The sequence below is a fragment of the Pseudomonas sp. FW305-20 genome (assembly GCF_058788075.1).
This window is the reverse complement of the sequence record NZ_JBYTAJ010000024.1, coordinates 1-56092: the sequence shown is the minus strand read 5'-3', so window position 1 is coordinate 56092 and position 56092 is coordinate 1. Positions and strand designations below refer to the sequence as shown.

At 59.8% G+C, this 56092-nt stretch carries 54 protein-coding genes (1 of these 54 cut by a window edge); 28 read left to right on the top strand and 26 right to left on the bottom strand.

Annotation, left to right across the window (positions count from 1 at the left end; all coding sequences use genetic code 11):
* Both AC3WP4_RS19955 and AC3WP4_RS19950 read left to right on the top strand, forming a co-directional pair.
* A protein-coding gene (locus AC3WP4_RS19955) for a cytochrome c oxidase assembly protein (protein ID WP_074872327.1) crosses the window boundary here: on the top strand, positions 1-416 show its 3' portion. 142 nt of this gene lie to the left of the window's left edge; the window shows 416 of its 558 coding nt (coding positions 143-558); its start codon lies beyond the left edge, outside the window; it ends in the stop codon at positions 414-416.
* A 33-nt stretch (positions 417-449) separates the two neighbouring features.
* Positions 450-1337 carry a cytochrome c oxidase subunit 3 gene (locus tag AC3WP4_RS19950; protein WP_074872326.1) on the top strand — a complete coding sequence of 296 codons (888 nt, stop codon included), beginning with the start codon at positions 450-452 and terminating at the stop codon, positions 1335-1337.
* A 3-nt stretch (positions 1338-1340) separates the two neighbouring features.
* On the opposite strand, the gene AC3WP4_RS19945 is transcribed toward AC3WP4_RS19950, so the two are convergent.
* Positions 1341-1544, bottom strand: coding sequence for a twin transmembrane helix small protein (locus tag AC3WP4_RS19945; protein WP_008152470.1), 204 nt, complete (start codon positions 1542-1544; stop codon positions 1341-1343).
* Positions 1545-1614: 70 nt separating this feature from the next.
* Between AC3WP4_RS19945 and AC3WP4_RS19940 the strand changes: the two genes are divergently transcribed.
* Genes AC3WP4_RS19940 through AC3WP4_RS19920 form a run of 5 tightly spaced genes read left to right on the top strand, consistent with a single transcriptional unit; the run spans position 1615 to position 5523 of the window.
* Positions 1615-2355, top strand: a complete 741-nt coding sequence (locus AC3WP4_RS19940) for an SURF1 family protein (RefSeq protein WP_102615803.1) — start codon at positions 1615-1617, stop codon at positions 2353-2355.
* Positions 2321-2914 (top strand): PA_0111/PP_0108 family redox-active disulfide protein, encoded by a 594-nt coding sequence (locus tag AC3WP4_RS19935; protein ID WP_102615802.1) that lies wholly within the window; start codon positions 2321-2323, stop codon positions 2912-2914. The genes AC3WP4_RS19940 and AC3WP4_RS19935 overlap by 35 nt, the downstream gene beginning before the upstream one ends.
* Positions 2915-2924: 10 nt before the next feature.
* Positions 2925-4004: a COX15/CtaA family protein gene (locus tag AC3WP4_RS19930; protein ID WP_102615801.1), complete on the top strand. Its 1080-nt coding sequence runs from the start codon at positions 2925-2927 to the stop codon at positions 4002-4004.
* Positions 3992-4891 (top strand): heme o synthase, encoded by a 900-nt coding sequence (gene cyoE, locus AC3WP4_RS19925; protein WP_076029134.1) that lies wholly within the window; start codon positions 3992-3994, stop codon positions 4889-4891. Before AC3WP4_RS19930 ends, cyoE begins: the two co-directional genes overlap by 13 nt.
* A complete protein-coding gene (locus tag AC3WP4_RS19920) occupies positions 4888-5523 on the top strand; it encodes an SCO family protein (RefSeq protein WP_102615800.1) in 636 nt (211 codons plus the stop codon). The genes cyoE and AC3WP4_RS19920 overlap by 4 nt, the downstream gene beginning before the upstream one ends.
* 174 nt (positions 5524-5697) lie before the next feature.
* Here the strand turns inward: AC3WP4_RS19920 and AC3WP4_RS19915 are convergent, their stop codons facing one another.
* The 3 genes from AC3WP4_RS19915 to AC3WP4_RS19905 all read right to left on the bottom strand — a co-directional run bounded on the left by AC3WP4_RS19915 (position 5698) and on the right by AC3WP4_RS19905 (position 8232).
* The gene (locus AC3WP4_RS19915; protein ID WP_102615799.1) at positions 5698-6471 is read right to left on the bottom strand and encodes a MetQ/NlpA family ABC transporter substrate-binding protein; all 774 of its coding nucleotides are present in this window, start codon (positions 6469-6471) and stop codon (positions 5698-5700) included.
* Between the two features lie 79 nt (positions 6472-6550).
* Positions 6551-7225: a methionine ABC transporter permease gene (locus AC3WP4_RS19910; RefSeq protein WP_074872313.1), complete on the bottom strand. Its 675-nt coding sequence runs from the start codon at positions 7223-7225 to the stop codon at positions 6551-6553.
* Positions 7225-8232: a methionine ABC transporter ATP-binding protein gene (locus AC3WP4_RS19905; protein WP_074872312.1), complete on the bottom strand. Its 1008-nt coding sequence runs from the start codon at positions 8230-8232 to the stop codon at positions 7225-7227. Before AC3WP4_RS19905 ends, AC3WP4_RS19910 begins: the two co-directional genes overlap by 1 nt.
* 263 nt (positions 8233-8495) lie before the next feature.
* On the opposite strand from AC3WP4_RS19905, the gene katE reads away from it, so the two are divergent.
* On the top strand, positions 8496-10634 hold the full coding sequence (gene katE, locus AC3WP4_RS19900; protein WP_102615798.1) for a catalase HPII: 2139 nt from the start codon (positions 8496-8498) through the stop codon (positions 10632-10634).
* Between the two features lie 121 nt (positions 10635-10755).
* Here katE and AC3WP4_RS19895 read toward each other — a convergent pair whose 3' ends face one another.
* From AC3WP4_RS19895 to zur, 4 genes are read right to left on the bottom strand one after another with little or no spacing between them, the layout of a single operon-like run.
* Positions 10756-11472: a PA5502 family lipoprotein gene (locus AC3WP4_RS19895; RefSeq protein ID WP_076029139.1), complete on the bottom strand. Its 717-nt coding sequence runs from the start codon at positions 11470-11472 to the stop codon at positions 10756-10758.
* Positions 11473-11509: 37 nt separating this feature from the next.
* A complete protein-coding gene (znuB, locus tag AC3WP4_RS19890) occupies positions 11510-12298 on the bottom strand; it encodes a zinc ABC transporter permease subunit ZnuB (RefSeq protein ID WP_102615797.1) in 789 nt (262 codons plus the stop codon).
* The gene (gene znuC / locus AC3WP4_RS19885) at positions 12291-13076 is read right to left on the bottom strand and encodes a zinc ABC transporter ATP-binding protein ZnuC (RefSeq protein WP_102615796.1); all 786 of its coding nucleotides are present in this window, start codon (positions 13074-13076) and stop codon (positions 12291-12293) included. The genes znuB and znuC overlap by 8 nt, the downstream gene beginning before the upstream one ends.
* Positions 13076-13558, bottom strand: coding sequence for a zinc uptake transcriptional repressor Zur (gene zur, locus AC3WP4_RS19880; RefSeq protein WP_074872304.1), 483 nt, complete (start codon positions 13556-13558; stop codon positions 13076-13078). Before zur ends, znuC begins: the two co-directional genes overlap by 1 nt.
* A gap of 66 nt (positions 13559-13624) precedes the next feature.
* Here zur and AC3WP4_RS19875 point away from each other — a divergent pair, with 66 nt between their 5' ends.
* Positions 13625-14545: a zinc ABC transporter substrate-binding protein ZnuA gene (locus AC3WP4_RS19875; protein ID WP_102615795.1), complete on the top strand. Its 921-nt coding sequence runs from the start codon at positions 13625-13627 to the stop codon at positions 14543-14545.
* 119 nt (positions 14546-14664) lie between these two features.
* Here AC3WP4_RS19875 and AC3WP4_RS19870 read toward each other — a convergent pair whose 3' ends face one another.
* The gene (locus AC3WP4_RS19870) at positions 14665-15615 is read right to left on the bottom strand and encodes a homoserine kinase (protein WP_046044879.1); all 951 of its coding nucleotides are present in this window, start codon (positions 15613-15615) and stop codon (positions 14665-14667) included.
* A 58-nt stretch (positions 15616-15673) separates the two neighbouring features.
* The gene (locus AC3WP4_RS19865) at positions 15674-15964 is read right to left on the bottom strand and encodes a DUF2782 domain-containing protein (RefSeq protein ID WP_074872303.1); all 291 of its coding nucleotides are present in this window, start codon (positions 15962-15964) and stop codon (positions 15674-15676) included.
* A 74-nt stretch (positions 15965-16038) separates the two neighbouring features.
* Here AC3WP4_RS19865 and polA point away from each other — a divergent pair, with 74 nt between their 5' ends.
* A complete protein-coding gene (polA, locus tag AC3WP4_RS19860; RefSeq protein WP_102615794.1) occupies positions 16039-18810 on the top strand; it encodes a DNA polymerase I in 2772 nt (923 codons plus the stop codon).
* Positions 18811-19112: 302 nt separating this feature from the next.
* On the opposite strand, the gene yihA is transcribed toward polA, so the two are convergent.
* Positions 19113-19754 carry a ribosome biogenesis GTP-binding protein YihA/YsxC gene (gene yihA, locus AC3WP4_RS19855; RefSeq protein WP_074872299.1) on the bottom strand — a complete coding sequence of 214 codons (642 nt, stop codon included), beginning with the start codon at positions 19752-19754 and terminating at the stop codon, positions 19113-19115.
* Between the two features lie 191 nt (positions 19755-19945).
* Between yihA and AC3WP4_RS19850 the strand changes: the two genes are divergently transcribed.
* The 7 genes from AC3WP4_RS19850 to AC3WP4_RS19820 all read left to right on the top strand — a co-directional run bounded on the left by AC3WP4_RS19850 (position 19946) and on the right by AC3WP4_RS19820 (position 27276).
* Positions 19946-20236: a c-type cytochrome gene (locus AC3WP4_RS19850; protein WP_074872298.1), complete on the top strand. Its 291-nt coding sequence runs from the start codon at positions 19946-19948 to the stop codon at positions 20234-20236.
* Positions 20237-20282: 46 nt separating this feature from the next.
* Positions 20283-20894, top strand: a complete 612-nt coding sequence (locus AC3WP4_RS19845; RefSeq protein WP_102615793.1) for a c-type cytochrome — start codon at positions 20283-20285, stop codon at positions 20892-20894.
* A gap of 201 nt (positions 20895-21095) precedes the next feature.
* A complete protein-coding gene (locus tag AC3WP4_RS19840) occupies positions 21096-21737 on the top strand; it encodes a thiol:disulfide interchange protein DsbA/DsbL (protein ID WP_074872292.1) in 642 nt (213 codons plus the stop codon).
* A 14-nt stretch (positions 21738-21751) separates the two neighbouring features.
* Positions 21752-22630: an endonuclease/exonuclease/phosphatase family protein gene (locus AC3WP4_RS19835; protein ID WP_074872291.1), complete on the top strand. Its 879-nt coding sequence runs from the start codon at positions 21752-21754 to the stop codon at positions 22628-22630.
* Complete coding sequence (locus AC3WP4_RS19830) at positions 22627-24705, top strand: diguanylate cyclase (protein ID WP_102615792.1); 2079 nt, start codon at positions 22627-22629, stop codon at positions 24703-24705. Before AC3WP4_RS19835 ends, AC3WP4_RS19830 begins: the two co-directional genes overlap by 4 nt.
* A gap of 103 nt (positions 24706-24808) precedes the next feature.
* Positions 24809-25591: an N-acetylmuramoyl-L-alanine amidase gene (locus AC3WP4_RS19825; RefSeq protein ID WP_074872287.1), complete on the top strand. Its 783-nt coding sequence runs from the start codon at positions 24809-24811 to the stop codon at positions 25589-25591.
* A 71-nt stretch (positions 25592-25662) separates the two neighbouring features.
* On the top strand, positions 25663-27276 hold the full coding sequence (locus AC3WP4_RS19820) for an EAL domain-containing protein (RefSeq protein WP_074872286.1): 1614 nt from the start codon (positions 25663-25665) through the stop codon (positions 27274-27276).
* 12 nt (positions 27277-27288) lie between these two features.
* On the opposite strand, the gene AC3WP4_RS19815 is transcribed toward AC3WP4_RS19820, so the two are convergent.
* Both AC3WP4_RS19815 and algB read right to left on the bottom strand, forming a co-directional pair.
* Positions 27289-29079: a KinB sensor domain-containing domain gene (locus AC3WP4_RS19815; protein ID WP_102615791.1), complete on the bottom strand. Its 1791-nt coding sequence runs from the start codon at positions 29077-29079 to the stop codon at positions 27289-27291.
* Positions 29080-29089: 10 nt separating this feature from the next.
* Positions 29090-30436, bottom strand: a complete 1347-nt coding sequence (gene algB, locus AC3WP4_RS19810; protein WP_074872282.1) for a sigma-54-dependent response regulator transcription factor AlgB — start codon at positions 30434-30436, stop codon at positions 29090-29092.
* Positions 30437-30866: 430 nt separating this feature from the next.
* Here algB and AC3WP4_RS19805 point away from each other — a divergent pair, with 430 nt between their 5' ends.
* From AC3WP4_RS19805 to AC3WP4_RS19785, 5 genes are all read left to right on the top strand, one after another.
* Positions 30867-31154, top strand: coding sequence for a hypothetical protein (locus AC3WP4_RS19805; protein WP_074872280.1), 288 nt, complete (start codon positions 30867-30869; stop codon positions 31152-31154).
* A gap of 80 nt (positions 31155-31234) precedes the next feature.
* The gene (locus AC3WP4_RS19800) at positions 31235-31399 is read left to right on the top strand and encodes a DUF1328 domain-containing protein (RefSeq protein ID WP_003177151.1); all 165 of its coding nucleotides are present in this window, start codon (positions 31235-31237) and stop codon (positions 31397-31399) included.
* Positions 31400-31401: 2 nt separating this feature from the next.
* A complete protein-coding gene (locus tag AC3WP4_RS19795) occupies positions 31402-31866 on the top strand; it encodes an inhibitor of vertebrate lysozyme family protein (protein WP_074872278.1) in 465 nt (154 codons plus the stop codon).
* Positions 31867-32574: 708 nt separating this feature from the next.
* Complete coding sequence (gltP, locus tag AC3WP4_RS19790) at positions 32575-33906, top strand: glutamate/aspartate:proton symporter GltP (protein WP_074872276.1); 1332 nt, start codon at positions 32575-32577, stop codon at positions 33904-33906.
* Positions 33907-34127: 221 nt separating this feature from the next.
* On the top strand, positions 34128-35357 hold the full coding sequence (locus tag AC3WP4_RS19785; RefSeq protein ID WP_102642462.1) for a nucleoside recognition domain-containing protein: 1230 nt from the start codon (positions 34128-34130) through the stop codon (positions 35355-35357).
* A gap of 138 nt (positions 35358-35495) precedes the next feature.
* Here AC3WP4_RS19785 and AC3WP4_RS19780 read toward each other — a convergent pair whose 3' ends face one another.
* The 9 genes from AC3WP4_RS19780 to AC3WP4_RS19740 form a co-directional block, all read right to left on the bottom strand.
* Positions 35496-36137 carry an ABC-type transport auxiliary lipoprotein family protein gene (locus AC3WP4_RS19780; protein ID WP_074872273.1) on the bottom strand — a complete coding sequence of 214 codons (642 nt, stop codon included), beginning with the start codon at positions 36135-36137 and terminating at the stop codon, positions 35496-35498.
* A complete protein-coding gene (locus AC3WP4_RS19775; protein WP_102615788.1) occupies positions 36134-37072 on the bottom strand; it encodes an MlaD family protein in 939 nt (312 codons plus the stop codon). Before AC3WP4_RS19775 ends, AC3WP4_RS19780 begins: the two co-directional genes overlap by 4 nt.
* 1 nt (position 37073) lies before the next feature.
* A complete protein-coding gene (locus tag AC3WP4_RS19770; RefSeq protein WP_074872269.1) occupies positions 37074-37877 on the bottom strand; it encodes an ABC transporter ATP-binding protein in 804 nt (267 codons plus the stop codon).
* The gene (locus AC3WP4_RS19765) at positions 37874-39022 is read right to left on the bottom strand and encodes an ABC transporter permease (RefSeq protein ID WP_074872268.1); all 1149 of its coding nucleotides are present in this window, start codon (positions 39020-39022) and stop codon (positions 37874-37876) included. The genes AC3WP4_RS19770 and AC3WP4_RS19765 overlap by 4 nt, the downstream gene beginning before the upstream one ends.
* Before the next feature lie 54 nt (positions 39023-39076).
* Positions 39077-40105, bottom strand: coding sequence for a DUF5924 family protein (locus AC3WP4_RS19760; protein WP_074872266.1), 1029 nt, complete (start codon positions 40103-40105; stop codon positions 39077-39079).
* Between the two features lie 237 nt (positions 40106-40342).
* The gene (locus tag AC3WP4_RS19755; RefSeq protein ID WP_102615787.1) at positions 40343-41719 is read right to left on the bottom strand and encodes a M16 family metallopeptidase; all 1377 of its coding nucleotides are present in this window, start codon (positions 41717-41719) and stop codon (positions 40343-40345) included.
* 195 nt (positions 41720-41914) lie between these two features.
* Positions 41915-43573 carry a Na/Pi cotransporter family protein gene (locus AC3WP4_RS19750; RefSeq protein WP_074872263.1) on the bottom strand — a complete coding sequence of 553 codons (1659 nt, stop codon included), beginning with the start codon at positions 43571-43573 and terminating at the stop codon, positions 41915-41917.
* A 213-nt stretch (positions 43574-43786) separates the two neighbouring features.
* On the bottom strand, positions 43787-44554 hold the full coding sequence (locus AC3WP4_RS19745) for a TerC family protein (protein WP_076029159.1): 768 nt from the start codon (positions 44552-44554) through the stop codon (positions 43787-43789).
* An 85-nt stretch (positions 44555-44639) separates the two neighbouring features.
* Positions 44640-45947, bottom strand: a complete 1308-nt coding sequence (locus AC3WP4_RS19740; RefSeq protein ID WP_074872260.1) for a CitMHS family transporter — start codon at positions 45945-45947, stop codon at positions 44640-44642.
* A gap of 319 nt (positions 45948-46266) precedes the next feature.
* On the opposite strand from AC3WP4_RS19740, the gene AC3WP4_RS19735 reads away from it, so the two are divergent.
* Positions 46267-46668, top strand: a complete 402-nt coding sequence (locus AC3WP4_RS19735; protein WP_074872258.1) for a GFA family protein — start codon at positions 46267-46269, stop codon at positions 46666-46668.
* 5 nt (positions 46669-46673) lie between these two features.
* Here AC3WP4_RS19735 and AC3WP4_RS19730 read toward each other — a convergent pair whose 3' ends face one another.
* Positions 46674-47000 carry a DOPA 4,5-dioxygenase family protein gene (locus tag AC3WP4_RS19730; protein ID WP_074872256.1) on the bottom strand — a complete coding sequence of 109 codons (327 nt, stop codon included), beginning with the start codon at positions 46998-47000 and terminating at the stop codon, positions 46674-46676.
* Positions 47001-47082: 82 nt separating this feature from the next.
* On the opposite strand from AC3WP4_RS19730, the gene AC3WP4_RS19725 reads away from it, so the two are divergent.
* Entirely contained in the window at positions 47083-47754 is a 672-nt protein-coding gene (locus tag AC3WP4_RS19725; protein ID WP_074872254.1) for an NAD(P)-dependent oxidoreductase, read from the top strand.
* Here the strand turns inward: AC3WP4_RS19725 and AC3WP4_RS19720 are convergent.
* Positions 47741-48691 (bottom strand): choline sulfate utilization transcriptional regulator, encoded by a 951-nt coding sequence (locus AC3WP4_RS19720; RefSeq protein WP_074872252.1) that lies wholly within the window; start codon positions 48689-48691, stop codon positions 47741-47743. The two genes, AC3WP4_RS19725 and AC3WP4_RS19720, sit on opposite strands and share 14 nt — an antisense overlap.
* A 114-nt stretch (positions 48692-48805) precedes the next feature.
* Between AC3WP4_RS19720 and betC the strand changes: the two genes are divergently transcribed.
* From betC to AC3WP4_RS19705, 3 genes are all read left to right on the top strand, one after another.
* On the top strand, positions 48806-50320 hold the full coding sequence (gene betC / locus AC3WP4_RS19715) for a choline-sulfatase (protein WP_074872250.1): 1515 nt from the start codon (positions 48806-48808) through the stop codon (positions 50318-50320).
* Positions 50321-50336: 16 nt separating this feature from the next.
* Positions 50337-51257 carry a choline ABC transporter substrate-binding protein gene (gene choX / locus AC3WP4_RS19710; RefSeq protein WP_076029164.1) on the top strand — a complete coding sequence of 307 codons (921 nt, stop codon included), beginning with the start codon at positions 50337-50339 and terminating at the stop codon, positions 51255-51257.
* A gap of 171 nt (positions 51258-51428) precedes the next feature.
* The gene (locus AC3WP4_RS19705; protein ID WP_102615786.1) at positions 51429-52997 is read left to right on the top strand and encodes a SulP family inorganic anion transporter; all 1569 of its coding nucleotides are present in this window, start codon (positions 51429-51431) and stop codon (positions 52995-52997) included.
* Between the two features lie 89 nt (positions 52998-53086).
* Here the strand turns inward: AC3WP4_RS19705 and aroE are convergent, their stop codons facing one another.
* The gene (gene aroE, locus AC3WP4_RS19700; RefSeq protein WP_102616802.1) at positions 53087-53908 is read right to left on the bottom strand and encodes a shikimate dehydrogenase; all 822 of its coding nucleotides are present in this window, start codon (positions 53906-53908) and stop codon (positions 53087-53089) included.
* 13 nt (positions 53909-53921) lie between these two features.
* Positions 53922-54836 carry an oxygen-dependent coproporphyrinogen oxidase gene (hemF, locus tag AC3WP4_RS19695; RefSeq protein WP_102616801.1) on the bottom strand — a complete coding sequence of 305 codons (915 nt, stop codon included), beginning with the start codon at positions 54834-54836 and terminating at the stop codon, positions 53922-53924.
* A 178-nt stretch (positions 54837-55014) separates the two neighbouring features.
* On the opposite strand from hemF, the gene AC3WP4_RS19690 reads away from it, so the two are divergent.
* Positions 55015-55992 (top strand): NADPH:quinone reductase, encoded by a 978-nt coding sequence (locus AC3WP4_RS19690; RefSeq protein WP_102616800.1) that lies wholly within the window; start codon positions 55015-55017, stop codon positions 55990-55992.
* The last annotated feature ends 100 nt before the right edge of the window (positions 55993-56092 follow it).

Sequence of the window (56092 nt, the reverse complement as noted above, 5' to 3'; positions counted from 1 at the left end):
AGTATGAGGGCGAGCAAACGGTCGACACCTCGCGGCAGGTTCGCGTGCAGTTTCTGTCGACCAATTCCGCCGACATGTCGTGGGATTTCTACCCCAAGAGCGATGAGCTGACGGCGAATCCGGGAGCGGTGAACGAGATGATCTTCATCGCCCACAACCCTACAGATCAGCCGATGAGCGCCCAGGCGGTTCCGAGCATCGCGCCCAGCGCCGCGGCGGCGTATTTCCACAAGACCGAATGTTTCTGCTTTACCCAGCAAGTGCTGCAGCCCGGTCAACGGATCGAGATGCCGGTACGTTTCATCGTTGACCGTGACATGCCCAAGGATGTGAAGCACCTGACGCTTTCCTACACGCTGTTCGATATCACCGCACGTCATCCGCCCGCAGCTGTTGCTGCAAACACTGGTGGCTAGGCGTTAAAGCGTGCCCGATAAGGAGAACAATAAATGGCAACTCATGAGCATTATTACGTTCCGGCACAGAGCAAATGGCCGATCATTGCCACGATCGGTATGTTCGTCACCGTGTTCGGCCTGGCCACCTGGTTCAACGACCTGAAGGCGGCGCGGCCGGAGTCCCACGGCCCGCTGATCTTTTTCGTCGGTGGCCTGCTGCTGGCGTACATGCTGTTCGGCTGGTTTGGCACGGTCATCAAGGAAAGCCGCCAGGGCTTGTACAGCGCACAGATGGATCGCTCGTTCCGCTGGGGCATGAGCTGGTTCATCTTCTCGGAGGTGATGTTCTTCATCGCGTTCTTCGGCGCGCTGTTTTATGTCAGAGCCATTTCCGGCCCGGCGCTCGGGGGTGAAGGGGCCAAAGGCCTCGCTCATATGCTCTGGCCTAATTTCGAGTTCGTCTGGCCGTTGCTGAACAACCCTGATTCGAAACTGTTTCCGCCGCCCAAGGACGTCATCAGTCCCTGGGGCCTGCCGTTGCTCAACACCGTCTTGCTGGTGAGTTCCAGCGTCACCGTGACCATCGCTCACCACGCCTTGAAAAAGGGCCATCGCGGCGCGCTGAAAATCTGGCTGGCGCTCACCGTGCTACTGGGCTGCGCGTTCCTTGGTTTTCAGGCCGAAGAATACATACACGCGTACCACGAACTGGGCCTGACGCTCGGTTCGGGCATCTACGGCGCGACCTTCTTCATGCTCACCGGTTTCCACGGCGCCCACGTGACCATCGGCACCATCATCCTGTTTGTGATGTTGATGCGGGTCATGCGCGGGCACTTCGATGCCGACCATCAGTTCGCGTTTGAAGCGGCGAGTTGGTACTGGCACTTCGTAGACGTGGTGTGGATCGGTCTTTTCGTTTTCGTCTACGTGCTCTGAGGCTTACCAAGGTACGTGCGACACCAGTTGGCCGCTGAAAAAACCCCAGGCAATCAAGCCGACGGTAATGGCGGCCAGCGCAACACGAACACTCAAGGCAATGACGAGGCGGTTCGAGCTGCTGTCGTCCTTGACCAGAAAAAACAGGCCGCTGAACAGGCTGACAACCGTGGCAATCAGCATCAGGACGATGGCTGCTTTGAGCATGGTGAAACTCCGGGGGAAAGGCGATGCACTTGAGTATAGCTATCGCGACTACCGACTTTCTGGCGACGCCATGAAGCGTTTCCGGCCGGGCATCGTGCCGACCCTGGTGGTCGCGGTGTTGTTGCCCATGCTGGTGTCACTCGGGTTCTGGCAATTGAGCCGGGGCGCAGAGAAAAGTGCGCTGCTGCAAAGCTACGCCGAGCGCCGCGCCGCCGAACCGATGGCCAGCACCGAACTGCAACACGCCGCAGATCCGGCCTTCCGCCGGGTTCACCTGCACGGCCAGTTCGATGCCGCCCACAGCCTGTTGCTGGATAACCGTCAGCGCGACGGCAAGGTTGGCGTCGAACTGCTGCAGCCGTTTCAGGATCAGGCGACCGGGCTTTGGCTGCTGGTCAATCGCGGCTGGCTGCCGTGGCCGGATCGCCGCATCCCACCGCAATTCACCACGCCGACTCAGGCCTTGAGTCTCGTTGCCTGGGTCTACGTCTCCCCCGGCGCTACCTTCCAGTTGCACGCCGACCCGAACACCACGACCTGGCCACAACTGATCACCGCAGTCGAACCGGCCAGGCTCTGGACGGCGCTGAATCGTGAAGGTTTTGCCTACGAATTACGCGCAGAAAGCGCTCCCGCGACTTACCAGGCTGACTGGCCGGTAGTCGCCATGGGACCGGAAAAACACCTGGCTTATGCCGTGCAGTGGTTCGCCATGTCGATCGCCCTGTTCGGCCTCTATCTCTATCTCGGCTGGCACAACGCAAAGGAGAAACACCATGGGAGCGGCCATGAATCCACCCAGCATGTCTGAAGCGAAATCGCCGGTGAGTCGGCGCAAGGGGCGATTGCAGTTGCTGCTGATCCTGCTTGGGGTGATCGGTCCGATGATCCTCGCCACCGGCATGTACAAATTGCAGTTCTGGGTGCCGGAAGGTCGCAGCTATCACGGCGAACTCATCGGCAACGGCCAGACCCGCGCCGACCTCGGCGTACAGGCGCAGGAGGATCGTTGGCAGATACTGGTGACCGCGCCCAAGGAGTGCTCGGTGGACTGCCAGCAACTGGTGTACCTGGCCCGGCAGATCCAGATCGGCCTCGGCCGTGATGCCGGGCGCGCCAGTCATGCCTTGGCCATGGCGCAACCGCTGAGCAGTGAATACGACGCCAAGTTGACGCGCGAGTATCCTCAATTGCAGCGCTATCCACTGAGCCTGACCGAGTTCCACAAAACTGCCGGCGAGAAGGCTGTGCCGCAGCTGTGGATCATCGACCCTCACGGCAATCTGGTGCTGCGCTACGACCCGACGGTGAAAGGCAAGGATCTGCTCAACGACCTGCGCCATTTGCTGAAACTGTCGAACATCGGATAAGGGCATCGTCATGGCCAAACCTGGATTTCGCCTCGCGCTGTTTGCCACCTTGCTGGCACTGATTGTGGTGTTGCTCGGGGCCTACACCCGCCTGACCCACGCCGGCCTCGGCTGCCCGGACTGGCCGGGTTGCTATGGCTTTATCAGCGTGCCGCAAAGCGAAGTTCAATTGGCCCATGCCGAACTGCATTTTCCCGACGCTCCCGTGGAAGCCCATAAGGGCTGGAACGAGATGGTTCACCGCTACTTCGCCGGCACGTTGGGGCTGCTGATCTCGGTGCTGGCGGGTCGCGCCTGGGTTCATCGTCGTCACCCGGGGCAGCCGGTGAAGTTGCCGTTGTTTTTGCTGGCGGTGGTGATTGCCCAAGCGGCATTCGGCATGTGGACGGTGACGCTCAAGCTCTGGCCGCAAGTGGTCACCGGGCATTTGCTCGGCGGCTTTGCGACGTTGAGCCTGTTGTTTTTGCTGACGTTGCGCCTGTCCGGCGTACTGCCAGCGCTGACCGTGCCCCGACGTTTGCAGTACTGGGCGACTGCCGGGTTGCTGCTGGTGATCCTGCAAATTGCCTTGGGTGGCTGGGTCAGTTCCAACTACGCGGCGGTGGCCTGTATCGACTTCCCGACCTGTCATGGGCAATGGCTGCCGCCCGCAGACTTCGCCAACGGCTTTCATCTGAGTCAACACATCGGTCCCAATTACCTCGGAGGGCAACTGGACAGCGATGCGCGTACGGCGATTCATCTGACTCACCGCATCGGTGCATTGCTGGTAACCCTGGTGTTGCTGGGGTTGGCCTGGCAACTGAAAGTCGTCGGCATGACGCGGTTGGCCGGGTTGGTGCTGATTGCCCTCGCTGCACAAATCACCCTTGGCATCAGCAACGTGCTGTTTCACCTGCCGCTGCCAGTGGCCGTCGCGCACAACGCGGGCGGCGCGGCACTGTTGCTGACGATGGTGCTGGTCAATTATCACGCGCGAACCAGTCTGGTTCGGGTCAAGCAGCAACCCCCTGCGCGCTGGCGGTTCAGCCCGCGCAAACACTCAGCCGGGCCCATAACAATAAAAGGAGAGATGCCATGGCGACTCTGATCGGCGCACGTCACAGTCAGGCGATCTGGCGTGACTATCTGGAGCTGACCAAGCCGAAAGTGGTGGTGCTGATGCTCATCACCTCGCTGGTCGGCATGTTCCTCGCGACTCGCGCCGGGGTGCCGTGGACGGTGCTGGTGTTCGGCAATCTGGGGATCGCGCTGTGTGCCGGTGGTGCAGCGGCGGTCAACCATGTGGTGGACCGGCGCATCGATGCGGTCATGGCCCGCACGCACAAACGTCCCCTGGCCGAAGGCCGGGTGTCGCCTGCGGCCGCGCTGACGTTTGCCTTGGTATTGGCGGTGCTTGGGCAAGCCGTACTGCTGATCTTCACCAATCCGCTGACGGCGTGGCTGACCCTGGCCTCGCTGCTCGGCTATGCGGTGGTCTACACCGGTTTCCTGAAACGCGCGACGCCGCAAAACATCGTCATCGGAGGCCTGGCCGGCGCCGCCCCGCCCCTGCTCGGCTGGACCGCCGCCACCGGGCATGTCAGCGCCGAGCCGTTGCTGTTGGTGCTGATCATCTTCGCCTGGACCCCGCCGCACTTCTGGGCCCTGGCCATTCACCGCAAAGAGGAATACGCCAAGGCCGACATCCCGATGCTGCCGGTGACCCATGGTGAGCACTACACCAAGGTCCACATCCTGCTTTATACCTTCGCGCTGCTGGCCGTGAGCTTGATGCCGTACGTGATCCACATGAGCGGCGTGCTCTACCTGATTTGCGCGCTGGGACTGGGCGCGAGGTTTCTGCAATGGGCCGTGGTGCTGTACCGTGGCACTCGGCCGCACGCGGCGATCAACACCTTCAAGTACTCTATTTACTACTTGTTCCTGCTGTTTATCGCCCTGCTCGTAGACCACTACTTACTGTTGAACCTATGACTCGAACCCAGAAAACCGTCTTCATCCTCGTCGCCCTGATCGCGCTGGTCCTGGGCCTGACCATCAACAAAGTGCTGTCCGGCAAAGGCGAGGGCGATCCGACGGCCCTGATCGATGCCGGGATCATTCTGCTACCGCAAAGCCGCAACCTGCCGACCGTCACCATGACCGATCAAAACGGCAAGCCAGTGGCGGTCAACGAGCTGAAAGACAAATGGTCGCTGCTGTTCTTCGGCTACACCTTCTGCCCCGACATCTGCCCGACCACCCTCGCCCAGCTACGTCAGATCAAAAGCGAGCTGCCGCCAGAGGCTGTGGCCAAGTTGCAGATCATTCTGGTCAGCGTCGACCCCAATCGCGACACGCCCCAGCAGCTCAAGCAGTACCTGGGCTACTTCGATCCACAGTTCCAGGGGCTGACGGCTTCGTCGGTGGAAGACATCCAGAAACTGGCCAATGCGGTGAGCATTCCGTTCATTCCGGCGGATACCAGCAAGCCGAACTACACCGTCGACCACAGCGGCAACCTGGCGGTGATCGGGCCGGACGGGACGCAGCGTGGGTTCGTTCGGGCGCCGTTGAACAACGTGAAACTGGTAGAGCAGTTGCCGGTGATGCTTAACCGCAAATAAATCGACAAGCCAAAAAAAACCGCAGCCCATGGCTGCGGTTTTTTGTATCTGATCGTTCCCACGCTCCGCGTGGGAATGCCTCACCGGATGCTCTGCGTCCGCTCTTGGGACGCAGAGCGTCCCTGGCTGCATTCCCACGCAGAGCGTGGGAACGATCGGTTGTAGCGGGTTAATTCAGAACGCCGGCACTACCGCGCCTTTGTACTTCTCAAGGATGAAGGCTTTCACTTCCGGGCTGTGCAAGGCAGCAACCAGTTTCTGCATAGCGGCGCTGTCCTTGTCGTCCGGACGAGCAACGAGGATGTTCACGTAAGGCGAGTCGCTGCCTTCGATGACCAGCGCGTCCTTGGACGGATCAAGCTTGGCTTCCAGCGCGTAGTTGGTGTTGATCAGGGCCAGGTCGACCTGGGTCAGCACGCGCGGGATGGTCGCGGCCTCCAGTTCACGGAATTTCAGGTCCTTGGTGTTCTCGGTGATGTCCTTCACGGTCGCGAGGATGTTATTCGAATCCTTCAACTTGATCAGGCCAGCCTTCGCCAGCAGCAACAGCGCACGGCCGCCGTTGGTGGCGTCGTTCGGGATCACCACGTTGGCGCCGCCTGGCAGCTCGGTCAGCGCTTTGTGCTTGCTGGAGTAAGCGCCCAGCGGTTCCAGGTGCACGCCAGCAACGGCCACCAGATTGGTGCCCTTGGCCTTGTTGAATTCATCGAGGTACGGCTGGTGCTGGAAGAAGTTGGCGTCCAGACGTTTTTCCGCCACCTGCACATTCGGCTGGATGTAGTCGGTGAAGACTTTGACCTTCAGGTCCACGCCTTCCTTGGCCAGGGCCGGTTTCACGAATTCGAGGATTTCTGCGTGCGGGACCGGGGTCGCCGCGACAGTCAGGGTATCGGCAGCGTGAGCGGAAAAGGCTGCAACGGCAGCGAACGCGACGAGTAGTTTTTTCATTCAGCTAACTCCTTTTGAGGCGCCTGAATTCGGCGCCTGCCAGCGAATGGCCGGCTCAATTGTCATTTACGAGAACTGTTTATTTCCTGGAAAAATGTACAACCAACTTGTCGCCAACGGTTTGCAGCACCTGAACGATCACCAGCAGCAACATCACCGTCACGACCATCACATCAGGCTGGAAACGCTGGTAACCGAAACGGATCGCCAGGTCGCCCAAACCACCCGCGCCGACGACACCCGCCATCGCCGTGTAGGACACCAGTGTAATGGCTGTCACCGTAATCGCCGCGAAGATGCCTGGGCGGGCTTCCGGCAGCAAGGCATTGGTGATGATCTGCCGGGTCGTCGCGCCCATGGCCTGGGTCGCCTCGATGATGCCGCGATCCACTTCACGCAGGGCGGTTTCCACCAGCCGCGCGAAGAATGGCGTAGCGCCCACCACCAGCGGCGGGATCGCACCGGCGACACCGAGGGACGTACCGGTGATCAACACCGTGAACGGAATCATCACGATCAGCAGAATGATGAACGGCAGCGAACGCAGGATGTTCACCACCAGCGACAGCATCGCGTAGACGCCCCTGGCTTCCAGCAACTGACGCGGGCTGCAGAGGAACAACAGCACGCCCAGCGGCAAGCCGAGCAAAACGGTGAACAGCAGCGAACCGAAGAGCATCAGAAAGGTATCGCCGGTGGCCAGCCAGATTTCGTACCAGTCGATATTGACGAAGAAACTTGTCAGGACTTCCATCAGCGCAGCACCTCCATGTGGACGTCAGCTGCAGTGAAGTGGGCGAATGCCGCTTCCATGTCGCCACCGGTAACAGCCAGGGTCAACTGCCCGTAGGGCACGTCTTTGATGCGGTCGATACGACCGGCCAGGATGCTGTAGTCCACACCCGTTTCGCGAGCGACAGTGCCTAGCAATGGTGCGTAGGTCGATTCGCCCTGGAAGGTCAGACGCACGATACGCCCTGGAACATGAGCAAAGTCGTCGCGCTGTTCGCTTTCGTCGATCTGCTCGTCTTCTTGCACGAAGCGCTTGGTGGTCGGGTGCTTCGGATGCAGGAACACCTCAGCCACCGAACCTTGCTCGACGATCACGCCAGCGTCCATCACCGCAACCTGGTCGCAGACGCGGCGAATCACGTCCATCTCGTGGGTGATCAACACGATGGTCAGCTTCAGCTCGCGATTGATCTCGGCCAGCAATTGCAGGACCGACGCCGTGGTCTGCGGGTCCAGTGCGCTGGTGGCTTCGTCGCACAGCAGGATTTTCGGCTTGGTCGCCAGGGCGCGGGCAATGCCGACGCGTTGCTTCTGGCCGCCGGACAACTGCGCCGGGTACTTCCTGGCGTGGTCGGACAGGCCGACTCGTTTCAGCAATTCGGCCACACGCTGGTCGATCTCGCTGCGGGACATTTCGCCGGCCAGGGTCAGCGGCAGCGCGACGTTGTCGGCCACGGTCTTGGACGCCAGCAAGTTGAAGTGCTGGAAGATCATCCCGACCTGCTGACGAAAGCGCCGCAGGCTGTTGGCATCGAGCGCGGTGACTTCTTCGCCGTCGACCAATATCTTGCCGCCACTGGACTCTTCCAGGCGATTGATCAGACGCAGCAGGGTACTTTTTCCCGCGCCGGAATGGCCGATCAGGCCAAAGACCTGACCGTTCTCAATCGTCAGACTGGTCGGATGCAGGGCGGGAATATCCTTACCGGCGACGCGGTAGGTTTTGTGGACGTTTTGAAACTCGATCACGTAGCGAACCTTGTGGGGCGCGTTGGAAAAGGATCAGCGGTTAGCCGGGCGCGCATTTTAGCCTGTCCGTATAGAGGTTATTAGCATTTATTCCGTATTCAACCTTCCATTTGGCAATAACGCGATCAAAGGTTAGAAAAAAGGAACGGCGCAAAACGACATCAGTCACTAATTAGGCAACTCGAAAACGCCCCCGGTCCGTGCCTGGGGTATTGCTCAAGAATCCTGGCTACGGCGGGAATCGCAACGAGGAGTTTTGTCTGATGAGTATTAAAAAACCTGCCGCAACCAAAAGCGCACTGGCCGGGACCGATACCCCGGACCGCGGGAACACCAATGCCAAGCTCGACAGCCTGGAGCAATTTCGTTCCGACGCCACTGATCAGGCCCTGCGCACCAACCAGGGCGTGAAAATCTCGGACAACCAGAACACGTTGAAGGCCGGCGCCCGCGGGCCATCATTGCTGGAAGACTTCATCATGCGTGAAAAGATCACGCATTTTGACCATGAGCGCATTCCCGAGCGCATCGTCCATGCCCGCGGCACCGGTGCTCACGGTTACTTCCAGAGCTATGAAACCCATTCCGTGCTGACCAAGGCCGGGTTCCTACAAGACCCAAGCCAAAAAACCCCGGTCTTCGTCCGTTTCTCCACGGTGCAGGGCCCTCGTGGGTCGGGCGATACCGTGCGGGACGTACGAGGTTTCGCGGTGAAGTTTTTCACCGACGAAGGCAACTTCGACCTGGTGGGCAACAACATGCCGGTGTTTTTCATTCAGGATGCGATCAAGTTTCCGGACTTCGTGCATGCGGTAAAACCCGAGCCGCACAATGAGATCCCTACCGGTGGCTCGGCTCACGATACCTTTTGGGATTTTGTCTCTCTGGTGCCGGAGTCGGCGCACATGGTGATCTGGACCATGTCCGACCGGGCGATCCCGAAAAGCCTGCGCAGCATGCAAGGGTTCGGCGTGCACACCTTCCGCCTCATCAATGCCGAAGGTAAATCGCGCTTCGTCAAATTCCACTGGCGCCCCACTGCCGGGACCTGTTCGCTGGTGTGGGATGAAGCGCAGAAACTCGCCGGTAAAGACACCGATTACCACCGCCGCGATCTCTGGGAGTCGATCGAGATGGGCGACTACCCGCAATGGGAACTGGGCGTACAGATCATCGAGGAGGAGAACGAACATACATTCGACTTCGACATCCTCGACCCGACCAAGCTGATCCCGGAAGAACTGGTGCCGATCACCCCACTGGGCAAAATGACCCTCAACCGTAACCCCGACAACTTCTTTGCCGAAACCGAACAGGTCGCCTTCTGCCCTGGACATATCGTGCCGGGAATCGACTTTTCCAACGATCCATTGCTGCAAGGTCGGCTATTTTCCTACACCGATACGCAAATCAGCCGACTCGGTGGACCGAACTTTCACGAGATCCCGATCAACCGTCCGGTGGCACCGTTCCACAATGGTCAACGGGACGCGTTGCATCGCTCCACCATCGACAAGGGCCGCGCGTCTTACGAGCCGAACTCCATTGATAGCGGCTGGCCGAAAGAAACGCCGCCGGCAGCACAAGATGGCGGTTTCGAAAGTTATCCAGAGCGCATTGACGCCAACAAGATCCGTCAGCGCAGCGAATCGTTCAGCGACCACTTCTCCCAGGCGCGGCTGTTTTTCCACAGCATGAGCAAGCACGAGCAAGAGCACATCATCTCGGCTTACAGCTTCGAGTTGGGCAAGGTCGAGCGGGAGTTCATCCGCGCGCGTCAGGTGAATGAGATTCTGGCCAACATCGATCTGGATCTGGCCAAACGCGTGGCGCAGAACCTGGGGTTGCCAGCGCCCAAAGCCGGGACCGTCGAAGTACGCAAAACCTCACCGGAGCGCTCGCCGGCCCTGAGTCAGGCCAACTTGCTGCCGGCGGACATAAAAACCCGCAAAGTGGCCATCCTGGCAGCCAATGGCGTCGATGGTGCGGCGATTGATGCCATGAAGAAAGCGCTGACGGTCGAAGGTGCCCACGCCAAACTGCTCGGCCCGACGTCTGCGCCTGTGACCACCGCCGATGGCAAGGCATTGCCGGTCGATGCGTCGATGGAAGGCTTGCCGTCGGTGGCGTTTGATGCGGTGTTTGTGCCCGGTGGCGCGGCGTCGATCAAGGCGTTGAGCACTGACGGCGTGGCGCTGCATTACGTGCTGGAGGCGTACAAGCACTTGAAAGCGATTGCGCTGCAGGGCGAGGCCAAACAGTTGCTGGATGTGTTGAAGCTCGAGGCTGATGCGGGGTTGATCGTGGGCACGGATGCGAAGTTGATCAAACCGTTTTTTGCCGCGATCGGGCAGCATCGGGTGTGGGACAGGGAGCCGAAAGCCAAGGCGATTCCGGCTTAAGGTTTTGTATCGGTAGTCAGGACGCCATCGCGGGCAAGCCCGCTCCCACAGGGTATGTGGTTGATCACAGACTTGTGATCACCGCCGATCCATTGTGGGAGCGGGCTTACCCGCGATGCTTTTAGGGTTTACGCGGACTCAAAACCATCTGCGCCGGCACATTGCGCAAAATCTGCTTCTCCAGATTCAGATCAAAATCCGAATCGAGCTTCTTCACGCGTTTGGTCAGCAACGTGGTCAACCAAGGGAAGTCCTGGGTGCGTGGCGCCTGAATGCTCACATCGCACTGGTAATTCACCACATCGGCGGCGATCGCATCCAGTTGGCGACGAAGCTTGGTCATATCCGTCAGGTTCAACGCTACCGTGGTGCTTTCAGCCGTCGGATCAATAACCTTGGCCTGTGGCTTGGCTTCGGCAGCCATGAGCGCAGCTTCGGCTCTATCGAGTTCAGCTTTGCGGGCATCAACAATGGCATTGTTGACCCCACCGGTCAGCGCCGGAGCCTTGGGCATCAACGCCCGAGCACGGCTTAACGCCGTGGCAGCGGCATTCACATCACCTTTTTGCAGCACGATCCGACTGCGGTGCAGATAGGCTTCGGCCAGTTGCCGCTGGTATTGCTCAAGGGATGGATCATTGGGCGACTCGGCCTGCAAGGCCGCCAATTGATCTTCGGCAGTCGCCAGTTCGCTGCTGGCCAGGCTTTGTTGCAGCTGTGCGATGGCCGTGGCCCGTGCACCGCTAGCCTCGGGGGCCGCCGGTGGCGTGCTTTGACAAGCGCCCAGTAGCAATGAAAATGCGACAAGGAGCAGATAACGGGAGGGGAACAGCTTCATTCCTGCGACTCTCTATTTGCGCAAAAAACGAGCAAGTCTACACCCCTCGACGGGGCAGGACAAAACTCAGCAGAAACAGTGCGGCGGCCGTCACAACAATCGATGGGCCCGCCGGGGTGTCCTTGAACCATGACAACGCCAGCCCGCCACAGACCGCGAGCATACCCAGCAGGCTCGCGCCCAGCGCCATCTGCTCCGGTGACCGGGCGTGACGTTGTGCCGCAGCCGCCGGGATGATCAGCAATGACGTAATCAACAACACCCCGACGATTTTCATCGCCACCGCGATCACCACGGCGATCAGCAACATCAGGGTCAAACGCAACGCCGCCACCGGCAGGCCTTCAACCCTGGCCAGCTCTTCATGCACCGTGATGGCCAGCAATGGCCGCCACAACATCACCAGCAACGCCAGAACGGCCGTGCTGCCGCCGAGTATCCAGGCCAGATCGGTCGGGCTGATCGCCAGCAAGTCGCCGAACAGATAAGCCATCAGGTCGATCCGCACTTCGTGCATGAAGCTTAGTACGACCAGGCCCAAAGAGAGCGTGCTCGGTGCGAGAATTCCCAAAAGCGTGTCAGACGCCAGCGGTTGGCGCTGTTGCAAGGTCACCAGCAACACCGCCAGCAGCAAACAGCCTACGGTGACCGCCACGGTCGGGCTGACATCCAGCAGAAAACCCAGCGCCACGCCGAGCAGTGCGGCATGGGAAAGGGTGTCGCCGAAATAGGCCATGCGCCGCCAGACCACGAACGAACCCAGAGGGCCCGCGACCAACGCCAGGGCCAGGCCTGCAAGCAGGGCGTAGAGCAGAAAATCAGCCATGCTTGCAGCTATCTCCGTGAACGTGGGTAGAGGCCGATGGGACGGCGCTGACCACCGAGCCATGCAAGTCATGGGCGTGGTCGTGATGGTGGTGATAAATCGCCAGGCTTTGTGCGTTCTTTCCGAACAGCTCGACGAAAGCCGGATCACTGCTGACTTGCTCGGGATGACCGGAGCAGCAGACGTGATGGTTGAGGCAGACCACCTGGTCGGTGGTACTCATTACCAGGTGCAGATCGTGAGACACCATCAACACGCCGCAGCCGTGACGGTCGCGCAATCGCGTGATCAGGCTGTAGAGCTCGGCCTGTCCGGCCACATCGACGCCTTGCACAGGTTCGTCGAGCACCAGCAGTTCCGGCTCGCGCAGCAGTGCCCGGGCCAGCAGCACCCGCTGCATTTCGCCGCCGGAAACACTTTGCACCGGGCTGTCGATCACCTGTTCGGCGCCGACTTCCTTGAGTGCCGCCAAGGCCATTGCGCGGTCCACGCCCGGCACCAGACGCAAGAAGCGCAGCACCGACAGCGGCAGCGTCGGATCGACGTGAAGTTTTTGCGGCATGTAACCAACTCGCAGTTTCGGCTTGCGCCACACGCTGCCACTGTCCGGTTTCAACAGACCAAGTACAGCGCGAACCAGCGTGGTCTTGCCGGCGCCGTTAGGGCCGATCAGGGTGACGATCTGCCCGGGCTCGACGCTCAGCTCGATGTTATCCAGCACGTTTTGCCCGGCAAAGGTGACGGCAACCTGCTCGAGGCGGATCAGCGCGTTGCTCATCAAACCCCCTGGCAACCCGAACAGAGGCCGACCACTTCAACAGTCTGGCCTTCAACGACAAATCCGACATCCTTGGCGCTACTGATGATCGCGTCGCTGATGGATTTCTGTTCGAGCTCGATGGCGGCGTGGCATTCGCGGCAAATCAGGAACTGGCCTTGGTGAGCGTGTCCCGGGTGATTGCAGCCGACAAAGGCGTTCAGCGAGGAGATGCGGTGTACCAGGCCGTTTTCCAGCAGGAAGTCCAGCGCACGGTACACAGTGGGCGGCGCCGCACGGCGGCCATCCTGCTCGCTGAGTACGGCGAGAATGTCGTAGGCACCCAACGGTTTGTGGCTTTGCCAGACCAGTTCCAGCACCCGTCGGCGCAAGGCGGTCAGGCGCAGGCCTTGACGTGCGCACAGGACATCGGCCTCAGACAATGCGCTATGGACGCAATGAGAGTGGTCGTGGGGACGGCTGGCAATCGGTGTTTTAGGCATGAGCGGCGACGAGTTTTGTGAGAGACGTTATTATGTTACCCGTTCTCGCCTCTTCGAGTGGTCATCGTGTCCCGACTTTTTTCTATCTTTGTCGCATTTGTCGCCAGTTTTCTGCTGATCGGTTCAGCTCATGCCGAAGTCAAAGTTCTCACCAGTATCAAGCCTCTACAGCTGATCGCCGCGGCGGTGCAGGACGGCGTGGCGATTCCGGAAGTCTTGCTGCCGCCCGGTGCCTCGCCTCATAACTATGCCTTGCGCCCATCCGACGTACGGAAGGTGCAATCGGTGGATCTGGTCTACTGGATCGGTCCGAGCATGGAAGGTTTCCTGCCCCGCGTGCTGAATGGTCGTACGTTGCCCAGCGTCGCCGTGCAGGATCTGTCGGGCCTGAAACTGCGACATTTCGCCGAAGAAAGCCACTCACACGCCGATGAAGCCGACGAGCATGATCACGATCACCGTCCCGGCAGCCTGGACGCGCACTTGTGGCTTTCGCCGGTCAACGCCCGTGTCATTGCCACAAAAATGGCCGCTGATTTGAGTGCAGCCGATCCGGCCAATGCCGCGCGTTATCAGAGCAACCTCAAGGCGTTCGATGAGCGCCTGGACGCCATGGATCTTCGCTTGAAGGCGCGCCTGGCCGGCATCGCGGGCAAACCGTACTTCGTATTCCACGAGGCCTTCGACTACTTTGAAGACGCCTACGGCCTCAAGCATGCCGGCGTATTCAGCGTCGCCGCCGAGGTCCAGCCCGGTGCCCAGCACGTCGCGGCGATGCGCACTCGATTACAGGAAGTCGGCAAAACCTGCGTGTTCAGCGAACCGCCTCTGCGCCCGCGCCTGGCGGAAACCCTGGTGGCGGGTCTGCCGGTGAAGCTGGCGGAACTGGACGCGCTGGGCGGTTACACGCCAGCGACCGCCCAGGGGTATGAGCAGGTGCTGGAGAAATTGGGGAATGATTTGGCGGGGTGTCTGGAGTCGTTGTAAGCGTCCCGTAGACCTGTGGCGAGGGGGCTTGCCCCCGTTGGAGCGCGAAGCGCTCCCCTGCAAATTCATTAAGCGGGGCTGCTTCGCAACCCGACGAGGGCAAGCCCCCTCACCACAATTTAAAGCGCGAACGGCAGCGGCGTGCTGACCTTCTGCCGCTGCGCCAGACGCTGCTGAAATTCCATCGGATCGTGAATCAACACGTCCTGCCCGGCAAACGACTCGGCGGCGATCAACCGCGACAACCAGAACCGCACACACGCCACTCGGAGCATGGTCGGCCACAATTCCGCCTCGGCCGCCGTGAACGGTCGCAGCGCTGCATAAGCGCCAAGCAACGCCCTCGCCCGCGGCCCGTCGATCAACCCGCTCTCGTCCGAACACCAGTCGTTCAAGGCGATCGCCACGTCGTAGAGCATTGGCCCCGAACACGCGTTGTAGAAGTCGATCAACCCGGTCAGGTGCGTGCCTTCGAACATCGCGTTATCGCGGAACAGGTCGGCGTGGATATTGGCTCGTGGCAGCGCCAGAATTTTCGTCTTTTGCTGTGTGATCTCGTCCAGCGCCCGTTGCAGCAGATCGCTTTGCTCGGCATTGAGGTGCGACAGCAACTGCGTGCCCTCTTCCAGCATCCAGTCCAGGCCGCGATCGGTCTTGCGCTTGATCATGTTGGCCTGGGTCGCCAGATGCAGATGGCCGAGCAACTCGCCCACTTGAGCGCAATGCTGCGCATTGGCTTCCTTGATGTGCTTGCCGGCCAGACGTGGCTGCAACAGCGCAGGTTTGCCGGCCAGTTCGCGCAAGGCGACGCCATCGGTGGTGCGCAAGGCATAAGGCACGGGCAGGTCGGCGTCATGCAGCACATCGAGCAGTTCAATGAAGAACGGCATCTCCTGAACCGGACCGCGCTCAACCAGGGTCAGGACAAATTCGCCCTGCTCCAGGCTGATGAAGAAATTGGTGTTTTCGCTACCGGCGGCAATCCCCTGGAAATCAAGCAGGCGGCCGAGCCCGTAAGGGGCGAGAAAGGTTTCCAGCTCGGGCCGAGCCAGCGGGGTGAACACAGACATGTTTGAACTGCCAGTACGGGCGCCGCTGCTTGAGCCAGCGCCGATTGAAATTAAGAAACTACTTCCACTCAAAGATCTTCCACGACGGAATCAGCATATCCGGCTGATCCGAGCGGATGAAATTTGCATCGGTCCCGTCCGCGCGCACCAGGAAATACGGCGGTGCGCCCTTCGGTGTGACCTTGATTGCATACAGGAAACCGTTTTGACGGTACTCCTGGATGGTTTTATCCCCTTCCGTGCGGATAGTGACTTCCGGCTCTGGTGTCGGTGCATCGTCCGCCGCCATGACGGCCAACGGAACGGTTACAAACAAGCCAGCCAGCAACAGGCGATTTAGTGTGCGCATGATAACCTTGTCCCTTTGTCGTCAACGGTCCCGCTATTCTAGCGCCGGACCCGCCGAAAAGGTTGATCCTGCTCATGAGCCAAGCCCCCCTCGTCCTGGTGGACGGTTCTTCTTACCTGTACCGCGCCTTTCATGCCCTCCCACCACTGACCACGTCCAAAGGTCTGCCGACCGGTGCGGTCAAGGGCGTATTGAACATGCTCAAGAGTCTGCGCAAGCAGTATCCGGACAGTCCGTTCGCTGTGGTGTTCGACGCCAAGGGCGGGACATTCCGCGACGAGATGTTCGCCGAATACAAGGCCAACCGCCCGAGCATGCCCGACGACATGCGGGTTCAGATCGAGCCGCTGCACCAGAGCGTGATCGCCTTGGGCTTTCCATTGTTGTGCGTCGAAGGCGTCGAAGCCGATGACGTGATCGGCACCCTGGCCCGCAGCAGTGCGGCGGCCGACCGCCCGGTGGTGATCTCCACTGGCGATAAGGACATGGCACAGCTGGTCGACGGCCACATTACCTTGGTCAATACCATGACCGGTAGCGCGCTGGACGTGGAAGGCGTGAAGGAGAAATTCGGCGTCGCTCCCGAGCAGATCATCGATTACCTGGCACTCATGGGCGATTCTTCCGACAACATTCCGGGCGTTCCGGGCATTGGCCCGAAGACTGCTTCCGGCCTGTTGATCGGTGTGAACGGCGGCCTGACCGAGCTCTATGCGCAGCTCGACATCGTCCCGACCTTGCCGATTCGCGGGGCTAAAACCCTGCCCGCCAAGCTCGAAGAACACAAGGAGATGGCCTTTCTCTCCTATCAGTTGGCAACCATCAAGATCGACGTGCCGCTGGATATCGGCCTCGACGACCTGCGAATGGGCAAGCCGGATCACGACAAGCTCGCCGAGCTCTACACCTTGCTGGAGTTCAAGAGCTGGTTCGAAGAGAACCAGCGCGACGCCAAGCGTTCCGGCCAGGAAGTCGTCGCGCCGGTGGCTGAAGAAGCGGCTGTCGGCACCGAACTCAACTACACAACGATCCTCACCCAGGCTGATTTCGACCTGTGGCTGAAGAAGCTCAACGACGCCAAGCTGATTGCCTTCGACACCGAAACCACCGGCATCGATGCGCAGCAGGCGCAACTGGTGGGCCTGTCTTTCGCTGTACAAGCCAACGAAGCGGCCTACATCCCGCTGACTCATTCCTACATGGGTGTGCCGGATCAGCTCGATCGCGACACCGTGCTGCGCGCGCTGAAGCCAATCCTGGAAGACCCGAGCAAACTCAAGGTCGGACAGCACGCCAAGTTCGACATGAACATCCTGGCCAACTGTGCCATCGGTGGCGATCAGAGTTGTGGCATCACCGTGCAAGGCGTCGCTTTCGACACGATGCTCGAATCCTACGTGCTGGACTCCACCGCGACCCGCCACGACATGGACAGCCTGGCGCTCAAGTACCTGAATCACACCACCACCGGTTTTCAGGACATCGCCGGCAAAGGCGCCAAACAGCTGACATTTGACCAAATCTCCCTGGAACTGGCCGGACCTTACGCCGCCGAAGACGCCGACGTAACGCTGCGCCTGCATCAAACCCTGCTGGAAAAACTCAACGCCATCCCGAGCCTGAGCAAGGTCCTGAGCGAAATCGAAATGCCGTTAGTGCCGGTGCTGGCGCGGATCGAACGCCAAGGCGCGCTGGTCGATGCCAACCTGCTGGGCATTCAGAGCGTTGAGCTGGGCGAGAAAATGGTCGCCCTCGAGCGTGAGGCGTTCGCCATTGCCGGGGAAGAATTCAACCTCGGCTCACCGAAGCAATTGGGCGTGATCCTGTACGAAAAGCTCGGCCTGCCAATCCTCAGCAAAACCGCCAAGGGCCAGGCGTCTACCGCCGAAGCCGTGCTGGCGGAACTGGCCGAACAGGATTTCCCGCTGCCCAAAGTGCTGATGCAGTACCGCTCGATGAGCAAGCTGAAAAGCACCTACACCGATCGTCTACCAGAGCAGATCAACCCGCGCACCGGGCGAATTCATACCTCTTACCATCAGGCCGTCGCGGCAACCGGGCGCTTGTCGTCCAGTGACCCGAACCTGCAGAACATTCCGATCCGCACCGCTGAAGGGCGGCGGATTCGTCAGGCGTTCGTCGCCCCCAAAGGCTACAAGCTGCTGGCAGCAGACTATTCGCAAATCGAATTGCGAATCATGGCTCACCTAGCCAAGGATGAAGGTTTGCTGCACGCGTTCCGCAACAATCTGGACGTGCACAAAGCCACCGCCGCGGAAGTCTTCGGGGTTGAACTGGCAGACGTCACCACCGACCAACGGCGCAGCGCCAAGGCGATCAACTTCGGTTTGATCTACGGAATGAGCGCGTTTGGCCTGGCCAAACAGATTGGTGTTGATCGCAAGCAATCCCAGGCCTACATCGACCGTTACTTCGCCCGTTACCCAGGCGTGCTGGAATACATGGAGCGCACCCGCGCCCAGGCCGCCGAACAAGGTTTCGTCGAAACCATCTTCGGTCGTCGCCTGTACCTGCCGGAAATCAACGCGAAAAACCCGGCACTGCGAAAAGGTGCCGAACGCACGGCGATCAACGCCCCGATGCAAGGCACTGCGGCGGACATCATAAAGAAAGCCATGATTGCCGTGGACAGCTGGCTGACAGCGTCAGGCCTCGACGCCAAAGTCATCCTGCAGGTGCACGATGAATTAGTTCTGGAAGTGCGTGAGGATTTGGTCGATCAGGTCCGCGATGAAATTCGCGTGCACATGAGCGACGCAGCGAAGCTTGATGTGCCGTTGCTGGTAGAGGTTGGCGTAGGAAATAACTGGGATGAGGCTCACTGAACCGTCTGAAAAAAGTGTTTTCCGCTGCGGCATAGTGCCGCGGCAGAAAGACCGAAGGGCGCTTAGTTCGGAAAATTCGAAGGCCTATTCCAAAGGCTTTTTAAAAAATTCTGAACTAATCGTCGGAATCGCCACTCAGAGTTACTGAATGGGTGGTGAAGCCCTTCGATGCTCCTAATGTTGTGTTAAGTGTTGGCAGATATCTGGACCCCGCCCTAGCGGTCCGGAACTTGAACCCCGGAACTTCCCCCTCCCCATAAGAAGTCCGGGGTTTTTTTTGCCCGCGGTTTTTATAAACGAGCTTACTCCGCGAGCTCGGAGCCCTTGTCCGCCAGCTCCATCCAACCTGCCAGTACAGTGTAGGCGTCTTCCAGACCCAGGCGTTTTGGCGCCGAGAACAGCTGGATGCTGATCGCATCTCCCCAACCCTTGCGGATGTCTGCCTGAACCTTGAGCAGGACATTTTTTGCCGCGCCGTAAGTCAGCTTGTCGGCTTTGGTCAGCAAAATGTGCATCGGCATGCCGCTGGCGACAGCCCAGTCGAGCATCAGCAGGTCGAAGTCGGTCATTGGATGACGGATGTCCATCATCAAAATCAGCCCTTTCAAACTCTCACGACCACCCAGATAGGCTTCCAGGTGACGCTGCCAGTGCAGCTTCAACGGGATAGGCACTTTCGCGTAACCGTACCCCGGCAAGTCGACCAGACGACGATCATCGTCTAGCTTGAAGAAGTTCAAGAGCTGTGTGCGACCTGGAGTTTTCGAGGTCCGCGCAAGGCTGGCGTGCGTCAGGGTGTTCAGCGCACTGGACTTGCCGGCGTTGGAACGCCCGGCGAAGGCCACTTCAAAGCCTTCGTCGTCGGGGCATTGATCGACTTTGGCAGCGCTGAGCATGAAGGTGGACTGTTGGCACAGGCCGAGGATGGGGTTCTTGAGTTGCATGGGATTTCCGATGTGGGCGGCGCCGGGAATGGACGCGGCGAGCAGTGTCGTTTCCGTTTCAGTGACGCCAGTATATAATGCCGCAGATTTTGTGTGCGCTTTGTCCCAGCGTAGGATGAAGTTCACGAGAGCGATTGACCTTGATTGCGCATTAGAACGCAGAACGCTCTCAACCCTGAAAAGGTCGTTTTATGACGAAATGGCTGCTAGCTGCCGGTATCTTGATGCCGCTTTACAGCGCTCAGGCTACACAGGATCCGGAAGCTGTGTACAACCGTGTTTGTGGTGCCTGTCATTCCGGCCAACTACCCATGGCCCCCAAAAAGGGCGATCAGGAAGCTTGGACGCCGAGGTTGGCGAAAGGTATGGAGACGCTGGTGCAACACGTGACCCAGGGTTTCAAGGCGATGCCGCCGCGTGGTTTGTGCATGGACTGCAGTGCCGAGGATTACCAAGCAATCATCCAGTGGATGAGCGAGTGATCCCGGTCCATAACTCTTTAACCCTTAGCCGTAGTTGGATTAGCTGATGAACAAATTGATCGTGAGTCTGCTGTTGACCGTGGGGATCTCCGGCATTGCCCATGCTGCAGGTGATGCGACTGCTGGTCAGGCGAAAGCCGCAGTATGTGGCGCCTGTCATGGCCCGGATGGCAACAGTATGGCGCCTAACTTTCCGAAACTGGCAGGCCAGGGCGAGCGTTATCTGAACAAGCAGCTACACGACATCAAGTCCGGCAAACGCACGGTACTGGAAATGACCGGCCTGCTGACCAACCTGAGCGATCAGGACCTGGCCGATATCTCCGCCTACTTCGCCAGCCAGAAAGGCAGCGTTGGCGCCGCCGATCCGAAAGTCGTTGCTCGCGGTGAAGCACTGTTCCGCGGCGGCGATCTGGCCAAGGGCCTGCCAGCCTGCACCGGTTGCCACTCGCCGGATGGTAAAGGCAACGCAGCTGCCGGCTTCCCCCACCTGGGCGGCCAGCACGCTCAATACATCGCCAAGCAACTGACCGATTTCCGCAAGGAAGAGGCCGGCCGCACCAACGATGGCGATACCAAGCCAATGCAGAGCATTTCCAAAAAGCTGAGCGACGAAGATATCGCAGCGGTGTCCAGCTACATTCAAGGCCTGCACTAAGACCGACGAATCGGGCGTTGCGCGGGGGTGTACACCTCCCGCAACGTTAACGCTCGATTAATCCGTCGATGCAAGCATAAAAAGGGTGGCTTTGGCCGCCCTTTTTTGTGGCCGCTGCCGTTACACTACAGAACTCAAGCCCGCCAGTACCTGTCTGAAAACAGGTCGCGCGAGGCGACCAAAATTGTCCAGGAGTAAAGCATGCGTAATCTGATCATCAGCGCCGCACTCGTCGCTGCCAGCCTGTTCGGCATGACCGCCCAGGCTGCTGAAGCACCCGCCGCCCCATACGTCGAACTGACTAACGCGGTTCCGGTGGCTGTACCTGGCAAGATCGAAGTGGTGGAGTTGTTCTGGTACGGCTGCCCGCACTGCTATTCATTCGAACCGGTGATCAATCCTTGGGTTGAAAAACTCCCTTCCGATGTCAATTTCGTGCGTATTCCGGCCCTGTTCGGCGGCCCTTGGGACGCCCACGGGCAAATGTTTCTGACCCTGCAAAGCATGGGTGTCGAGCATAGCGTGCACGCTGCGGTGTTCAACGCCATCCAGAAGGAACACAAGAAACTGACCGACAAGGACGAAATGGCTGACTTCCTGGCGACCCAAGGCGTAGACAAGGACAAGTTCCTCGCTACCTTCGACTCCTTCGCCATCAAGGGTCAGATGACCAAGGCTCGCGAACTGGCCAAGAAGTATGAAATCTCGGGTGTTCCAACCATGATCGTCAACGGCAAGTATCGCTTCGACGTTGGCTCTGCCGGCGGTGCCGAACAAGCTCTGCAGTTGGCCGACAAACTGGTCGACAAAGAGCGAGCGGCTAACAAGGCTGCTGCCAACTAAGCGCGGCGACCACCATGCGCCGCTGGGGCAGTGAACGCGTCGTTGGCCTGCATGATCCGCGGGTCAACGAACATCATCTGGAATCGACGGGCCTGCCCGCAGACAGTCGTCTGCGCTTGCTCAGTTTCAATATCCAGGTCGGTATCAGTACCGAGCGCTATCACCACTACCTGACCCGGGGCTGGCAGCACCTGCTGCCGCACACCGGGCGTGCCGACAATCTGCAAAAGATCGGCAATCTGCTGGGCGACTTCGATCTGGTCGCCTTGCAGGAAGCCGATGGCGGCAGCCTGCGATCAGGCTACGTCAACCAGGTTGAACACCTGGCCCAGCTCGGCGCATTCCCCTACTGGTATCAACAACTCAATCGCAATCTCGGACGCCTCGGCCAGCACAGCAATGGTGTGCTCAGTCGCCTGCGCCCGTGGGCCATTGAAGATCATCCGCTACCGGGGCCCAAGGGTCGCGGGGCGATTCTGGTGCGCTTTGGCGAAGGTCCTGAGGCGCTGGTGGTGGTCATGATGCACCTGGCGCTGGGCGCTCGCGCCCGCAGCATGCAACTGGCTTATATCCGCGAGCTGATCGGCGGCTATAAACACCAGGTGCTGATGGGCGACATGAATACCCACGCCAGTGACTTGCTGCAAAACTCCCCGTTGCGTGACCTCGGCCTGCTCGCGCCGCAACTGGAAGCGACCTTCCCCAGCTGGCGCCCGCAGCGCTGTCTGGACCATATTCTGCTGAGCCCTACCCTGACGCTTGAAAAGGTCGAGGTGCTGGCACAACCCATTTCCGATCACTTGCCGGTCGCGGTAGAGATTCGTCTGCCGGGTTCGCTCACGGCCGATGCATTGCCCGCGTTGAGTCCTGCCCCTCGCGGATCCCATGAATGAGCGACGAAGCACAGCGCTGGAAAGAGAAATACCTCAAAAGCATCGAACAACAGGAAAAGCTCGAACGTCGATGGGACGCCCGGCTCGACCTGCTGCGTCGTGGCCTGGTACGCAGCACGCTGGCAGCCGAGGGCACCGACCGCGCCGTTGACCAATGCATGAAGGAAATGCGTGAAGTCGTGCGCACCGACGACATGGACGCCGGCCTGGCCGCCCTGCTTCCGCGGCTGGAAAAAGCCGTCCTCGACTCCGAACAACGCCGGGAAACCCGGGTTAATCAGACCAGCGCTGCATTGACCGCGCTGGTCTCGCAGCTGCAAACATTACCGCTGCCCCGCGAAGTAAGCAGGCCGCTGAAAAACTTCGCCAAGCAACTGGATGCAAGAGTCGGGCAGGCGCGCGAAATTCCGTTGCTGCTCAGCGAACTGAGTGGCCTGCAAGGCAAAGCCCTGAATCAGCTTGAAAACCCGGCAGAGCCCGGCCGCCCCGGTTTGCTGCAACGACTGTTTGGCAGCCGTGAAGCGGATGAAGCGGCATTGCAGGTTGCCTCCGGCACCTTCTCGACGCCCGCCCCGCAGCCAGCCAAAGCGGTTGCCGCGCCTCATGCCGCAACTCCACAGGTCACGGTCGATCTCGCACCAGGGATCGATATACCGCAAGTGCCCGCCGCACATGTTGCCGCGTCGGCTACTGCATCCGAGCCACCGACAATCGAGACGCCGTTCGCAGCAGCGCCTTCTCCAGCAGTGGTAACGCTTGTCCCGCAGGAGCCGGAGCCTGAGCAAGCACGCGCCCAGACTCCAGAGGCGCAACCGCAACCAGACATAGAACATCCAGAAGCACCCGCTCCATCGATCATCGAGCCAGAAATACCGGCTCAATTGGCGATCAATCCCGACGAATTGACTCCGGTGGTCTATCTCGACAGCCTGCCGCTGCCCCCGGCCATGGCCGAGGCGTTGGCCGCCGCAGGCACTGAACAATCCGAGCCGGATGCTCTCTACGCCCTGCCGGACTCACCCGAGCCGTCCTACAGCTCGGTGGCCAAGCATATCGAAGACACGCTACTGGGCCTGCTGGACGACCTGACGCTGCCCGAGCGTCATCGTCCACAAGCCGAAGCGATGCGCGATCGTCTGCAAAACGGGTTGAACTGGTACGAATTGCTGCCAATCCTCGATGATCTGGCGACCTTGATGCTGGCAATCACCGACAGCGGCCAGCATGAATTCGAAGCCTACTTGCAACAGCTGAACGAACGTCTCGAGTCGTTCCAAAGCAACTTGCAAGCCGCCAGCGAAGGCCATGCCGACAATCGCTCCGCCGCCCGCGACATGGACACGCAGATCCGTGAACAAGTGGACGGCTTGCAGAGCAGCATGCAGGAAGCCGCCGACCTGGACGATCTCAAGCACGTCCTGGAAAACCATCTGGAAGGCCTGCTCGGCACCATGGACCAGCACCAGAAGCAGCGGGACGAGCGCGAGCAAGAAGTCGCCGCCCGCCTTCACAGCCTGGCCGAACGCGTTGCGCACATGGAGCAGGAAGCCCTGGGCTACCGCGAGCACCTTGAGGAGCAGCGTCAGAAAGCCTTGATCGACCCGCTGACCGGCCTGCCTAACCGGGCCGCCTGGAGCGAACGGCTGGATCACGAAATCAACCTATGGCAGCAACACGGCAACAGCCTGTTGCTGGCCATGCTCGACCTCGACCATTTCAAACGCATTAACGATAACTACGGTCACCTGGCGGGCGACAAAGTACTGAAAATCATCGCCAACGTGCTGCGCAAGCGCCTGCGCGGGACGGATTTCATTGCCCGGTTCGGTGGTGAGGAGTTTGTGCTGTTGATGCCAGACACTGGGCCAACCGCTGGTGCGAAATTGCTGGAAAAGCTGCGCGCCTCGATCGAAGCCTGCCCTTTCCACTTCAAGGGTGAGCCGGTAACCATCACCATTTCCATGGGCCTGACGGCCTTCAAACCCGGAGAACATAGCGATCTGGTGCTTAAAAGAGCCGATCAGGCCCTATATCGCGCAAAACATGCCGGTCGCAACCAAGTGGCACTGGGCTGAGAATCAATTGTTCCATTTTGTTTAAAATTGCCCGGCGGCCGTTTGCGTGCAAGGCCGTACGTTACACTGTTGCATTACTGTCTTGCGTGTATTGCCTTCTGCCATGAAATATCTAGCGTTTATCGTGTCTCTGATTCTGTTGGCCGGCTGTGCCAGCGGCCCCCGGTTCAACACCAGTCACCCTTCACCCAACTTTGACAGCCGAATTCAGTTCGTGGTCGTGCACTACACCTCCGCGTCACTGGAGCGTTCGCTGCAACTGCTGACTCACGGCGACGTCAGCAGCCACTATCTGATTGGCGACGACAAGGGCGCCACCATTTACAAGCTGATGGATGAAAACGTCCGAGCCTGGCACGCCGGGGAAAGCGAATGGCAAGGCCGGACCTGGTTGAACTCCAGCTCCATTGGCATCGAAATCGTCAACCCGGGTTTTAAAGACACCCCTGCCGGGCGCCTTTGGTATCCCTACAGCGAAGACCAGATCCAGTCCCTGATCGTCCTGCTCAAGGACATCAGCAAGCGTTACGCCATCAATCCCCGCAGCATCATCGGCCATAGCGACATCGCCCCGCTGCGCAAGCTTGATCCGGGGCCGCTGTTCCCCTGGAAGCGTCTGGCTGCCGAAGGCCTGGGAGTCTGGCCGAATGAGCAGGCCGTAACGCGTCAGCAAGTACAGTTCGAAGTACAACTGCCAACCATCAGCTGGTTTCAGGCACAGCTGGCCCGCGCGGGTTATCCCACGCCGCAAACCGGCGAACTGGATGTTGCGACACGTCATGTGATTGCGGCCTTCCAGATGCATTTCCGACCGACACGTTTCGATGGCACACCGGATGCGCAAACCGCGGCGCTTCTACAAGTCTTGAACCAGACAAAATACTGACGCCCGCCCGACGGTCAGGGCTTTTTTTCAATCAGCAGCTATAACTCATTGGTAATACTTCGGATATTCCTATGACGGCTGCTCGAGAGACACTACGTAGTTGGTTCTTTCGCCCTTGGTTTTTGGCGATGCTGGCTGCTGCCTTGAGCGCGATACTCCTGATGACCGGCAGCCTGTTCGTGGCCATGCATCAAGTCGAGCAGAACGAAAGCGCAGAGATGAATGCCCAGGGCGAGCGCTTCCTTGCTCGCCTGGAGCAGCTGTTCGGGCAATTGCGGGAAAGTCTCGACGACCTTGAAGCCCAGCCGTTACGCGGCTGCGATGACGAAATGATCGCGACCTTGCAACAGGTCAGCTTCAACTACCGTTTCGTTTACGAAGCCGCTTATATGGACGCCTCGCGGATCTGTTCCAACCGCCCCCGCCAGGAAGGGCTGTCGATGATAAGACCGCCCGACATCAAAGGGCCGACCTATAGTTATTGGCTGAACACCACCACCGAACCCGATGAAAACCGCGCCGCGCTGATGCTCGGACGCGGTAATTTTCGCGTCGCGACGTCTCGCGGGCATTTGACCGACATGGTCGACTTGCCACCGGGAAGCAGCCTGCTGGTGGTGCTCGACCACGGTACGCGAGCGATTCCGGTACTGGGTGTCCCCCAGGTCTGGCCACCAACAGAACCCTGGCCCCCGAGAAGCCTCGACGCACTACAAGTAACGCATTCCCGCTTGATCTACCGCATGCCCACCAACAACCCGGAATACCAATTGGTGCTGATCAGCCCGCGCACCGGCATGCATGTGCCCGCCGTCTGGTGGTGGTTGCTGCCGGCCAGCCTGTTACTCGCCTTATGCGTGGGTTTTCTGGTGCTTCTGCTGGTGCGCCAGCGACAGTCGCTGGACGCCGAACTGAGTGGCGCCATACGACGAGGCGAATTGCAGGTGCTGTATCAGCCGATATTCGACCTCGACAGCCGCAACTGTGTCGGGGCCGAAGCCTTGCTGCGCTGGCGAAGACCGGACGGCACCCTGACCAGCCCCGACCTGTTTATTCCAATGGCGGAGAACACCGGCCAGATCCGCCAGATGACCGATTTCGTCCTGCAACGCCTGCTTGAACAGCTGGGACACTTGTTGCGGGCCAATCCGCAGCTGTACATCTCGGTCAACCTGGCGGCCTGCGACGTCATGGTGCCGCGTATCGGCCAGGTAATGGCGCGCCTGCTGACCTTGCACCGCGTCGCAGCCAAGCAAATTGCCTTTGAGGTTACCGAGCGGGGATTGATCGATGTTGTGGTCGCCCGGGAAAACCTGCAAGCCTTGCGGGATGTCGGGCATCAAGTGCTGATCGATGACTTTGGCACCGGCTATTGCAGCCTCGCCTATCTGCAAACCCTGCCAGTCGATTGCCTGAAAATCGACAAGGCGTTTATCGATGCACTGGGTCATGACGCTGCAAGTAGCGGTGTCGCCCCGCACATCATTCATATGGCCCAGGCCCTGCAGCTCAAGGTGATCGCTGAAGGCATCGAACTTGAATCCCAGGCGGCGCTTCTGAGCAGCGAAGGTGTGAAGTTCGGTCAGGGCTGGCTGTTCGCCCATGCATTAAGTGCGGTGCAATTCATCGAGCTGATTACCCGTGGCCGCCGATTGGCCGCCCGCCGTCTCGATGATGAAGCCTGAAGCGATTGTGGCTTAAACCGACAACGCCATATAAAACTGAGTACCCTGCCCTGGCCGCGAATAAACACCCATTCGGCCGCCGTGCAACTGCACAATTTCCTTGCACAGTGCCAGACCGAGCCCGGCACCGCCCTTCTTGCGACCCACCTGGACAAAGGGTTCGAAAATCCGCCCCTGCTGGCCATAGGCAATGCCTTCGCCGTTGTCCTCGACACTGATAATCACCCGCTCCCCATGGCGTCGAGCCTGCAAACGTATTTGCCCGCCGGTGGCGGTATGGCGCAACGCGTTGTCGATCAGGTTGTCGAGCACCCGATCCAGCTGCGGCTGATCGGCCTGCAATCGCGGTAATGGCCCTTGCACTTCCACTAGAAGTTCGAGGCCCTGCTCTTGTGCCTGGCCGGCAAAACGTGTCCGGGCCTGCTCCAGCAAATCCTCGATGGAGCACGGTGCCAATGTGAGTTTCTGCAATCCGTTCTGGTAGCGGGAGAAGTTCAGCAGGTCATTGATCAACTGCATCAAGCGCTGCATTTCCTCATTCACGGTGTCCAGCAGATCAGCTTCACGCGAGTCCTTGGCAAAGTGTGCGCGCTCGCGGAAAAGGCCGAACGCCATGTGCATTCCAGTGACCGGCGTTCGCAATTCATGGGAGGCGCGCAGCACGAACTCGCTGCGCACCCGCTCAAACGCCCGCTGTTCGGTGACGTCATGCAGCACCATCACGGCGCCCAGAATATGCCCTTGGGTGTGGCTGACTGGCGTCAGGCTAAAGGTCAGCAACCGCGACTCCCCGTCGACCTCGATACTCAGGTCCTCAGGCGCGCGCTCCAGGGTGCCCCCGCGCAGTACCAGTTGCAGCTGATCATCGAGTTCGGGGCGCTCAAGCGCCACCCCCAGACCTTGACCGAGACGATCGCTTTCCCAGCCCAATTGACGTTGCGCAACCGGATTGAGGTGTTCCAGACGGCCATCGCGGTCGATCATCAGCAAGCCATCGTCGATGCTGTCGAGTACGGCCTGCAACCGCTGCTGGCCTGCGAGCAGCTCATCGATATTGGTGGCCTGGTGCTCACGCAGGGCCTCGGCCATGATCCCGAAACGCTTGGTCAGCAGGTTCATTTCCACGGCCGAGGAAATCGGCAGCGTCACTTCGAAATTGCCTTGGCCGATGTTGTCCGCCGCTTGGGCCAGCGCCTCGATCGGCGCACCAAAACGCTGAGCGATAGCGTGGGCGGTGACGAAGCCGATGATCAACACTGCCAGCCCCACCAGCCCGAGCAGGCCGGCAACCAGCAGCGCCCTCTCCCGGGCCTGCCGTTCGGTGGCATTGATGTTATCCAGCGCACGCTTTTGCTCGGCGATCAGACTATTGCGCAGCGCATTGAGTTTTTCGGTGAGCTCTTTGTTGCCACTCAACACCTGCGTCGAGTCACGCGACAGGTCGTACGCCTGGAGAAAGCTCAGGTAGTCCGTCCTAGCCCGTTCGAAACCTTGCTGATGCTCATCGCCAGCCTTGGCTTGGACAATGCCGTCGTCAAGGAACTGGAAATACTGCTGTTTGGACGCCTCGAACGCTACGGGATCCGGCTTCTCACTGAGCATGATCATCATCTGATCACCCAAGGTCTGGCGCAATTTCAGTCCCAGGTCGAGCGTGGCGAAATTGTTGCGAATCAGCGCTTCCTGGGAACTCGCCATCTGCATCACGCTGACCAGCCCGAGCAACAGCCCGAGCAGTGCCACGGTGATCAGCGCGGAAATACTCAAGAACAGCCGCGTGCGCAATTTCATTGCCAGTCTCATCGGAGACAGCTCACAAGTTGTACTGCTTGCGTTTTCGGTACAGCGTCGAGGCATCGATACCCAGGGTCTTGGCGGCCTGGTCCAGCGTATCTGCCGTGGCGAGGACCGCTCCGATGTGGGCTTTTTCCAATTCATCCAGGCTCAGCGCAGCGCCGATGCGAGGCGCGTTGTTCACCGGGGTTTCAGCCATGCCCAAGTGAGTGATCTCGACCCGTTCCTGTGGGCAAATGATGCTTGCCCGCTCCACAACGTTGCGCAGTTCGCGAATATTCCCCGGCCAGCGGTAACCGAGCAGCGCTTCACGGGCGTCATCGCTGAAACCCCGAGCCGGGCGTGCGTATTCCTTGACGAAACGGGCCAGAAAGCGATCGGCCAGATTCAGGATATCCTCCCTGCGCTCGCGCAGTGGCGGCAGGTGCAAGGTGATGACGTTCAGGCGGTAGAGCAAATCTTCACGGAAACGGCCGTCGCGGACCATGTCTTCGAGGTTCTGGTTAGTGGCCGCGAGGATGCGCACATCGGCGCGGCGGGTGATGGGGTCGCCCACCCGTTCGTATTCTTTATCCTGGATAAAACGCAACAGTTTTGGTTGCAAAACCAATGGAAAATCGCCGATCTCGTCAAGAAACAGCGTTCCCCCGTCGGCCTGGTTGACCCGCCCCAGAGTACTTTCGCTGGCCCCGGTGAACGCGCCACGACTGTGGCCGAAGAGCTCGCTTTCCATGAGTTCGGCGGTCAGGGACGGGCAGTTGATCGTGATGCAGGATTTCTTCGAGCGCTTGCTCCAGCCGTGAATGGCCTGGGACAGCTCGCCTTTACCGGTGCCAGACTCGCCGAGAATCAAAATGTTGGCATCGGTGTTGGCCACCTGGCGGGCGGTTTCGAGCACGACTTTCATCGCCGGGCTGTGAGAGTCCAGGCCATCCTTGGGTTTGCGCACTTCGCCTTCAAGAGCTTCCAGGCGTGCCGACAGTTGCCGCACTTCCAGTTGCTTGGCGGTGGCCAGGCGTAATTGGTCGGGGCTGCAAGGCTTGACCAGATAGTCAGCGGCCCCGGCCTGAATGGCATCGACCGCCGTGTCCACGGCCGAGTGAGCGGTGACGATCACTACTCTCATCCAGGGCGCCTGAATGCGCATTTGAGCCAGCACATCAAGGCCGTTGTCTTCCCCCAGGCGCAGATCGAGGAAACACAGGTCGAACACTTGACGCTGAAGCAGTGCATCAGCCTGAGCGGCGCTGTTGGCGGTAGCGACGCTGTAGCCTTCATCTTCGAGGCAATAACGAAACGTACGCAGGATGGCGGACTCATCGTCCACCAGCAGAATGCGGCCTTGATGCTCAGTGGCTGACTCCATTTTCCTACGCTCCTTAATGAATAATCTTGGTTAGTCCCGGAATAATCGGGCAAGTTGCATGGTTGATTCTGGTCGATTTCAGCCACAGCAGCGTAGCTTTCCCCTCACCCTACGGCTAATCGCCTGATTTTGTTGTTTTTTTATCAGATAGCCGGTTCGCAGGCGATTGCCGGTGTCCCCTTGTGACATCCATGTCCCCCTCGCAATTCAAAAATGTTGAAAGTTCCTACACAGCCCATCGTGCATTACGCACGACTTCCAAAGGGCCATCGTGCAGGATGCGTCCGCCACGTTTTCCACACCACTGATAACTAATTGATTTAATTGGATTTTTTTATCTCAAAAAGCTGGCATGGCGCCTGCAACACTCTCATTACCCGGGGCCTTCAAGCCCCTAACAAAATCACCACAGAGTGGGAGGAGCTTCAGGATGAGTCGCCAACGTGCCGCCCAGTTGCGTATCTCGCCACTGCATATCCAGCAAGGTCTGTTTGCTGTTCTGGCGCTACTGATCACCTTGATCGCCGGCCAGCAGTTTCAGCGTTGGGAGCAGAACCAACAGCAAGAAGCGCCACGCTTGTCGTTTCAACAACCGACCCAAACCCATTTCAGTGCGGCCAGCAGCAACCAGGCTGACAGCCCCCCAATGCGAATGATGGACGTCGACCAGGCTCAGCCTGCGGATGAGATGCCTCACCAGGAACGTTGGGTGTTCTAAATACATGAACTTGGCGCGCTCGATGCGCCGGGAAACGCACCACAAGCAACACCTCTAATAGAAGTGTAAGGAGAATCACCATGTTGAGCTGGGCAATCACATTCTTGATCATTGCCATCATCGCTGCAGTACTGGGCTTCGGTGGTATCGCGGGCACCGCCACGGGTATCGCCAAGATTCTCTTTGTCGTGTTCCTGGTGATGTTCATTGCTTCCTTCTTCTTTGGCCGTCGCGGTCGAGGGTGAATATGAGCGTTTTGTTAAAGACACTGGCAGCCGCCCTGCTTCTGGGCGGTAGTGCCATGGCAACAGCGGCCAATGACGGCCAGGCGCGGGTCAATGAGTTGCTGACGGCAGACCCGCAGTACCGCGAAACCTGGCAAGGCGTGGTGAAGAAGGAAGAACGCTTGCCGGAATGGGTCATGAACCTGTCCGGCGACGCCGAGCAAATGAATGCCGTTGAAGAAGATGGTGAAAAGTATCTGGTTGGGCCGTTGTGCGAATTGCAGTCGACGTGCCTCAACAAGCGCTTGATCGTCGCCGTCAGCTTCGACAAGAAGGAAGCCTACGCCATGCTGGTCGAAGTGCCTGCGGGACTGCCGGCCGACAAGTCGCCCACGCGGCATGCCGACTACCGCTTTCTTGGAAAGCCAGACCAGGGCATGCAGGACTTGTTGATGGAACAACTGAAGAAAGATCCGAACTGGTACTGAATTCGTAACATGAAAGAAGCAGCATGGCTTCTTCCACTGCGCTACCCGAGGAGGGTAGGCGCATGATCAGGGGGCCGGGACGTTCTGCCTGTTGCAGGGGCGGAGTGACCTACGGGTACAGGGAGTGCCTGCGCAAAAGGGCCGGATCAGGCAGAAGCTGCGACGCAAGTTCGTCGGTCCCCCGTGGATCGACGGACTTGCGAAGAGCTTCCTCGGCGCAAAGTATTGTCCTAGAGCGTTCTGCTCGCCTCCTCCGCGTCCTCTTCGCTAATTCCTCGCAAAACCATTTCGCCGTGTTTCCTTGGTGACCGTATATCGAGAAAACTGCCACTCAAAGGCCGAGAGTTTTCGCCCTAGAACGTAGGCTTTTTCCCAAGTTTCAGTCCTCATTCCCTTGATCAAAAAACAACCAACCTCCTCTGCGATGGCCGGTTCACGGCACTTATGCCTGCCGAAATGTCGTATTCGAACCGGTTGGGACGCGAGTTTCAGTTGAAAAAGCTCATGCCGATTCGGCATAGGGTAGGCGTTTACGGCATTAGACGTCGCTTCCTTGCATCTGAATAGTTGCGCCTTTTTTCGCCTGCCAGAGAGCCGATAACAAGCGCTCCGGGGCACCTTATACGGGGGTAGATGCACAAGACTTTTTCGCCACAAGCGTTCCAGTTCTTGCATCTGCCTGAGTCAAACGCAAGTAAGGGTAAAGATATGAAGAAGGCAAAGCTTAGCCTCGCCTGGCAGATCCTCATCGGTCTGGTATTGGGGATTGCAATCGGTGCGCTGCTCAACCATTTCAGTGCCGAAAAAGCCTGGTGGATCAGCAACGTCCTGCAACCAGCAGGCGATATCTTTATCCGTCTGATCAAGATGATTGTGATCCCGATCGTGATCTCTTCACTGATCGTCGGTATTGCAGGCGTCGGCGACGCGAAAAAGCTCGGGCGAATCGGTCTGAAGACCATCATTTACTTCGAGATCGTCACCACCATTGCCATCGTTGTCGGTCTGGTGCTGGCCAACGTGTTCCATCCGGGCACCGGCATCGACATGAGCACCCTGGGTACCGTGGATATTTCCAAGTACCAGGCCACTGCCGCCGAGGTTCAGCATGAACATGCGTTCATCCAGACCATCCTCAACCTGATCCCGTCGAACATCTTCGCGGCCATGGCCCGCGGCGAAATGCTGCCGATCATCTTCTTCTCCGTATTGTTCGGCCTCGGTCTGTCGAGCCTGCAATCGGACCTGCGCGAGCCGCTGGTGAAGATGTTCCAGGGCGTGTCGGAAAGCATGTTCAAAGTCACTCACATGATCATGAACTACGCCCCGATCGGCGTGTTCGCACTGATCGCGGTGACCGTGGCCAACTTCGGCTTCGCCTCTTTGATTCCGCTGGCCAAACTGGTGATCCTGGTTTACGTCGCCATCGCCTTCTTCGCCTTCGTGGTGCTGGGCCTGATCGCTCGCCTGTTCGGCTTCTCGGTGCTCAAGCTGATGCGCATCTTCAAGGATGAGCTGGTGCTGGCCTACTCCACCGCCAGTTCCGAAACCGTGCTGCCGCGCGTGATCGAGAAAATGGAAGCCTACGGCGCGCCGAAAGCCATTTGCAGCTTCGTGGTACCGACCGGCTACTCGTTCAACCTCGACGGTTCGACCCTGTACCAGAGCATTGCGGCCATCTTCATTGCCCAGCTCTACGGCATCGACCTGTCGATCAGCCAGCAATTGCTGCTGGTGCTGACCCTGATGGTCACCTCCAAAGGCATCGCCGGCGTTCCGGGTGTGTCCTTTGTGGTGCTGCTGGCCACCTTGGGCAGCGTGGGTATTCCGCTCGAAGGCCTGGCGTTCATCGCCGGTGTCGACCGCATCATGGACATGGCCCGTACCGCGCTGAACGTGATCGGTAATGCCTTGGCCGTGCTGGTCATCGCACGCTGGGAAGGCATGTACGACGATGCCAAGGGCCAGCGCTACTGGAACTCCTTGCCGCACTGGCGCAGCAAGGAAAAATTGCCGGTGGGTGAAGTTTCCAAGGGCTGATGCGTTGCCCTTGTAGGAGCGAGGCTTGTGTGGCGAGGGGGCTTGCCCCCGTTCGAGTCCGCAGCGCTCGCAAATCCGGGTCCGCTGCGCGACCCAACGGGGGCAAGCCCCCTCGCCACAGTCGCTCCCACAAGAGCCAAAACAAACCCCGGAGAAATCCGGGGTTTGTCGTTTCTGGCTACCCCGCTATCATTCGCCGCATTCTTCGGGGGATTTAACTGATGCTCAATGGCCTGTGGCTAAGCTTCTTCATCGTGGCTGCCGTTTCGGCGCTGGCGCAATGGCTGATCGGCGGTAACGCCGGGATCTTCGCGGCGATGGTGGAAAGCATTTTTGCCATGGCCAAGTTGTCGGTCGAAGTCATGGTCATGTTGTTCGGCACCCTGACGCTCTGGCTGGGCTTTCTGCGGATTGCCGAGAAGGCCGGGATCGTCGAGTGGCTGGCCAAAGCGTTGGGCCCGTTGTTCCTGCGGCTGATGCCGGGAGTGCCGGCCGGGCACCCGGCCATCGGCCTGATCACGCTGAACTTCGCCGCCAACGGCCTGGGCCTGGACAATGCCGCCACGCCAATCGGCCTCAAAGCCATGAAGGCGCTGCAAGAGCTCAACCCCAGCGACACCATCGCCAGCAACGCGCAGATTCTGTTCCTGGTGCTCAACGCCTCCTCCCTGACCCTGCTGCCGGTGACGATCTTCATGTACCGCGCCCAGCAAGGTGCGCCCGATCCGACCCTGGTGTTCCTGCCAATCCTGCTCGCCACCAGTTGCTCGACATTGGTCGGCCTGCTGTCGGTGGCGTTCATGCAGCGCCTGCGCCTGTGGGACCCGGTGGTGCTCGCCTACCTGATTCCCGGCGCCTTGGCCCTCGGTGCGTTCATGGCGCTGCTGGCGACGCTGTCAGCGACCGCTCTGGCCGGCCTGTCATCGATCCTCGGCAACGTGACGTTGTTCGGGCTGATCATGGTGTTTCTGGTGATCGGCGCGCTACGCAAAGTGAAGGTCTACGAAGCGTTCGTCGAAGGCGCCAAAGAAGGCTTCGACGTGGCCAAGAACCTGCTGCCGTATCTGGTGGCGATGCTGTGCGCCGTCGGCGTGCTGCGGGCATCCGGAGCGCTGGACTTTGGCCTGGACGGGATTCGGCACCTGGTGGAATGGGCCGGTTGGGACACGCGCTTCGTCGATGCGCTGCCGACCGCCATGGTCAAGCCATTTTCCGGCAGTGCCGCCCGGGCGATGCTGATCGAAACCATGAAAACCTCTGGCGTGGACAGCTTCCCGGCGCTGGTGGCGGCGACGATTCAGGGCAGTACTGAAACGACGTTCTATGTATTGGCGGTGTACTTCGGCGCGGTGGGGATCCAGCGGGCGCGGCATGCGGTGGGGTGCGCATTGCTGGCGGAGCTTGCCGGCGTTCTCGGCGCGATCGGCGTCTGCTACTGGTTCTTCGGCTAACCACAAAACCTGTAGCAGCTGGCACAGCCTGCGTTCGGCTGCGAAGCAGTCGCAAAACCAGACACCGCGATCCACCTGATAGATGCGGGATAACGGATTGACGACTGCTTCGCAGCCGAACGCAGGCTGCGCCAGCTGCTACAAGGGATTCGCGGCGTTTCTGGCGGGCGGCGCAACTTTCTGTCCTTGCTCCACCGCCCAGCTCACCACCTGCGCCGTCAACTGGTCACTGGCCTGGCCAAACCCGGCCACCACCGCCGGTACCTGAGCATCGCTCAACGGCTGGCGCACTTCGAAGCGTCGGCTGGCGAGGATTCGCTGGTCATAACCGCGCACCAGCAACGCATCCAGTCGCACGACGACATTCGCATGCGTTCCTTGGTATTCAGTCTGAAATGCCTGCAGGCTACCGCCCAGTTCAAGATCCGCCTGGAAATTGCTGTCATCGGTGCTCAGCAATGTCACCCGACCATCACGCTGGAAACCATCCAACAGACGATTGCGCAGTAACACCGGTGCCGGGTCGCTCCAGCGTGAGGCCTTGTAGCTGCTGATCAGGTCACCTTGAGGGATCACGGCGATCCTCGAGCTGTTCAAGGCTTCGCTGGTCTGCGGCTTGGACAGGCGCAATGACCAGCGCTGCGGCGTCCCGTGACTGGCCGATGCGCTGCCCTGGGCCGAAGGCAACCGATAGACATCGGACGGCTCGGACTTGGGCAGGATCGAGCAGGCGCTGAGCACCATGAAGCTGGCGAGGAGGGTGAGGTGAAGCAGTTTCATGGCGTGAACTCCTTGTCCTTGTCATTGCCCAGCAAATAACCGGCGGGGTTGGCTTCCAGACGCTGGGAAATAGCCCGCAACGACGTCAGGGTGTCGCGCAGTTCACGCACCGCCGGGGCCAGGCCATTGAGGCCTTGCATGCCGCTGTTGATCGAGTCCTGATTGGTCGTGAGCAATGTGTTGATGGTCGCGCTGCTCTGTTCCAGCGACTTCATTGCCTGCTCGGCACTGCCGAACATCTGCTTGCCTTGATCGTTGAGCATGCCATTGGCGTTGCGCATCAGCGCCGACGTCTGCTCCAGCATGGCGCCGGCCTGCTTGCCGACCGAGGCCAGTTGCTGCATCGCCTGGCGAATATCGCCGCGCTGGTCGGCGATGGTGCCGGTGGTTTGCTCCAGATGCTCAAGGGTCTTGCTAATGCGCTCGACGTTCTGCGAAGAAAACACCTGATTGGCGTTGTGCAGCAGCATATTCACGCCAGCCACAAGGTCGCCGCTGTCATTGAGCAAACGGGCGATGGGCGAGGGCGATGCAATGATCGTCGGCAAGTTACCGTCCTTGCCCTTGAGTGTCGGACTTTGCGGCGTACCACCGCTGAGCTGGATTATCGAAGTGCCGGTGATCCCGGTCAGCGCCAATATGGCCTGGGTGTCTTCCTTGATCGGTGTGTCACCGCCCAGGCGGATCCGCGCCAGCACCCGGCGCGGGTCTTTCGGGTCCAGACGCAAGGTCACCACGTCACCGACCTTGATCCCGCTGTACTGCACGGCGCTGCCCTTGGACAGGCCGCTGACGGCCTCGTTGAAGACGACTTCGTAATCCTTGAATTCGGTGTCGACGCTGGACTTGGCCAGCCACAAGCCGAAGAGCAGGGCGCCCGCCACCACAATTACGGTGAACAGGCCAATCAATACATGATGAGCTCGGGTTTCCATGTCAGACCTCCTTGAGCTGTTGAGCGGCAGTCAGTGCCGCGCGGCCGCGAGGGCCATGGAAGTATTCGTGAATCCACGGATCGTCGGTTTCCGAGACCTTGTCGATGGCGTCCGCCACCAGCACTTTCTTCTGCGCCAGCACCGCCACGCGGTCGGTGATGGTGTAGAGCGTGTCGAGGTCGTGGGTCACCAGAAACACACTCAGGCCCAACGCATCGCGCAGGGTCAGGATCAATTGATCGAACGCAGCCGCGCCAATCGGATCGAGGCCGGCAGTGGGTTCGTCGAGAAACAGGATGTCCGGGTCCAGCGCCAGCGCGCGGGCCAGTGCCGCACGCTTGATCATGCCGCCGGACAGCGAAGCGGGGTACTTGTCGGCCGCCGACAGCGGCAGACCGGCCAAGGCCATTTTCACTGCCGCCAGGTGCTCGGCGTCCTCTCGGCTCAAACCGGCGTGCTCGATCAGGGGCAGGGCGACGTTCTCGGTCACGGTCAGCGAAGAGAACAGGGCGCCTTTCTGGAACAGCACGCCAAAGCGTCGTTCGACCATCGAGCGTTCGTGTTCAGGCAGCGTCGGCAGGTTTTTGCCGAAGACTTTCACCATCCCTTCGCTGGGCTGGCGCAAGCCGACGATGCTGCGCAACAGCACTGACTTGCCGCTGCCGGAACCGCCGACCACCGCCAGGATTTCGCCCTTGTGCAAATCCAGATCGAGGTTCTCGTGCACGCTCTGACGGCCGAAGCGATTACACAGACCACGGACTTCGATCACCGCCTCGGAGGGCGCTCGGGTTAGACGACTCACCAGCCCATCTCCATGAAAAACAGCGCAGCCACGGCGTCGAGCACGATCACCACGAAAATAGACTGGACCACGCTCGACGTGGTGTGCGCGCCGACGGACTCGGCACTGCCGCTGACCTTGAAGCCTTCAAGACAGCCGATGGCGGCGATCAGAAACGCGAAGATCGGCGCTTTGACCATCCCCACCAGAAAGTGCTGAACACCGATGTCGGTTTGCAGCAATGACAGGAACATCGCCGGTGAGATATCCAGCGAAAGCGCGCAGACCACGCCGCCGCCGATGATCCCCGACAACATCGCCAGAAAGGTCAGCATCGGCAGCGCGACCAGCAGGGCCAACACGCGCGGCACCACCAGCAGCTCCATCGGGTCGAGGCCCAGGGTGCGGATAGCGTCGATTTCTTCGTTGGCTTTCATCGAACCGATCTGCGCGGTGAAGGCACTGGCGGTGCGGCCGGCCATCAGGATCGCGGTCAGCAACACCCCGAATTCGCGCAGGAAGGAGAACGCCACCAGGTCCACGGTGAAAATACTCGCGCCGAAACTCGCCAGCACCGTCGCCCCGAGAAACGCCACCACGGCGCCCACCAGAAAGGTCAGCAGGGCGACGATGGGGGCGGCGTCGAGGCCGGTCTGTTCGATGTGCGCGACCATCGGCGTAACGCGCCAGCGTTTGGGGCGAAACAGGCCGCGAGCGATAGTTTCCAGAATCAGGCCGACAAAACCCAGCAGTTGCAGGGTGTCCTGCCAGACCGCGTCGACCGCACGGCCGATGCGGGTCAGCAGTTGAATGCCGACGTTGATTTCCGGTTCCTTGATCGGCACGCAGAAGTCGGTCAGCGAGCAATAGACGGTCTGCAACAACGCGCGGTCGGCCGAGGACAGTGTGCAATCGGGATGCTCGGCGGATCGACCCAAACGTTCGGAACCCAGCAACTCCACCAGCAGCGATGCGCCAGCGGTGTCGAGCGCGCCGAGGCCGTTGAGGTCGATGTGGGTGTTGTTGTCGTATTGGCCGCGGAGCTTTTCGCTCAGGCGGCTGAGATCGGTGTAATGGGCGAGCGTCCAGTCACCCGTGACCCGCAACAGGGCAGGGCTTTGCGAGGTGTCCAGTCGGGCACTGCCGGGCAATGTGCTGCTAGTCATAAGCTCCGTGCTTGTTCGGCTATTACGCAGATCTGACTAATAGCACGAACCGCGTTACTTTTCTTTGATGGGTGTGCTGTCCTTGACCTTGAAGCGCAGCACGCCAATCAACTGACCGTCCTCGGTCAGCACCCGGACCTGCCATTTGCCTGCGGGGTTGCCGGGGAAGTTCTGCTTGTGGGTCCAGGCGCGATAGCCTTCCTTGCGCCCTCCATTGATATCCAGAGGGATACGGTCGACTTCTTTACCGTTGAACATCCAGACGTGATAAATCCGTTCGGCCAGACCTCGCGGGGCGTTGATCGCGGTGTACGCGTACAGCCCACCCCCGCGAATCTGCTCGGCGCTGACTTCTTCCAGGCTCTTGCCGGGGGTGCGGTCCTGCATTTGGGTGCTGATCGCCACATCGGTCATCCACAGGGTCGCCGGCGGAACCCAGGAGCGCAGCACCCAACCGGCGGCGCCGATGCCGACGGTGATGCTGAGAATCGCCAACGCATTGCGCACCGTGCGAATCGGGAAGATCGAGGCCAGGCTCGGGAACGACAGCAACATGGCAATGCCCAGCGCCAGCTTGAAGCTCTGGGCGGTGGTGAGGTGCAAAATGACGGGCAGGGCGGTCAGCAGGGCCGCGAACAGGGTCAGGGTGTGCAGCGCCAGGAACGCCCAGCGGCGCGGTGCCAGCCATTTGTAGTAGAGCGGGTCGATGATCGAAATCAGCGCCGCCATGCTCAGTAATCCAGTGAAGAACAACTGGCCGCTGTTCCAGGTGGTGGTGATCAAAAAGAACGGCAGGACGAAGAACAGGCTTTCCTGATGGATCATCTGCGTTGCATAACGCAGCAATGGCTGGGGTATTTCGCGCTTGAAGACCCTGGCGAACAGCTTGGTGAGGCTGTTTTCCAGCATCAGCCAGACCCAGCTGACCAGCATGATGGTGGTGATCCAGGTCGCCAGCCCCTGTTGGCGATCCACCAGCATGAAGCTGCCGACCCCTGAAATGAACCCACCGAGCGCAATGGCCCCCGGGTAGCGCTTCATCAGCTCCAGGATGCGCTGGACGTATAGGGTCAGATTAGGCATTCGGCGGTTCACAATAGTCGTGGGAAAAATCCTCGACAGGGTAACCGCCGAGAGGGCGGCGTGGCGAGGGGCTACGTCCGATTGCCCCATACAGCATTGTGGCGAGGGAGCTTGCTCCCGCTGGGGTGCGAAGCGCCCCCAAAACTAATCGACGCGTATTTTCAGGCCGGTCTAGGATGCCGATTTACGACTGCTGCGCAGCCGAGCGGGAGCAAGCTCCCTCGCCACAGGGAATACTCACTTTCGGCGATGGACGCGCCAAGCCAACAGACTGAGTACAAGCAAACCGAACACCCCGGCAATCACCCACACAAACTGATCATCACTGATCAACGGCTGTTCGATGCGCAGGTAGCCCGGCTGCATCAGCAATTCACGCATGGCCTTGTTTGCTTCTTCCAGCGTCACCCCTTGGAGTTCCTTGGCCGGGTTGGCGAAGCGGCCATTCTCATAGTCCCCAAGGGCACTCCAGTAATAATCGGCCAGCGCGCTGTTGCCTTGCACGGCCCAGGCCTGGCGGGCGATGGCGGCCTGCTTGATGCGGTTGAAAGTGTCGGCATTCAGACCGTCCCTGAGCAACCCGGCCTTCAAATCATCCAGCACCCGTTTGGCTTGGGGCACGTCGTCGCGCTCAAGGTCCGCGTTCAGGCTCATGAAGCCCACACCGCCAAACACCTCGCGCTCGGCCGAAGGCCCGTAGGACAGGCCATGGGCCAGGCGCAATTGGCGGTAGAGCGCCCAGTCCAGATAATCCTTGAGCAAGTCGAAGGTTTGGTCGTGCTGATCTTCCAGCACCGGCTCTGGCACCAGCCAATGCAACTTGGCACTGCCGCCAACCAGACCGCGACTCAGGGTGCGTTCATGGGCAGCACTGGCCTGGATCGCCGGCAGGGGCAGGTGATCAGTCGGATCGACCGCTTCAAGCGCGCCATAAGACCGCTCCAGATAGGCCGGCAGCAACCGCTCAAGGTCGCCGACGACGATCAGGGTCATGTTGTTGGGCGCGTACCAGGCCTCGCGCACCTTTTCCAGCTGATCGCGGCTCAGGTGATCGACCTCAGGCCGCTCGGGGCATTTGAGGCCCAGTTCCACCGCCAGCTGATTACTCGCCGTGTGGCCAAGATCCTGGCGATCCAGCCAGCGTTGCAGGTGCGTGTAATGGCCGCCGTCTTCACGCTCGACCACTTGTTTGGCGGCGTTGATGGCGTTGTCGTCGATTCGGGTCTGGGTCAGCAGCGCCAGCAGCAGGTCGAGGACCTTGCGCTGGTTTTTCGCCGGGGCTTCGATGACGAACGTCGTATCGGCATTGCTGGTGTAAGCGTTCCACTCTCCACCCAGGGCCTGCATGCGCTCTTCCAGCCCGCCTTCGCCGGTGGCGTCGATGCCGCTGAACAGCAAGTGCTCAAGCAGGTGCGGCAGCGCCTTTTCGGCGCAGCTGAAATCATCGATGCCGACGCCGACCACCAAACGAATCGCCACATGCCCGCGCTCGGTACCGGGCTTGAGCAGCAACTGCAGGCCGTTGGGCAGCGTGTAGCCCTCGACCTGAAAGCGATCCAGGGCAAATGAAGGGAATGAGCCAAGCAACAGACAAGCGAACAACAGACAACGCATAACAAGCTTCCAGGCAACCCATCGGAGATCCGTGTCGTCAGCCAGCCCGCCATCGCGAGCAGGCTCGCTCCCACAGTGGATCTCGGGTGAAATCGGAAAGTGTGTCCGACTCAGATCACCTGTGGGAGCGAGCCTGCTCGCGATGGCGGCCTTAATGCCGAATCAATGTTACTGACTGACCACTCTGCCAGACGTTCAAGGTGAATGTGTGATGTCAGCCAAATCGTCGACCGCCAGGGCTCCGGTGTCGGAAGTTTCCAGCACCACATAGGCGCTGCTGCAAAACAGCGAATTCAGACGTTTCATGTCGGCAATCAACTCAAGGTGCAACGAGCTGGTCTCGATACTCTGCATGATCTTACGTTGCAGTCGGCTGACGTGAGCATGGGCCAGGCGCCGTTCCTGTGCGCGAAAGCGCCGTTTCTCACGCAATAACTGGCGGGCACTTTCCTTATCGGCACTAAGGAACACCGACAACCCCAGGCGCAGGTTGGATATCAATTGACTGTGCAGCCCCGCCAACTCTTCCAGGCCAGCCTCGGAAAAAGACCGACGCTGCGAGGTTTTCTGCTGCTGAACCTTGCGCAGCATGCGTTCGATGAGGTCGCTGGCGAGTTTAAGGTTGATCGCCAGCTCGATGATTTCCGCCCAACGCCGGCTGTCCTGCTCGCTGAGGTCTTCGCGGGGCATTTGCGCCAGATACAGTTTGATCGCACCGTAGAGCGATTCCACATCATCGGTCAGGCGCCGCATTTCCTGGGTCACGGCGGTTTGTTTGCCGTGCAGCACGTCGAGCATGGCTTCGAGCATGTTGTCGATCAGGTCGCCGATGCGCAGGGTTTCCCGGGCGGCATTGGCCAGTGCCAGGCTGGGCGTAACCAGCGCTGTTGGATCAAGATGCCGCGGTTTGGCAGTACCGTTGATTTGCGGGCGCTCCGGCAGCACCCACGCACAGAATTTGGCCATCGGTCCGACGCTTGGCAGCAAGATCAGGCAACGCGTGGTGTTGTAGAGCAGGTGAAAGCCAATGACCATTTCCTGAGGGCTGAAGTCCAGGCTGTCGATCCAGTGCACCAACGGTTCAAGCACCGGAATGATCAGCAACAGGCCGATCAGTTTGTAGAGCAGGCTGCCCAACGCCACCTGGCGGCCGGCGGCGTTCTGCATGCTGGTGCTGAGGAAGGCAAGGATACCGCTGCCGATGTTGGCGCCGATCACCAGACCGATGGCCACGGGCAGACTGATCACCGCAGCACCGGCCAGGGTCGCGGTCAGCAGGACGGCGGCGAGGCTGGAGTAGGAAACCATCGCAAACAGCGCGCCGACCAGGGCATCGAGCAGGATGTCGCCGGTGAGCGAAGCGAAAATCACCTTCACGCCTTGGGCCTGGGTGATCGGCGCGGCAGCCTCGACGATCAGCTGCAGCGCCAGGATGATCAGCCCCAGGCCGATACTCACCCGGCCCATCTGTCCTGCCCGGGTCTGTTTGCGCGACAGGAAGAAAATCACCCCGAGAAAGATCAGCAGCGGCGACAGCCATGACAGGTCCAGGGTCAGCACCCGCGCCATCAGCGCGGTACCGACGTCGGCCCCGAGCATGGTCGCCAGGGCCGGGGTCAGCGCCATCAGGCCCTGACCGACAAAGGAAGTGACGAGCATGGCGGTGGCGTTGCTGCTCTGGACCATCGCTGTCACGACGATCCCCGAGATGAACGCCAGCCAGCGCTTGGACATGTTCCGCCCAATCACATGGCGCAGGTTGGAGCCGTAGACCCGCAGAATGCCGGTTCGGACGATATGCGTGCCCCAAATCAACAAGGCCACGGCGGATAACAAATTGAGCAGGGTGAGCATATAGACCCCCTGTGGTGGTAGCGCCCCAAAGGGGCAAGTTGACGGTGCGGCGTGTTCTTCTACGTTCTGTACTTAAGCTGTAGTTGGCTAACGGTCTGCGCGCCAGCATCGCACAGCTAAAGAAGCGATTGAAACAAAACTGTCATGAAAACAGCTTGATGCAGATATGAAAAAGGGACCCGAAGGTCCCTTTGTCATCACATGGCATTCGGGTTACTGCCCCGGAATGTCCTTGCGCAGCTTCACCGGATCCTGCTGTTTGCGCTTTCTCGCCATGGCGGTGCGCATCTTGATGTTGATCGCTTCCACCGCCAGCGAGAACGCCATGGCGAAGTAGACGTAGCCTTTTGGTACGTGAACGTCGAGGGATTCAGCAATCAGCACAGTACCGACAATCAACAGGAACGACAGCGCCAGCATCTTCAGCGACGGGTGCTTGTCGATGAACTCGCTGATGGTGCCGGAAGCCCACATCATCACCAGTACGGCCACGATGATCGCCGCGACCATGACCGGTACGTGGGACACCATGCCAACAGCGGTGATGACCGAGTCCAGCGAAAACACGATGTCGATGATTGCGATCTGAATGATGGTGTAGAGGAAGTTGCCGCCTTTGCCGCCCGGCTCCTCATTGGTTTCGTCTTCACCTTCCAGCGCGTGGTACATCTCTTGCGAGCTCTTCCACAGCAGGAACAGGCCACCGAAGAACAGGATCAGGTCACGCCCGGAAATCCCCTGGCCGAACACTTCGAACAAGTCGGCGGTAAGGCGCATGACCCAGGTGATCGACAGCAGCAACAGGATCCGCGTGATCATGGCCAGTGCCAGGCCGAAAATCCGGGTGCGCTGTTGCATGTGCTTGGGCATGCGGCTGACCAGGATCGAAATCATGATGATGTTATCGATACCCAGGACGATTTCCAGGGCGGTCAGGGTAAAGAAGGCAACCCAGATTTCAGGGTTGGTCAGCCATTCCATGTGTATTCCTTTGTGCGAGTGTTAAACCACGAAGGGCCCAGGCTTCAAACAACAAAGCCTGGACCCGTCATGGTGAGTCTTGGGCTTATAGAGTGCTGAACAGCGGAAAAATCCCCATCAGCAAGGCGGCGACCAGTATGCACATGCAAACCAGTACTGCCCACTTCAGGGTGAAACGCTGGTGATCACCGAAGTCGATACCGGCCAGGGCCACCAACAGGTAGGTCGATGGTACCAGCGGGCTCAGCAAGTGGACGGGCTGACCGACGATCGAGGCACGTGCCATTTCAACCGCGGTTATACCGTAATGGCTGGCGGCTTCCGCAAGTACCGGTAACACGCCGTAATAAAATGCATCATTCGACATGAAGAACGTGAACGGCATGCTCACCAGTGCAGTGATTACCGCCAGGTACGGGCCGAGAAAGTCCGGGATGACCGCCAACAGGCTTTTCGACATCGCATCGACCATGCCGGTGCCCGTCAGGATACCGGTGAAGATACCGGCCGCGAAGATCAAGCCGACCACCGCCAGCACGCTACCGGCGTGGGCCGCGACGCGGTCCTTCTGCTGTTGCAGGCACGGGTAGTTGACGATCATCGCGATACTGAACGCCACCATGAACAGCACCGGCAGCGGCAACAGACCGGCGACCAGGGTGCACATCAGGGCCAGGGTCAGGGCGCCGTTGAACCAGATCAACTTCGGACGACGGGCATCCGGGAATTGCGAAACGCTGATTTCACTGTGATCGATTTCCTCGCCCACCAAGTGCAGCTCACCCAGGCGCGCACGTTCACGCTTGCCATAGAAGTAGGCAATCACGAGGATGGCCAGCACCCCGAAAGCCATCGCCGGAATCATCGGTACGAAGATGTCGGACGGGTCCACGTGCAGCGCACTGGCCGCACGAGCGGTCGGGCCGCCCCAGGGCGTCATGTTCATCACGCCACCGGCGAGGATGATCAAGCCGGCCATGATCCGCGGGCTCATGCCGATACGGGCGTAGAGCGGCAGCATGGCGGCCACGCAGATCATATAAGTGGTCGCGCCGTCCCCATCGAGGGAGACGACGAGCGCCAGTACGGCGGTGCCGACCGAAACTTTCAACGGGTCGCCCTTGACCAGTTTGAGGATCTTGCGCACGGCCGGGTCGAACAGGCCGGAATCGATCATCAGGGCGAAGTACAGAATGGCGAACATCAGCATCACACCGGTCGGTGCGAGCTTGGTGATGCCTTCGAGCATCATCGGGCCGATCTTCGGCGCAAAACCACCGAACAGAGCGAACAGGATCGGGATGATGATCAGAGCGATCAGCGCGGACAGGCGCTTGGTCATGATCAGGAACATGAACGTGATGACCATGGCAAAGCCAAGGAAAGTCAGCATGGGAATACTCCAGGCATAGCGCGGCTAGGGAATGGGCGAACCGGGTGGCTCAGCGCAGAACGGGAAGCACAAGGCGTATGGGTGGAGTGACAGCGAAGTGGCGGGTTGCAAAGGACATCAGGATCACCATTGTTGTTGTTAAATGGGCTGTGCGAGCGATAAAACACTGGCATTGGCCGACCGGTCTGTTGCCGGTAGTGGGGGCGATCCTAATCGGGGAAGCTTTCACCCAGCTTTCGCGGATGAAAGCATTGACCAGATGTGCAACCGGTCGTCGGGCGGGTTCAAAGTCCCTGAATACGGGGCAGGAGGACAAAACATGGGCGAAGTTCATACGGGCGGCTGCCACTGCGGACATCTGCGCTATCAATTCAGCGGGCCTTTGCGCGACATCGCCCATTGTCATTGTTCGATTTGTCGGCGGGTCAGCGGCGGGATCGTGACCACCTGGATCACCGTGCCTGCGTCAGCCTTTGAATGGGTGAAAGGAACGCCAGCGCAGTACGACTCTTCAACAACCTGCGTACGGTATTTCTGCGGCAACTGTGGGGCGCAGCTGGCGCTGGTCACCGACCTGAGCCCGGACAGCATCGACGTGACCATCGCCACCCTCGATCATCCCGAGCACGCACCCGCCCAAAGGCATATCTGGACTGACAACCGACTGCCCTGGCTGCACCTGGATGAACATTTGCCCGGCGAAGCCGAGGAACAGTTGTAAACTGATCAAAAAATAGACAGATCCAGTGGCCGAATCGCGCCCATCCAGATCGCGTGCTCAGTGTGGTCGAGCAGATCGTCGCCGGTGTCCGGGTGCAGGAACACCACCAAACCCTTGCGGTTGAGCGCAAGCCAGGGCAGCACGTCGCCGATGTATTGCGGCTCGAACGCCAACTGGCAGCTCCAGTCGGGGTGCGGGCCCACCGGGCGTTCATGGACGCGCCCCATCTTCACTGGAAACAATTGCGCTGCCTCCTCACACAAGGCTCGCGCCTGAGCAAGGGTGTTGGCGTCGAAGTAGACATGGGCGTGGTAGCCCTTGATCTGCTGCATTTGAAACCCTCTGAACCGAGGCGAACCGGCGTTGTTGCCCACAGGTCACACGCCATAGAGATAGAAAGAGCGGAGCACGGCCATGAAAAATGCCGAAACCCCCGTAGTGAAAGTAGTGCTTTATGGTGCCATGAGTAGCCTGGGCAGTGCGCTGATGGCTGAAATGCTGCGGCGCCAACATGAAGTGATCGCCATTCTTGATGACCTGACAGCGCTCGCGCCGCGCCCGGGATTGCGCACCAAGACCGGTGATTTGTTCGACGCCAAGCGGGTCAAGCAGAGCGTCGCCGGATGTTCTGCGGTGATCTGCCTGCTGGATGCACCCGGATTGCCGATGAGCAGCGAGCACGTGGAAAAATCCATTGTGCCCGGCCCGGTCGAGCAAGTGCTCGCGGTGGACGCTCTGATCGATGGCATGCAGGCCTCAGGGATTGCCCGGCTGTTTCTGGTCGGTGATTTCGAGGCACTGGACGATCCGGAGATAGAAGATCGACTGCAACGCCACGCCGCCGAAGAAATCCGCGAGGCCCTGCAAAGCAGCACCTTGCACTGGACGCTGGTGAATGCGCCGCGCGGGGTGCCAGGGCTGACCATCGAGCATTTCAGCCACGTCAGCCGCAGCCTGGAGCCGGGCCTCGCCGAGCCGCTTGAACGGCTGAGCCGGGTGGCGGTGGGGATTGCCGATGAATTGCGGTTGAACCTGCATGTCGGCGAACACGTGACCTTTGTCGCGACCGAGGCTATACAGCAATAGACGGCAACGGTAAGCCATTGAGCGATTGCGCACTACTGGCCTGCTCGGCCATCAGCCAGTCCACGAACTGTTGAATCAGCGCACCACGCCGTTTCCGCTGGGGCAGGACCACGTAATAGCCGAGTTTGGAGATCACTGTTTCCGCGATCGGTCGGCACAACAAACCTTGCGCCAGCAAGTTATCCACAAGGTGCCGCCACCCAATCGCCACCCCTTGGCCGCCAATCGCGGCCTGGATCAGTAGCGTGTAATTGTCGAAGCGCAATTGCCCGGGCGCAGGTGCCGAAGCGATCCCCAACTCGCGAAACACGCCGCTCCAGTCGAACCAGTTGCTGCTGTTCTCGCCTCGAAGGTGCAGCAGCGGGAACTCGAGCAATGATTGGCAGGGCAAGGGCAGCGGACGATCCTTTAACAGCAGCGGGCTGCACACCGGAAACACTTCTTCGCTGAACAGCCAATGGCTTTCGCCCTGCTTGAATCGGCCATCCCCAAACAACACCGCCACATCGATATCGGTGCGCAGCATATTAAGGCTGCGTTCGCTGGTCACCAGGCTGACGTCCACCTGAGGATTGGCGGCATGGAAGCGGTGCAGGCGCGGCATCAGCCAATACGCGGCGAAGGCGAAATCGGTGGCGACCTGCAACACTTCATGTTGGTGCTGTGTGCTGATTGCGCTCAATCCTGCATCGATATTCTGCAATCCGAGCTGAACCTGCTCAAACAGGATGGTCCCGGCCTCGGTCAGTTCGATGCCGCGATAGATCCGGTCAAACAGCCGCGTCCCGAGTTGCTCTTCCAACCGTTTGATCTGCTGGCTGATGGCCGGTTGCGTGGTGCCGAGCTCCACCGCGGCCGCCGTGAAGCTGCGTTGACGGGCCGCCGCTTCAAAGGCGCGAAGCAAATCCAGAGACAAATCACCAAGGGCGTCATACATAAGCTGTGCTTATCCTAGTCATTGCCGTGCATGGGCTTTACCACAAATTGCTTGGGCTACATGCTCGATCGCAGCACTTTCGCATAAATATTCACTATGGAATGCCGCGATCACATGAAGCGCAAGAATATTCTTTTCATCATGGCCGATCAGATGGCCGCGCCAATGTTGCCGTTCTACGGCCCTTCGCCCATCAAACTGCCGAATCTCAGCCGCCTCGCCGCCGAAGGCGTGGTATTCGACGCCGCGTATTGCAACAGCCCACTGTGCGCGCCGTCGCGTTTTACCCTGGTCAGCGGTCAGTTACCGAGCAAGATCGGCGCCTACGACAACGCGGCCGATTTCCCCGCCGACGTACCGACTTATGCCCACTACTTGCGTCGACTCGGCTACCGCACCGCGCTGTCGGGCAAGATGCATTTCTGCGGACCGGATCAGTTGCATGGTTATGAAGAACGCCTGACCAGCGACATTTACCCGGCCGATTACGGTTGGTCTGTGAACTGGGACGAGCCAGACGTGCGTCCAACCTGGTTTCACAATATGTCATCGGTGTTGCAGGCCGGGCCGTGCGTACGCACCAATCAGTTGGATTTCGACGAAGAGGTGGTGTTCAAGGCCCAACAGTACCTGTTCGATCATATCCGCGAGGATGGCGATCAGCCGTTTTGCCTGACCGTTTCGATGACTCACCCACACGACCCGTACACCATTCCCAAGGCTTTCTGGGACCTGTACGACGATGCCGATATCCCGTTGCCCGAAACCCCGGCGCAGGCTGAACTGGATCCGCACTCCCAGCGTTTACTCAAGGTTTACGACCTGTGGGACAAACCGCTGCCTGTGGATAAGATTCGCGATGCGCGCCGTGCGTACTTCGGTGCGTGCAGCTATATAGACAGTAATGTCGGCAAGCTCCTGCAAACACTCGAGGAAACCGGCCTGATCGAGGACACCATCATCGTCTTCTCCGGCGACCATGGCGACATGCTCGGCGAGCGTGGGCTCTGGTACAAGATGCACTGGTTCGAAATGGCCGCCCGCGTGCCGCTGTTGATCAGTGCGCCAGGACAATTCGGGGCTGGCCGGGTCAGCGCGGCGGTCTCGACTGCCGATCTGTTGCCGACCTTCGTCGAACTGGCCGGTGGGTCGCTGGAGCCTGGGTTGCCGCTGGATGGCCGCTCGCTGGTCTCGCACCTGCAAGGGCAGGGTGGTCACGACGAGGTCTTCGGCGAGTACATGGCTGAAGGCACCATCAGCCCGCTGATGATGATTCGCCGTGGAAACTACAAATTCATCTACAGCGAAGACGACCCTTGCCTACTCTTCGACGTACACAACGATCCGCGCGAACTGGAAGAACTCAGCCAATCGCCACAACATCAGTCGCTTTTCGATGAATTTCTCGCCGAAGCCCGGGCCAAATGGGATATCCCGGCGATCCATCAACAGGTGCTCGCCAGCCAGCGGCGCCGACGTTTTGTCGCCGAGGCATTAACCATCGGCAAGTTGAAGAGCTGGGATCACCAGCCGCTGGTGGACGCCAGTCAGCAGTACATGCGCAACCACATCGACCTCGACGATCTGGAGCGTAAAGCACGTTATCCACAACCCTGCCAAAACCAATAATGTTAAGGGGAATGCCATGCGTAGGTTATCCACAGCAATGACGGTCGGGCTTCTGGCTCTGGGCAGTGCATCGGCGTATGCCGAGCAGAGTTGCGAGACGGTAAAAATGGCCGACCCTGGCTGGAGCGACATTGCCGCCACCAACGCCATCACCGGGTTTCTGCTGGACGGCATGGGTTACAAGGCCAAGGTCGACACGCTTGCAGTGCCGATCACCTTTGGCGGCTTGAAAGATGGCCAGGTCGACGTGTTTCTCGGTAACTGGATGCCGGCGCAACAGGGTTTCTACGACAAATTCGTGGCCACCGGCGATGTCACGCAACTGGCGAAGAACCTCGACGGCACCGAATTCACCCTCGCGGTCCCGGATTACGTCTGGGACGCGGGTGTGCGTAATTTTTCCGACCTGAACAAATACGCCGACAAGTTCGACAAGAAAATCTACGGCATTGGCTCCGGCGCTCCTGCCAACATCTCCTTGCAGGAAATCATCAAGAAGAACGACTTCGACATGGGCCAGTGGAAACTGGTCGAGTCCAGCGAGCAGGCAATGCTGGCCGAAGTGTCTCGCGCGGTGAAAAAACAGAAGTTCGTGACCTTCCTCGGCTGGACCCCGCACCCGATGAACGTGCAACTGAAGATGCATTACCTCAAAGGTGGCGAGAAGTACTTCGGCGACACCGGCAGCGTTTATACCCTGACCCGCAAAGGTTATGCACAGGCCTGCCCGAATGTCGGCAAACTGCTCACCAACCTGAGTTTCACCCAGGAAATGGAGAACAGCATCATGGCCGAGGTGGTGAACAAGAAGGTCAGCAACGCTGATGCGGCCAAGGCCTGGATCAAGGCGAATCCGGCGGTGCTGGATAAATGGCTGGATGGGGTGAAGACAGTGGATGGGAAGGATGCGTTGGGGGCCGTCAAAGCCAAACTCTGAATCCCTGCCGCCGATCGTTCCCACGCTCTGCGTGGGAATGCCGCAATGGACGCTCCGCGTCCGCTCGGTAATGTGACGCGGAGCGTCACGGGATGCATTCCCACGCGGAGCGTGGGAACGATCAACGGCTAGTCCTGCTACCCTTGCGCAAAATCCCACCCGAGAGGACCCATGGCCTTCCCCAGCCGCCATTCACTCTTCCCTTTCCTGACCTGGATGCCCCGGCAAACCCGCGCCAGTGTCGGTCGTGACCTGATTGTCGGCCTCAGCGGTGCGATTCTCGCGTTGCCGCAATCCATTGCCTACGCGCTAATCGCCGGCCTCCCACCTGAATACGGCCTGTACGCGGCGATTATTCCGGTGCTGATCGCCTGTCTCTGGGGTTCTTCGTGGCACTTGATCTGCGGTCCTACGGCGGCGATTTCTATCGTCCTGTACGCCAGCGTCAGTCCGCTGGCCGTTCCGGCGTCAGAGGACTACGTCACCCTGATCCTGTTGCTGACGCTGCTTGCCGGCATTTTCCAGTGGCTGCTCGGTTTGCTGCGCTTCGGCGCCTTGGTCAATTTCGTTTCGCACTCGGTGGTGCTGGGTTTTACCCTCGGCGCGGCGGTGGTGATTGCCATCGGTCAACTGCCGAATCTGCTGGGGTTGGAGTTACCCAACCAGGCCACAGCGCTGAACAGCTTGGTGACGCTCTTCAGTCACCTCGGCGAAGTGGACAAACCGTCGCTGATGCTGGGCCTGGCGACGGTCCTCGTCGGCGTCATCCTCAAATTGCTCCTGCCGCGCTGGCCGACGCTATTGATCACCCTGGTGCTGAGCGGATTGCTGGTCTGGCTTTGGCCATCGATGTTCGGCCATGTGCAATTGGTCAGCGCATTTGTCGGGCGGCTGCCGCCTTTCAGCCCGCTGCCGCTGGATCTGGAGCTGATTCTACGTTTGCTACCCAGTGCAGTGGCGGTGGGCATGCTCGGGCTGGTCACCAGCCTGTCGATTGCCCGATCCTTGTCGGCCCGCTCCCAGCAGTTGCTCGACGCCAACCAAGAAGTCCGCGCCCAGGGTTTATCGAACATGATCGGTGCGTTTTTTTCCGGATCGCTGTCAGCCGGTTCCTTCACCCGCTCCGGCCTGAGCTACGAAGCAGGCGCCTGCTCGCCGATGGCCGGGGTTTTTTCGGCGGTGTGGGTGGCGCTGTTCGCCATCTTCGGCGCGAATTTGATCGCGCACATTCCGATCCCGGCCATGGCCGGCAGCATTTTGTTGATCGCCTGGGGGCTGGTGGATCATCGCGGCATTCGCGCGTTGTTGCGGGTCAGTCGCGCCGAGTTCCTGGTCATGGCGCTGACCTGCGTCGCCACACTACTGCTGGAATTGCAGACCGCGATCTACGCCGGGGTGCTGGCTTCGCTGTTCTTCTACCTCAAACGCACCTCGCAACCGCGGGTGCAGCATTGGCAGGATGGGGATGAAGACATTCTGCGGGTGGGCGGCTCGATCTTTTTCGGCGCCAGCCATTACCTGCAAGTACGCCTGCAACGGATGCACGGCGCGCGCGTGGTGATCGAAGCGCAGCAGATCAACTTCATCGACTATTCAGGTGTGGAGATGCTGCACCAGGAAGCGCGGCGGCTATTGCGCCAGGATCGCAGCCTGACCCTGCGGCGCGCGCGACCGCAGGTGGTGGAGGAATTGAGGAAGCTGGAAGGGGCGGAGAACTGCCCGATTCGGTTTGAGGACTGATCTAAATCGGTGTCGCAGCCATCGCGAGCAGGCTCGCTCCCACAGGTTTTCGGTGATCCCCTGTGGGAGCGAGCCTGCTCGCGATGCTTTTAAAGGGCCAACTGCCGACGCAACTCGGCCAGCACCGGCGCCGTATCCGGGCGCACACCGCGCCACAGGAAGAAGGCTTCTGCCGCTTGTTCAGCGAGCATTCCCAACCCATCCATCGACACCGCCGCGCCATGTTCACTGGCCCAACGGCAGAACGAGGTCGGCTCCTTGCCATACATCATGTCGTAGCACACCGTTTTGCCCGGCTCGATCAAACTGCTCGCAATCGGCGGTACATCCCCTGACAGGCTGGCGGACGTCGCGTTGATGATCAGGTCCACCGATTCCTTCAACCAATCAAAACCACTGGCCGACACCGGCCCCAGGTCCGCGAATAATTCCGCTAACAGTTCGGCTTTTTCCACCGTGCGGTTGGCGATGATCACCGAGGCGGGTTGCTCGGCCAGCAGCGGCTCCAGCGCGCCGCGCACCGCGCCACCGGCACCAAGCAGCAGGATGCGTTTGCCCTTGAGGCTGAAACCGGCGTTGACCGTCAGGTCCCGCACCAGCCCGGCGCCATCGGTGTTGTCACCCAGCAGGCCGCCATCAGCGAGTTTGCTCAGGGTATTCACCGCACCGGCGCGTTGCGCCCGCGCCGTCAGACTGTTCGCCAGACGATAGGCTTCTTCCTTGAATGGCACTGTCACATTCGCCCCACGGCCTTCGAGGAAAAACGTCCGGGCGCAGGTGGAAAAATCGTCGAGGGGCGCCAGCAACGTGCTGTAGTCCAGTTTTTGACCCGTCTGCTCGGCGAACAAACGGTGGATCAGCGGCGACTTGCTGTGGCCAATCGGGTTACCGAATACGACGTAACGGTCCATCAGGATTCCTCGTTCAGGCCTTGGCCAACCAATCGCGGTCTTGCAGGAAGTACTCGGTCAGCCGTGCTTCTTCGGTGCCCGGCTCGGCTTTCCAATCGTAACTCCAGCGTACTTGCGGCGGCAGGGACATCAGGATCGACTCGGTGCGCCCGCCCGATTGCAGACCGAACAGCGTGCCACGATCGTAGACCAGGTTGAATTCAACGTAGCGCCCACGGCGGAATTCCTGGAACTCACGCTGTTTGGCGGTAAACGCATCGTTTTTGCGGCGCTGCACGATCGGCAGGTAAGCGTCGATGAACGCGTCACCGATGGCACGCATGAAGGCGAAACTGGTGTCGAAGTCCCACTCGTTCAAATCATCAAAGAACAGCCCGCCGATACCGCGTGGCTCGTGGCGATGCTTGATGTGGAAATAGCTGTCGCACCAGGCTTTGTAGCGCGAGTAGACGTCCGGACCGAACGGCGCGCAGGCCTGCTCGGCGACGCGGTGCCAATGCACGCAGTCTTCTTCATTGCCGTAGTAAGGGGTCAGGTCGAAGCCACCGCCAAACCACCACACCGGTTCTTCGCCTTCTTTTTCAGCGATGAAAAAGCGCACGTTGGCGTGGGACGTCGGCACATGCGGGTTGTGCGGGTGAATGACCAAAGACACGCCGAGGGCTTCGAAGCCACGGCCGGCCAGTTCTGGTCGATGGGCGCTGGCGGACGGTGGGAGGCCGCTGCCGAAGACGTGGGAAAAGTTGACGCCGCCCTTTTCGATGACCGCGCCGTTTTCGATCACCCGGGTGCGACCGCCACCGCCGGCAGGCCGGGTCCAGGCGTCTTCGACGAACTGCGTGCCGCCGTCTTCAGCTTCGAGGGCCGCGCAAATGCGGTCTTGCAGGTCGAGCAGGTAGGCTTTTACGGCCTCGGTGCGGGTCGTCATGTCATCACCTTGAATCGGGCAAAGCTACGCGGCGCTCCATGGGAGCGGGGCCGGCGCAAATGGGCGCGTAGCATAACATCGCAGATGGGCCTGCCGCAGTTGACGAAGATCAAGCATGGGAGTTCGATAGGGAGCTTCGCGCTACAACTCCAGTAGCCAAGACCTAAGGAGAGTTCTGATGGCTAAGCGTATCCAGTTCCGCGCCCATGGCGGCCCCGACGTACTCGAGCATGTCGATTACCAACCCGCCGAGCCCGGCCCGCAGCAGGTTCGCGTGACCAACAAGGCCATCGGCCTGAATTTCATCGACACCTATTACCGCAGCGGTCTCTATGCACCCCCAGCCCTGCCATCGGGTGTGGGCTCGGAAGGTGCAGGCGTGGTCGAGGCGGTGGGCAGTGAAGTCACCCGGTTCAAAGTGGGAGATCGCGTGGCGTACGGCAGCGGTCCGTTGGGCGCCTACAGCGATGTTCATGTGTTGCCGGAAGCCAATCTGGTGCATCTGCCGAACGCGATCAGCTTCGAACAGGCCGCCGGGGTCATGCTCAAGGGCCTGACCGTGCAGTACCTGCTGCGTCAGACCTATGAATTCAAGGGTGGCGAAACCATTCTGTTTCACGCCGCGGCCGGTGGCGTCGGCTCCCTGGCTTGCCAATGGGCCAAGGCCTTGGGCGTGAAGTTGATCGGCACGGTCAGCTCACCGGAAAAAGCCGCACTGGCCAAGGCCAACGGCGCTTGGGCGACCATCGATTACAGCCACGAAGACGTCGCACAACGCGTACTGGAATTGACTGACGGGAAAAAAGTCCCGGTGGTGTACGACGGCGTGGGCAAGGACACTTGGCTGACTTCGCTTGATAGCGCGGCGCCTCGCGGCATGGTGGTGAGCTTCGGCAATGCGTCGGGTGCGGTAGACGGGGTGAACCTGGGCATTCTGTCGGCGAAGGGTTCGCTGTACGTGACCCGCCCGACCCTGGCGACTTACGCCAACAATGCCGAGAACCTGCAGCGTATGGCGGATGAGCTGTTCGAGATGATCATCAGCGGCAAGCTGAACGTGGACATCAGCCAGAAGTACCCATTGGCCGAAGCGGCGAAGGCGCAGACCGAGTTGTCGGCGCGACGTACGACTGGCTCGACTGTTTTGTTGCCCTGAGGACGCCATCGCGAGCAGGCTCGCTTGTATGGTAGGACTTGAAGGGAGGAGGAGGGACAAGGCTCGATTCTGACTGTTGACGCAGTACAGACCGTGGGAG

Bases quoted from the DNA above. Each gene is read 5' to 3' on its own strand.
- AC3WP4_RS19815 (WP_102615791.1), bottom strand. From the start codon at position 29,079: ATGAGACTGGCAATGAAATTGCGCACGCGGCTGTTCTTGAGTATTTCC.
- AC3WP4_RS19920 (WP_102615800.1), top strand. From the start codon at position 4,888: ATGACTCGAACCCAGAAAACCGTCTTCATCCTCGTCGCCCTGATCGCG.
- yihA (WP_074872299.1), bottom strand. From the start codon at position 19,754: ATGCAACTCAAGAACCCCATCCTCGGCCTGTGCCAACAGTCCACCTTC.
- AC3WP4_RS19720 (WP_074872252.1), bottom strand. From the start codon at position 48,691: ATGTATGACGCCCTTGGTGATTTGTCTCTGGATTTGCTTCGCGCCTTT.
- AC3WP4_RS19825 (WP_074872287.1), top strand. From the start codon at position 24,809: ATGAAATATCTAGCGTTTATCGTGTCTCTGATTCTGTTGGCCGGCTGT.
- AC3WP4_RS19840 (WP_074872292.1), top strand. From the start codon at position 21,096: ATGCGTAATCTGATCATCAGCGCCGCACTCGTCGCTGCCAGCCTGTTC.
- algB (WP_074872282.1), bottom strand. From the start codon at position 30,436: ATGGAGTCAGCCACTGAGCATCAAGGCCGCATTCTGCTGGTGGACGAT.
- katE (WP_102615798.1), top strand. From the start codon at position 8,496: ATGAGTATTAAAAAACCTGCCGCAACCAAAAGCGCACTGGCCGGGACC.
- AC3WP4_RS19740 (WP_074872260.1), bottom strand. From the start codon at position 45,947: ATGCTGACTTTCCTTGGCTTTGCCATGGTCATCACGTTCATGTTCCTG.
- AC3WP4_RS19915 (WP_102615799.1), bottom strand. From the start codon at position 6,471: ATGAAAAAACTACTCGTCGCGTTCGCTGCCGTTGCAGCCTTTTCCGCT.
- AC3WP4_RS19730 (WP_074872256.1), bottom strand. From the start codon at position 47,000: ATGCAGCAGATCAAGGGCTACCACGCCCATGTCTACTTCGACGCCAAC.
- hemF (WP_102616801.1), bottom strand. From the start codon at position 54,836: ATGACGACCCGCACCGAGGCCGTAAAAGCCTACCTGCTCGACCTGCAA.
- AC3WP4_RS19940 (WP_102615803.1), top strand. From the start codon at position 1,615: ATGAAGCGTTTCCGGCCGGGCATCGTGCCGACCCTGGTGGTCGCGGTG.
- AC3WP4_RS19705 (WP_102615786.1), top strand. From the start codon at position 51,429: ATGGCCTTCCCCAGCCGCCATTCACTCTTCCCTTTCCTGACCTGGATG.
- AC3WP4_RS19800 (WP_003177151.1), top strand. From the start codon at position 31,235: ATGTTGAGCTGGGCAATCACATTCTTGATCATTGCCATCATCGCTGCA.
- AC3WP4_RS19745 (WP_076029159.1), bottom strand. From the start codon at position 44,554: ATGGAATGGCTGACCAACCCTGAAATCTGGGTTGCCTTCTTTACCCTG.
- AC3WP4_RS19775 (WP_102615788.1), bottom strand. From the start codon at position 37,072: ATGGAAACCCGAGCTCATCATGTATTGATTGGCCTGTTCACCGTAATT.
- betC (WP_074872250.1), top strand. From the start codon at position 48,806: ATGAAGCGCAAGAATATTCTTTTCATCATGGCCGATCAGATGGCCGCG.
- AC3WP4_RS19820 (WP_074872286.1), top strand. From the start codon at position 25,663: ATGACGGCTGCTCGAGAGACACTACGTAGTTGGTTCTTTCGCCCTTGG.
- zur (WP_074872304.1), bottom strand. From the start codon at position 13,558: ATGCCTAAAACACCGATTGCCAGCCGTCCCCACGACCACTCTCATTGC.
- AC3WP4_RS19750 (WP_074872263.1), bottom strand. From the start codon at position 43,573: ATGCTCACCCTGCTCAATTTGTTATCCGCCGTGGCCTTGTTGATTTGG.
- gltP (WP_074872276.1), top strand. From the start codon at position 32,575: ATGAAGAAGGCAAAGCTTAGCCTCGCCTGGCAGATCCTCATCGGTCTG.
- AC3WP4_RS19755 (WP_102615787.1), bottom strand. From the start codon at position 41,719: ATGCGTTGTCTGTTGTTCGCTTGTCTGTTGCTTGGCTCATTCCCTTCA.
- polA (WP_102615794.1), top strand. From the start codon at position 16,039: ATGAGCCAAGCCCCCCTCGTCCTGGTGGACGGTTCTTCTTACCTGTAC.
- AC3WP4_RS19835 (WP_074872291.1), top strand. From the start codon at position 21,752: ATGCGCCGCTGGGGCAGTGAACGCGTCGTTGGCCTGCATGATCCGCGG.
- AC3WP4_RS19945 (WP_008152470.1), bottom strand. From the start codon at position 1,544: ATGCTCAAAGCAGCCATCGTCCTGATGCTGATTGCCACGGTTGTCAGC.
- AC3WP4_RS19910 (WP_074872313.1), bottom strand. From the start codon at position 7,225: ATGGAAGTCCTGACAAGTTTCTTCGTCAATATCGACTGGTACGAAATC.
- AC3WP4_RS19785 (WP_102642462.1), top strand. From the start codon at position 34,128: ATGCTCAATGGCCTGTGGCTAAGCTTCTTCATCGTGGCTGCCGTTTCG.
- choX (WP_076029164.1), top strand. From the start codon at position 50,337: ATGCGTAGGTTATCCACAGCAATGACGGTCGGGCTTCTGGCTCTGGGC.
- AC3WP4_RS19765 (WP_074872268.1), bottom strand. From the start codon at position 39,022: ATGACTAGCAGCACATTGCCCGGCAGTGCCCGACTGGACACCTCGCAA.
- AC3WP4_RS19865 (WP_074872303.1), bottom strand. From the start codon at position 15,964: ATGCGCACACTAAATCGCCTGTTGCTGGCTGGCTTGTTTGTAACCGTT.
- AC3WP4_RS19780 (WP_074872273.1), bottom strand. From the start codon at position 36,137: ATGAAACTGCTTCACCTCACCCTCCTCGCCAGCTTCATGGTGCTCAGC.
- AC3WP4_RS19895 (WP_076029139.1), bottom strand. From the start codon at position 11,472: ATGAAGCTGTTCCCCTCCCGTTATCTGCTCCTTGTCGCATTTTCATTG.
- AC3WP4_RS19930 (WP_102615801.1), top strand. From the start codon at position 2,925: ATGGCCAAACCTGGATTTCGCCTCGCGCTGTTTGCCACCTTGCTGGCA.
- AC3WP4_RS19690 (WP_102616800.1), top strand. From the start codon at position 55,015: ATGGCTAAGCGTATCCAGTTCCGCGCCCATGGCGGCCCCGACGTACTC.
- znuC (WP_102615796.1), bottom strand. From the start codon at position 13,076: ATGAGCAACGCGCTGATCCGCCTCGAGCAGGTTGCCGTCACCTTTGCC.
- AC3WP4_RS19760 (WP_074872266.1), bottom strand. From the start codon at position 40,105: ATGCCTAATCTGACCCTATACGTCCAGCGCATCCTGGAGCTGATGAAG.
- AC3WP4_RS19935 (WP_102615802.1), top strand. From the start codon at position 2,321: ATGGGAGCGGCCATGAATCCACCCAGCATGTCTGAAGCGAAATCGCCG.
- AC3WP4_RS19870 (WP_046044879.1), bottom strand. From the start codon at position 15,615: ATGTCTGTGTTCACCCCGCTGGCTCGGCCCGAGCTGGAAACCTTTCTC.
- AC3WP4_RS19795 (WP_074872278.1), top strand. From the start codon at position 31,402: ATGAGCGTTTTGTTAAAGACACTGGCAGCCGCCCTGCTTCTGGGCGGT.
- AC3WP4_RS19830 (WP_102615792.1), top strand. From the start codon at position 22,627: ATGAGCGACGAAGCACAGCGCTGGAAAGAGAAATACCTCAAAAGCATC.
- AC3WP4_RS19950 (WP_074872326.1), top strand. From the start codon at position 450: ATGGCAACTCATGAGCATTATTACGTTCCGGCACAGAGCAAATGGCCG.
- AC3WP4_RS19805 (WP_074872280.1), top strand. From the start codon at position 30,867: ATGAGTCGCCAACGTGCCGCCCAGTTGCGTATCTCGCCACTGCATATC.
- AC3WP4_RS19735 (WP_074872258.1), top strand. From the start codon at position 46,267: ATGGGCGAAGTTCATACGGGCGGCTGCCACTGCGGACATCTGCGCTAT.
- AC3WP4_RS19850 (WP_074872298.1), top strand. From the start codon at position 19,946: ATGACGAAATGGCTGCTAGCTGCCGGTATCTTGATGCCGCTTTACAGC.
- znuB (WP_102615797.1), bottom strand. From the start codon at position 12,298: ATGGCTGATTTTCTGCTCTACGCCCTGCTTGCAGGCCTGGCCCTGGCG.
- AC3WP4_RS19725 (WP_074872254.1), top strand. From the start codon at position 47,083: ATGAAAAATGCCGAAACCCCCGTAGTGAAAGTAGTGCTTTATGGTGCC.
- cyoE (WP_076029134.1), top strand. From the start codon at position 3,992: ATGGCGACTCTGATCGGCGCACGTCACAGTCAGGCGATCTGGCGTGAC.
- aroE (WP_102616802.1), bottom strand. From the start codon at position 53,908: ATGGACCGTTACGTCGTATTCGGTAACCCGATTGGCCACAGCAAGTCG.
- AC3WP4_RS19845 (WP_102615793.1), top strand. From the start codon at position 20,283: ATGAACAAATTGATCGTGAGTCTGCTGTTGACCGTGGGGATCTCCGGC.